This window comes from Pseudomonas oryzihabitans (assembly GCF_007665395.1).
Lineage (GTDB): Bacteria > Pseudomonadota > Gammaproteobacteria > Pseudomonadales > Pseudomonadaceae > Chryseomonas > Chryseomonas psychrotolerans_C.
In genome coordinates, this window is sequence record NZ_VDND01000004.1 from 403,742 (window position 1) to 447,836 (window position 44,095).

Sequence of the window (44,095 nt, forward strand, 5' to 3'; positions counted from 1 at the left end):
GTCGAGCACCACCTGGCCCACGCCTCCAGTGCCTACCACTGCTCGGGTTTCAGCGAGAAGACCGCGATCCTCGGCATCGACGGCAAGGGCGAGTACGCCACCACCTTCTTCGGCTACGGCGAGAACGGCAAGATCCACAAGATCAAGGAGTTCTACGATCCGGACTCCCTGGGCGGCCTCTATGGCGCCCTCACCGAATTCCTCGGCTTCGAGATGCTCGACGGCGAATTCAAGGTCATGGGCATGGCGCCCTATGGCGATGCCAGCAAGTACGATTTCTCGCGCCTGGCGAAATTCGAGAACGGCGAGCTGATCATCAATACCGACTACGCTAACGTCATCGGCTTCCGCCGCTACAAGGAGAAGGGCAAGGGCTACTACTTCTCGCCCAAGCTGATCGAGTGGCTGGGGCCCAAGCGTGAAGGCGACATCGCCGACGATCCCTACATCCACTACGCCGCCAGCATGCAGGCGCTGTTCGAGCGGCTGGCGCTGGAGATGATGGACTACTACCTGGGCGACATCATCAAGCAGACCGGCAAGCTCGCCTTCGCCGGTGGTTGCGCGCTCAACGTCAAGCTCAACCAGAAGATCATCGCCCGCCCCGAGGTCAAGGAGCTGTTCGTCCAGCCCGCCTCGGGTGACGCCGGTACCGCGGTCGGCGCCGCGGCCTACGTCTCCCATGCCCGCGGCGTGCCGGTGGAGAAGATGGAGCACGTCTATCTCGGCCCCGGCTACAGCAACGAAGACGTCATCGCCGCTTGCGCCCGGCATCCCAATGCGCCCAAGTGGCAGAAGATCGAGAACATGCCCCAGCGCATCGCCGAGATCATGGTGGCCGGCAATCCGGTGGCCTGGTTCCAGGGTCGCCTGGAATTCGGCCCGCGCGCCCTCGGCGGTCGCTCCATCATCGGCTGCCCCAGCGTGCCGGGCGTGGCCGACCGCATCAACGCCCAGATCAAGTTCCGCGAGCGCTGGCGGCCGTTCTGCCCGTCGATGCTCGACACCGTGGCACCGCAGATGCTCAAGGTCGACCATCCCTCGCCCTTCATGACCTTCACCTTCGAGGTCAACGACGAGTGGAAGAGCCGGGTGTCCGAGGTGGTCCACGAGGATGGCACCTCCCGCGCCCAGGTGCTGGAGCGCCGCCACAATCCGCGCTGGTACGACCTGATGCTGGAGCTGGAAAAGCTCACCGGCAACGGCGTCTCGCTCAACACCTCGCTCAATCGCCGCGGTGAACCCATGGTCTGCTCGCCCACCGACGCCCTGAACATGTTCTTCGGCTCGGACCTGCAGTACCTGATCATGGAAGACATCCTGGTGGTCAAGGAGGGCGCCGGCCTATGACGCGTTCCGCCGAACCGCGGGTGCTGCAGTTCTGTCACGGCTATGACGGTCCCTTCCTCGACTGCGCCCGCCAGACCGCCAGTCTCTTCGCGGACAGCGGCTATCGCGTCACCACGGTGTTCCTCACCGGTACCGCCGATGCCGAGGTGGCTGCCGGCTGTGGCAGCGACGAGGTACTGTTCCTCGAGTATTCCTCGCGCGACGTGCGCGGCCTCAAGCTCGGCGCCATCCAGGCGCTGCGCGAGATCGTCCGTTCGCGGGGCATCCGCTTCGTCATCGCCCATCGCTTCAAGCCGATCTGGATCGCCTGCCTGGCTACCAACCTGCCGGTGATCGGCGTCCACCACGCCTTTGGCGACTATGATCGACTCGGCCGACGGCTGTTCGCCAAGCTGATGAGCAAGCGCCTGACCCTGCTGGCCGTCTCCGACGCGGTGCGTGACGAACTCCGCCAGCGCCTCAAGGACTGGCCGGCCGAGCGCATCGAGACCCTCTACAATCGCCTGGACGTCGAGGCGGTGGAGCGCGAATTGCTGCCGGCCGACCAGGCCCGCGCCGAGCTCAAGCTGCCCCAGGACGCCTGGATCGTCGGCAACGTCGGCCGCCTGCACCCGGACAAGGACCAGGCCACCCTGCTGCGCGGCTTCGCCGCCGCCCTGCCGACCCTGCCGGCCAACGCCCTGCTGGCTATTCTCGGCAAGGGCCGGCTGGAAGAGGACCTCAAGGACCTCGCCCGCGAGCTGAACATCGCCGACCGGGTGCTGTTCCTCGGCCAGGTGGAAGGCGCCCGGCGCTACTTCAAGGCCTTCGACGTCTTCGCTCTGAGTTCCGACCACGAGCCCTTCGGCATGGTCCTGCTGGAGGCCATGGCTGCCGGCGTCCCCCTGATCGCCACCGCCTGCGGTGGCGCCCGCGAGATCGTTGAAGGCGTCGGCTTCCTGTTCCCCCTGGGCGATGCCGAAGCCCTCGGTCAGGGCCTGCAGCACCTCGGTCGCCTGGCGCCGAGCCAGCGACGCGCCTGCGTGCAGCACATGCGCGAGCGCCTGGCCGAGCGCTTCTCCGACGAGGCCGTACGCCGCGACTTCTGGCGCCTGCCGATGGTCGCCGCCTTCAAGGCCCCGGCGCCGTGAGAGTCCTGTTCCTGGTCCAGAAGGAACAACGCATCCTGCTGGACCACTTCTATGCCAGCATCGCCGCCCAGTGCGACTGCGACCTGCGCTGGCTGAGCGACGCGGAGCAGGCCGATCTGCGCGGCTATTTCCGCCGCGCCGTGCCGCAGCCCGAGCAATACGATCGCATCCTGCTGTTCCTGAGATTCAAGAAGCAGCTCAAGCAGATCGTCTTCATCCGCAGCCTGCCCAATCTGGTCGAGCTGGAACACGACGCCTACCAGAACTTCATCCCCTGCAAGTACACCGGTAAGTTCAGCCGCTACTACCGGGCCATGCCCCACGTCCGGGTGCTGGTCTCGGGCGCGGGCGTGGCGCGGCGGCTGCAGGAGGAGGGGGTGGATGCCGTCTTCGTGCCCAAGGGCTACGACGACAGTCGCCTGCGCGACCTGGGCCTGGAACGCGACATCGAGCTGGGCTTCGTCGGCAGCCTCGGCAGCGTGGCCTACAGCGGACGCCGGCAGTTGCTGGAAGACCTGGCCAAGGTCGAGCCCCTGCTGATCACCAAGACCCGCTCGGGCGATGAATACCTGCAGACGCTCAACCGCATCCGCTTCTTCATCGGCGCCGACGTCGGCATGGGCGAATACATGATCAAGAACTTCGAAGCCATGGCCTGCGGCTGCCTGCTCTTCACCTTTGATCAGGGCGAAGAGGAAAACCGGGCGCTGGGCTTCGTGGATGGCGTCAATGTGGTGCTCTATCGCTCGCTGGCGGAGTTGCGGGAAAAGCTCGCGGGACTAAGGGCGGACCCCGCGCACGCCTCGGCCATCGCCAAGGCGGGAGAGGCCCTGGCGCGTCACTCTTTCGCCTTCGGCCACTTGGGTGAACGCGTGGTTTCGGCTATAACCCCTGCGCTGCGGCCGGCGGTCGCACCGGGGTTCCTGCAACGCCTGCTGGCCAGGCTGGGACGCTGATGCGGCGCCCAAGGCCCAGCTTTCGACTCACCTGGCAGAAAGGGTAGAACGTGCAGTTTTCCGCCGACAGCGACATCTCCCTGGTCGTCACCAGCTGCGGGCGCTTCGACCTGCTCACGCAGACGCTGGCGACCTTCGACGAATTCAACACCGCGCCCATTCGCCGAGTCTTCATCACCGAGGACTCCGGTGACGAGCGGGTGCGCGACTGCATCCCGGCGCACTGGCGCGAGCACACCGAGTTCATCGTCAACAATCCCAAGCTCGGCCAGATGCGCAGTGTCGACGCGGCCTACGCCCGGGTCGAAACGGCCTGGATCTTCCATTGTGAAGACGACTGGGCCTTCTATCGGCCCGGCTTCATCGAGGATTCCCAGGCGCTCTTGGAGGCCGATCCGCAGGCGTTGCAGGTCTGGCTGCGCAGTCACGCCCATGACCTGGCGATCCACAGCCCCTACGTCTATCTCAAGCCGCGACAGGTGCACGCGGGTATCGCCTTCCACGAAGTCGGCTCGCACAAGGCCGAATGGCAGGGTTTTTCCTTCAATCCCGGTCTGCGTCGGCGTGCCGACTACCTCCGGCATGCGCCCTATGGTGAGCTGACCGGCGAGAAGGAGCTGTCCCGGCGCTACGCCGAGGAGCACCGGCACGCGCTGATCCTGGAAAACGATGCGGTCTTGCATACCGGTTTCGGCCAGCACGTGATCAGCGAGAAAGACCGCGAAGACAAGTGCAGGCGCCGTCGCCTGGACCGCATCAAACTGGCGCTGGCCTTCCTGGTCGGTGCACTCCTGGGAGCCCTGCTGTGGTGACACCCGTGCTCGATCGGCTGCAGCACAGCCGCTATTTCACCTTGGCGGTACTGGTGTTCCTGGCCGCCTACCTGTGCATTCCCGTCGCCAAGTGGATCAACAGCTACTACTACGCGGCGATCGCCCTGCCGGCGCTGGTGCTTTTCGTCCTACGGCCGCGGGTGATCGATTGGCGTTCCCCGCTCCTGCTGCTCTGGCTGGTGTTTCTCGCCTGGTTCATCGTGCCCGGCGCACGGGCGGAGGAGGGGCAGTTCTTCAAGCACATCCTCTATGTGCTGCTGTTCGTCTTCACCGTGGCCTGCCTGGTCGATGGCGATTTCTTTCGCCGGCCGGGCTTCGTGCGGCTGGCCTTCTGGATTCTCTGCGCCTACGCCGTGGGCTCCAGCCTGGTCTTCTGGCTGACCGGCCACTACGCCGTCGGCCAGAGAGTCATCCACCTGCCCGGACGGATCGCCAATCCCATCTATGTGAGCATCTGGATGGTGTGCCTGGGAGGACTCGCTGCACCCACCTGGATTCGCGAGCGGCGCTGGGGCGAATTGCTGGCGGCGGTGGTGATCACCATCGTCGGCATCTCCTTCGCGCTGCAGACCCGCACCGGCCTGGTCGGGATCGTCTTCCTGGCTGCATTGGGCGTGCTCTTCGCCTTTCCGCGGTTCCCGCTGCGCACCCTGGCCTTCGTCGTCCTGGTCAGCGCCCTGATCGCCGGGGTGGTCCAGGTGGTACACACCGAGGCCTGGTTCGTCGCCTTCTGGGGACGGGCCGATTCCGGTCGCATCGAGCTGTTCCACTTCATGATGAAGGATTGGCAGGCCTGCGGCTGGTGGCTGGGTTGTGGCCTGGGCTATCAGAGCCATGACCTGCTGCATGGCACCGAGGCCATCCAGCATCCGCACAACATCTTCGTCTCCTTCGGCATCTACACCGGGCTGGTCTCGCTGCTGATCTTCGCCGTGCTGATGCTGGCCACCCTGGGCGCGGCGCTGCGGCAGCGCGATCCCTGGGGCCTCTACCTGGTGGTGGCCCTGCTGATGCTCAACTTCGACGGAGCCAAGCTGATCGGCAATCCGGACGAACTGTGGCCGCTGGTGCTGTTGCCTGCGGCGATGATCGCCGGGGCCGAGGTGCAGCGCCGCCGCAAACTGGCGCTGGGGCAGCCGCTGCCGGTCTAGTTCTGCAGTTGGCAGTCGAGGTCGCGCCAGTCCAGCGGCTGGCGGCAGGCCTCGGCATAGGCTCGCAGGAAGGGCTCGCGGCCCGGCGCGAACAGCCAGTCGCGATCCTCGTCGTAGCGCAGCAGGTGATGGAAGTTACGCACCCGCAACCGTAGCGACAGGCGCCGCGAATGGCAGCGCAGATCGGCGATGTCGATCAGGCCCAGTTCGCCTTCGGGCGTCAGCACCACGTTGCCCAGGTGCAGCGAGCGGAAGTAGACGCCCCCGTCGTGCAGGCCGGCGATGAAGCGGCCCAGGGCCGGACGCAGTGTCTCGGCCTGCGCCGAGCCGCGCAATTGGCGCAGGGTGGCGCCGGGCAGCGGGCTGTAGTGGACCAGATCGCGCTGCAGCGAGGCGGCGCGGTAGACCGCCAGCACCGTCGGGCAGGGAATGCCGCGTTCCGCCAGCTGACGAGCGTTGTCGGCGAATCGTTGGGCGTAGGGGAACAGGGCGGCCGAGGTCAGCAGCCGCTTGCGGCGAAACAGCTTGAGGTAGCTGCCATCGGTGAGGCGCAGGACCTTGTCGCCGTGATGATCGGCTTCCACTACCTGGGCGGCGTCGCGCAGTTCGAGATAGCGCGAATGTTCGAGAGGCTTCATGCAGGACCCGTCAACGTCAGGGCGTGCATGTTACCCGATGGTGGCGGGCTGTGAAGTGACCCTTACTACCTAACCACCCGCTTGTTGCTAGAATCGATTTTTTGCCGGCACCTTTACATGCGTCCAACACGCCAACTCCTGTATTTCGTCTACGGCGGTGCCCAGGCCTATCGGCAGGAGCTGAAATTCAGCCTGCTCAGTGCCTTGCACTGGCGGCAGGGCCAGGACATCGCCATCCGTATCCTCACCGATCGGCCGCAGGACTATCGCGGCTGGCCGGTGGACGTGCTGCCCGTCGAGGGGGCGACGCTCAAGGCCTGGCAGGGGCAACACGGCTATCTGCATCGCAGCAAGGCCTGCGCCATCGCCTGGGCGTTGCCAGCCGCCGACAAGACCCTGTTTCTCGACAGCGATACCGTAGTCCAGGCGCCGCTGGCGTCACTGTTCGACGGTATCGACAGCGGGCGCGGGCTGATGGACATCGAGGAGTGGCCCTGGCGCAAGGCCCGTACCCGTCCGGAATTCGCCCGTTTTGCCGCCGCCCTGGCCGCGCGTGGCCAGGCGCCTGCGGAAGAAACCCGGCTCTATAACAGCGGCGTCTGCGGTCTGGCGCGGAGCCATCTGCCGCGGGTCGAGCGGGCCATCGCCCTGATCGACGACTGGCGTGGCCACGACGAGGAGGTCCATACCCTGGAGCAGATCGCGCTGTCGTTCAGCCTGGCGGATCTGGCCATCGGCGAGGCGCGCGGACCCATTCGCCACTACTACGCGGAAAAGCGCTTCCTGCACTTCATGCTGGCGCATTTCTTCGAGCGCTACGGTGAAGACTATTCGTCCGAACTCCAACGCCACTGGCAGGAGGTGCCCCTGACCAAGCCCCTCCCCGACGTCTGGACCCGCTTGCGGGTGAAGTGGCAACTGGCCGGACTGGACAAGCAGCGGGCGAGCCTGGGCCGCAAGCTGCTCTATGGCTGCCTGGCGCCCCAGGACAGCTACGCCCAGGCCTGTCGCCACGTCTGGTGGGAAAGGGCGTTGAGCGAGCGCCTGGGGGGCGGCGACCGCCAGGCCTTCGCCGAAGGTATCTGGCCGAACGACCTGCCACGCCCGCACCTGGCCGACGAAGCCGGCGCGGCGCTCGACTACCTGCGCACCCGGGTGCGCAGGTAGCACCTCTTCAGGACTCTCTCTGCATGCGAACCCTTTTTCTCGTCGTGCTCTACGGCTTGCGCCCGCGGGATTCGGCCACCTTGCGCAGCGTGCTGGCCCAGCCCGTCGCCAGCCTGCCGGCGGACAGCGGCCTGCTGGTCTGGAACAACGGCCCCGAGGCCCTGGACGAGGCGGAGCGCCAGATCCTGCTGGCTGCGCCAGGCTGGACGCAGGTAATCATAGTGGAGGACCTCGGCAATCCCCCGCTGAGTCGGGTCTACAACCAGGCCTTGCAGCGGGGCGCCGAGCGCCTGGTGATCCTCGACCAGGACACCGTGGTGGACGGTCGCTATCTGCAGGCCCTGTCACGGCAGGCGGAGTTGCTGGTGCCCCTGGTGCTGGGCGCAGGGGCCATCCGCTATCCCCATCAGCACAAGGCGGTGGTGATCGAGGAAGGCCCGCTGGATCCCCAGGCCACCGTGACCATCAGCTCGGGACTCTGCCTGTCACGAGACCTGGCCGAGCGCCTCGCCGCGCGCCATGGCGATGTCTTCGACGAGAGATTCGCCCTCTATGGGGTCGACGTGTCCTTCTTCCTGCGGGTCCAGGCGCTGGCGCGAGAAGAGCCAGTGGAGCTGCTCTGCGCCGGGATGCTGGACCATTCGCTGTCCGAGCTGGAAACCGAAACCCCGGCCCAGCGGCGTTTTCGCGACATCGAGAAGTTCTATGTCGCCCTGCTGCTGCGCCTGCACTACAAGGGCGCCTCCCGCGGCAAGGTGCTGCGCTACCTGGGGCGGCAGCTGCTGGGCAATCGCCTCTATCTGTATGGCGTGCTGCCGCGGATGCTGCGGACCATCTTCAGCGGCCGTCATCCCCGGGCGTAAGGCCCGGTAGCGGGCGGATCACAGGCGCTTGAGGCGCAAGGGCTTGCCCGGCGCATCCAGTACCTCCAGGCGCCAAAGGTCCTTGAGGTCGGCGAAGGTGGCGATGAGCGGTGGCATGACGGCTGTTCCAGGGCGGGGGAGGGGCAGCCTAGCGGAAAATCCCCGCGCTGGGTCAGCGGCGGGTGCGTGTTAACATGGCGCTTTTGCGTCACGACGAGACCATGAGCCAAGACTCCCCTGCGCAGACTTCCAGTCTGAAGATCTATTTCCGCCTGCTCGGCTATGTGCGGCCCTACATTGGCATGTTCGCCCTGAGCATCGTCGGCTTCCTGATCTTCGCCTCCACCCAGCCGATGCTGGCCGGCATCCTCAAGTACTTCGTCGATGGCCTGAACAATCCCAATGCCTCCATGTTCCCGGGCTGGCCGCTCATCGGCGGCCTGCACCTGGTGCAGGCGGTGCCGCTGATGATCATCCTGATCGCCGCCTGGCAGGGCGTCGGCTCCTTCCTCGGCAACTACTTCCTGGCCCGGGTTTCCCTCGGCCTGGTGCACGACCTGCGGGTGGCGCTGTTCAACCACATGTTGCGCCTGCCGAATCGCTACTTCGACGCCAACAATTCCGGCCACCTGATCTCGCGGATCACCTTCAACGTCACCATGGTCACCGGCGCCGCCACCGAGGCGATCAAGGTGGTGATCCGCGAAGGCATGACCGTGGTCTTCCTGTTCGCCTCGCTGTTGTGGATGAACTGGAAGCTGACCCTGGTGATGGTGGCCATCCTGCCGCTGATCGCCCTGATGGTGACCAGCGCCAGCCGCAAGTTCCGCAAGCAGAGCAGCAAGATCCAGTCGGCCATGGGTGACGTCACCCACATCACCTCCGAGGCCATCCAGGGCTATCGGGTGGTGCGCAGCTTCGGTGGCGAGCGTTACGAGCAGCAGCGTTTCCTCGATTCCAGCGTCGCCAACACCGACAAACAGCTGACCATGACCAAGACCGGGGCGGTCTATACGCCCATGTTGCAGCTGGTGATCTATTCGGCCATGGCGGTGCTGATGTTCCTGGTGCTCTGGCTGCGCGGCGAGGCCTCGGCCGGTGACCTGGTGGCCTACATCACCATGGCCGGCCTGCTGCCCAAGCCGATCCGTCAGCTCTCCGAGGTCAGTTCCACCATCCAGCGTGGCGTGGCCGGCGCGGAAAGCATCTTCGAGCAGCTCGACGAACCCGCTGAGCGCGACGAAGGCCGCGAGGAGCGCGAGCGCGTCCAGGGGCGTCTGGAAGTGCGCAACCTGACCTTCCGTTACCCGGGCACCGACAAGGCCGTGCTGGAAGGCATCGACTTCGTCGCCGAGCCCGGCCAGATGGTGGCCCTGGTGGGTCGCTCCGGGAGCGGCAAGTCGACCCTGGCCAATCTCATCCCGCGCTTCTACCAGCACGAAGAGGGCGAGATCCTCCTCGACGGCCTGGAGATCCAGGACTACCGACTGACCAACCTGCGCCGGCACATCGCCCTGGTGACCCAGCACGTCACCCTGTTCAACGACAGCGTCACCAACAACATCGCCTATGGCGACCTCGCCGGGGCGCCCATGGAGGATGTCCAGGCAGCAGCCGAAGCGGCCTATGCCGACGAGTTCATCCAGCGCCTGCCGCAGCAATACGATACCCAGGTCGGCGAGAACGGCGTGCTGCTGTCCGGCGGTCAGCGCCAGCGGCTGGCCATCGCCCGGGCGCTGTTGAAGAATGCGCCGCTGTTGATCCTCGACGAGGCCACCTCGGCGCTGGACACCGAATCCGAGCGGCATATCCAGGCGGCGCTGGACCGCGTCATGCAGGGCCGGACCACCCTGGTGATCGCTCACCGCCTCTCCACCATCGAGAAGGCCGACCTGATCCTGGTGATGGACCATGGCCGCATCGTCGAGCGTGGCAGCCACGGCGAGCTGCTGGCGTTGAACGGCTACTACGCCCGCCTGCATGCCAAGCAATTCGAGGAGGTCGCACCCGCGGCACCGGCGTCCCATGCTGAATAGAGTGCGTTTCTGGCGTGAACGCGGCTGGACCGCGATCTCCGCCGCCGACTATGCCGCCACCTGGCAGCGTCATGGCGGCAGCGTCGCCACCCACCCCGAGGTCATCGCCCGGCTGGCCGAACTGGCCGGTATCCCGGTGCGCTACCTGGGCTGGGCCGGCGCCGATGGCTGGCAGGCCGCGGTGCCCTGCTGGGGCCGCGAACTGGCACTGTCCCGCGCGGTGCTCAAAAAGCGTCGCCAGCGCGCCCTGTTCGACCTGGGCAATGCCGAGATCATCCTGCCCGCCGCACCGGGGGCCGCGGCCCCCCTGCGCCAGCGGGCCCGCTACCTGTCGCCGCTGTGCGACGAGCGCTTCGCCGGGCTGCGCCGACAGAGCGAGGAACTGGCCATGCTGCGCGAGCCGGAGGCCTGGTCGAAGAAATTCCGCTACAACCAGCGACGCGAGCAGCGCCTCTTCGAAGACGCCGGCGGCCGCGCCCTGCCCATGGCCGAGCTGGACAGCGCCGAGCAGGCGCGGATCTATGCCGAGCTGTTCGAGGCGCGCTGGGGCTTCGAGGTGCCGGGCAAGGCGCGGCTGGCCGAGGTGTTCGCCCTGCTGCGCGACTTCATGACCGGTTCGGTGCTCATGCTCGGCGAGCGGCCGGTGGCCATCCAGGTGCTCTACCGGGTGGAGGCGCCGCAGTGGCTCAGCGTCGAGTACGTCAATGGCGGCGTCGATCCCAGCTGCAGCGACCTCAGTCCGGGCAGCGTCCTCACCTATCTGAACACCCAGGCGGCCTGGCAGGATGCCCGCGCCCTGGACAAGGCCCTGCGCTACTCCTTCGGCCGCGCCGATCGCGACTACAAGGACCGGTGGTGCCACCGCGTCACCGTCTTCGAGAGCTGAGATGACCGCCCGCAAACAAGCCCTGCTCAAACGTCATCGCCGGCACAAGCGGCTGGCCCTGCTGGTCATCGCCGTGCTGCTGCTCGGCTGCCTGGCGTTGGGGCCGTGGTGGAGCGCGCCGTTGCTGGCGCTGCTGGTCTGGGTCGGGCATGAAGCCTGGTTTGCCGATCATCTCTTCTACTCGCCGCGCGACAGCTACCAGTACCAGTTTCCTGCCGACACCCTGGTCCTGGGCCTGCATCTGCAGCAGGGCCGGCTGGCCGCGGTGGAGTTGCCGCCGGGCGAGCTGACGCTGTTCCTGGAGTGCCGCCTGCGCGCCAACTGGCTTGGCCGCTTGCTCGACCCCCAGGTGCGGTTGCGCGCGGGCGACGAAGGCGATCGCCAGGACTTCGAGCGCGGCGTGGCCGGGCGGCGCTATGTCAACCTCAGTGGCTATGCCGAAGCCCTGCGGCGTGGCGAGCTGCAACTCTGGACCCGTTTCTGCCGCCTGCAGGGCGAGTTGCGCCTGCATGTGTTCGCCCAGCCGGACTTCACCAGCAAGCGGGTTATGGTCATCGCCCCCCACGCCGACGATGCCGAGCTGGCCGCCTTCGGTCTCTACAGCCAGGCCCGGGAGACCAGCATCGTCACCCTGACCCAGGGCGAGATCGAGGCCGAGTATTACCAGCGCCTCGGCCTCGACCGTCAGGCCGCCGCCCGGCTCAAGGGCCGGCTGCGCACCTGGGACAGCCTGGTCACCCCGCTGTGGGGTGGGGTGCTGCCGGAGCGTTGCTTCCAGCTGGGCTACTACTGCCTGCAACTGCCGGCCATGCGCCAGGCGCCGGATCAAGCCTGCGGCTCCCGCGAGTCCGGCGAGAGTGACATCCGCAGCGCGCGCCGCTACAACGCCTTCGACTTGCCCGGAGATGCCGACGGTGCGCCCACCTGGCACAACCTGGTGGCCGATCTGACCGCACTGCTGGAGCACTTCCGCCCCGAGGTGGTGGTGCTGCCGCATCCGGAGATCGATCCCCATGCCGACCACGTGGCCAGCACCCTGGCTCTGCGCGAGGCCCTGGCCGCGAGCGACTGGCAGCCCGAACTCGAGTTGCTCTACGCCAACCACCTGCACGACAACGATCGCTGGCCCATGGGCCCGGCCGAGGGCGGCATCGCCCTGCCGCCGGCCATCGAGACGCCGGCGCCCCTGGTGCCCTGGAGTCCGCTGCTGACCCCCGAGCGGCGGCTGGACAAGGCCATGGCCCTGGGCCTGCAGCATGACCTGCTGGTGCCGCTGCCGGCCAAGAAGCGCCTGCGCCGGGCGATCCAGTGGCTGCTGGCCGGACGCCGCTGGCCACGTACGGGGGAGGACGAGTTCTTCCGCAAGGCCGTGCGGCGTCACGAGCTGTTCTGGATCAACCGCCGTACACCCTGATGCCGGCTAATGCCGCTGGTAGGCGCTTCCGGGGCGCCCTGGCCCCTATGCTATGATCGCCGCCATTTTCGCGCTTTGGAGCCTGTCCCTATGAAGCTGACCATGCCTCGCTTCGATCTCGCGCCGGTCCTGGTGGTCGGCGACGTGATGCTCGACCGCTACTGGCACGGCACCACCTCGCGGATCTCCCCCGAGGCGCCGGTGCCCGTGGTGCGGGTCGACCAGCACGAGGATCGTCCCGGTGGCGCGGCCAACGTCGCCCTCAACATCGCCGCCCTGGGCGCGCCGGCCTATCTGGTCGGTGTCACCGGCCAGGACGAAGCTGCCGATGCCCTCACCGACAGCCTGAGGGCCGCCCACGTGCAGGTGCGCTTCCAGCGCATCGCCCAGCAGCCGACCATCGTCAAGCTGCGCATCATGAGTCGCCACCAGCAACTGATCCGCGTCGACTTCGAGGAACCCTTCGACACCGATCCCCAGGCGCTGGCCTCGGACACCGCCGCCATGCTGGCCGGGGTCAAGGTGCTGGTGCTGTCCGACTACGGCAAGGGCGCGCTGAAGAACCACCAGGCACTGATCCAGCTGGCCAAGGCGCGCAACATCCCGGTGCTGGCCGATCCCAAGGGCAAGGACTTCTCCATCTACCGGGGCGCCAGCCTGATCACCCCGAATCTGTCCGAGTTCGAAGCCATCGTCGGCGTCTGCGCCGACGATGCCGAGCTGGTCGCCAAGGGCAACGAGCTGATGGCGCGCCTGGACCTGGGGGCTCTGCTGGTGACCCGTGGCGAGCACGGCATGACCCTGCTGCGTCCCGCTCAGCCGGCCCTGCACCTGCCGGCCCGCGCCCGCGAGGTGTTCGATGTCACCGGCGCCGGCGACACCGTGATTTCCACCCTGGCGGCCGCCCTGGCGGCTGGCGAGGAGCTGCCCCAGGCGGTGGCCCTGGCCAACCTGGCCGCCGGCATCGTCGTCGGCAAGCTGGGTACCGCCGCCATCAGCGCGCCCGAGCTGCGCCGCGCGGTGCAGCGTTCGGAAGGCTCCGAGCGCGGCGTCCTCTCCCTCGAACAACTGCAGCTGGCCATCGAGGACGCCCGCGCCCATGGCGAGAAGATCGTCTTCACCAACGGCTGCTTCGACATCCTCCACGCCGGTCATGTGACCTACCTGGAACAGGCGCGCGCCCAGGGCGATCGCCTGATCGTGGCGGTCAACGACGACGCCTCGGTCACCCGCCTCAAGGGCCCGGGTCGCCCCATCAACAGCGTCGACCGGCGCATGGCGGTGCTGGCCGGTCTCGGCGCGGTGGACTGGGTCATTCCCTTCAGCGAGAACACCCCCGAACGGCTGCTGGAGCAGGTGCGCCCGGATGTGCTGGTCAAGGGCGGCGACTACAAGAGCGTCGAAGAGGTGGTCGGCGCCCAGATCGTGCAGGGCTACGGCGGCGAGGTGCGCATCCTCGGCCTGGTGGAGAACAGCTCCACCACCGCCATCGTCGAGCGGATCCGCAACCGCACCTGAGCGCGGACTCTCGGGTTAAGCTGGCGCAGAACCGCTACGGAGCTGCGCCATGACCTCGACGCCCCTGCTGATCCTTGGTACCCGGACCGATGGCCAACCGCTGGGTCATCCCCTCAAGCTGGCCAACCGCCACGGCCTCATCGCCGGCGCAACGGGCACCGGCAAGACCGTGAGCCTGCAACGCCTCGCCGAGGCGTTCAGCGACGCCGGCGTCGCCGTCTTCGCCGCCGACATCAAGGGCGATCTCTGCGGCCTGGGTGCGGCCGGTGCGCCCCAGGGCAAGCTGGCCGGGCGCATCGCCGCCCAGGGCCTGCCGCACCAGCCCCAGGCCTATCCGGTCACCCTCTGGGACGTCGACGGCCAGAGCGGCCATCCGCTGCGCACCACCCTGAGCGAGATGGGCCCGCTGCTGCTGGGCAACCTGCTGGAGCTGACCGACAGCCAGCAGGCCGCCTTGCACGCCGCCTTCAAGGTGGCCGATCGCGAAGGCCTGCTGCTGCTCGACCTCAAGGACCTCAAGGCGGTCCTCAATCACCTGCGCGAGCAGCCCGACGCCCTGGGCGAGGACCGCGCCCTGTTCACCGGTGCCTCGGCCCAGGCCCTGCTGCGCCGCCTGGCCACCCTGGAGCAGCAGGGCGCCGAGGCCTTCTTCGGTGAGCCGGCCCTGCAGCTGGAAGACGTGCTGCGCCCCGAGCCCGATGGCCGCGGTCGCATCCACCTGCTCGATGCCAGCCGCCTCGTGCACGAGGCGCCCAAGGTCTATGCCACCTTCCTGATCTGGCTGCTGGCCGAACTCTTCGAGCAATTGCCCGAGCGCGGCGATGCCGACAAACCCGTGTTGGCGCTGTTCTTCGATGAGGCCCATCTGCTCTTCGGCGATACCCCCAAGGCGCTGCGTGATCGCCTGGAGCAGGTGGTACGGCTGATCCGCTCCAAAGGCGTCGGCGTCTACTTCGTCACCCAGTCGCCGGCCGACCTGCCGGACGCCATCCTGGCCCAGCTGGGCCTGCGCATCCAGCACGGTCTGCGTGCCTTCACCGCCAAGGAACAGAAGGCCCTGCGCGCGGTGGCCGACGGCTTCCGCCCCAATCCGGCCTTCGACAGCCTGGAGGTGTTGACCGAGCTGAGCATCGGCGAAGCCCTGGTGGGTAGCCTGGAAGATAAGGGCACCCCGGCCATGGTCGAGCGGGTGGCCATAGCGCCGCCGCAATCGCGTGTCGGTCCCTTGAGCGAGGCCGAGCGCCAGGCGCTGATCCGCCAGTCACCCCAGGCAGGGCGCTATGACCGGGCGGTGGATCGGGAGTCGGCCTACGAGATCCTGCGTGATCGTCAGGCCGCGCGGGTACCGGCGCAGGCACCGGTGGCCGAGCAGACGAAAACGGGGCAGGGCAGCGCCCTGGGCGATCTGGTGGGCGAACTCGCGGGCAATGCGATCAAGAGCGCGGCGCGGCAGGCGGCCAATCAGCTGGGGCGCCAGCTGGTGCGGGGATTGCTGGGTTCGCTGCTGGGCGGCAAGCGTCGCTAGGCGCTCGCTCAGCTAAAAAAAGACCCCGCCGAGGCGGGGTCTTTGGGGTGCGCGACGCGGTCGTTACATGCGCGGGGCGACCGGGTTGGCGTCGTTGGAAATGGTCACTTCCACCCGACGGTTCAGGGCGCGATCGGAGGCATTGCTGTTGCTGGCCACCGGGAAGGCCTTGCCGTAACCGCGGGTCTGGATGCGGCTAGGCTCCACGCCGGCGCTGATCAGCGCGGTCTGGATGGCCTGGGCGCGACGCTCGGAGAGCTGCTGGTTGTAGGCATCGCCGCCGACGCTGTCGGTGTAGCCTTCGACGATCACCTTGCGCTCGGGATTCTGCTTCAGGTAGTCGGCCAGCTTCTGGGCGTTGGCGTAACCCTGGGGCTTGAGCTCGGCCTTGTTGAAGTCGAACAGCACGTTGCCGAAGGTCACCACGGTGCCACGGTCGGTCTGCTTGGCCTGCAGGGCGTCCTGCAGCTGCTTGAGCTGGGCGGTCCGGGCGTCCAGGCGGGCCTGGGTGCGCTCGGCGTCGACGTTCTGCATCTGGGCTTCGGTCATGCGCAGCTTGATGGTCTGCATGGCCGTCTGGATGCGCTGGTTGGTCAGGTAGGCCAGCTGGTCGACGGTCTTCTCGTTCTCACCGTCCTTGTAGGCCTTCTCGGTCTTCTGCAGCCAGGCACCGGCGTCCTTGGTTTCCAGGGCGGCCAGTTGGGCGGCCTGCGGCTGGGATTCCAGGGCCGAATAGTCGGACTTCGCCTGTTCCAGGTTGGGGTTGGGCGGGGTGGAGCAGGCGGCCAGGGCCAGGCTGAGCAGCGACACGGCAGGGATCAGAATATGTTTACGCATGGTGGTCATCCTTTGAATTCGTGAAGGTAAGAAGGAGCGGGTCTCTTACTGCTGGACCTTCTTCTGCAGATTCTGCTGGAGCTGCAGGTTGATCTGACCTTCCTCACGGATCTGCTGGATGCTGTTCTGGGCATCCTTGAGCGCGGCGTCGGCCTTGGCGGCCTGGGTCTTGCGGGTGGCCAGGCGGGCATCCCACTCGGCCTGTTCGGCCAGTTGCTTGGCTTCAGCGTACTTCTCGTTGGAGAGGGCGGTTTGCGCCTGGGTCCACTTGTCCTGCGCCGACTTGGTCTCGATGGGCGCGTACTGGTTGCCACCGGAGCTGACGGCCTCGTTGACGGCGGACTGGGTCACGGCCATCTGGGCGGTCGGCGGATTGCCGGCGCAACCGGCCAGCAGCAGCGAGCTACCCAGGGCGAGGGCTGCAAGTTTCAGGGTGCAGGCTTTGGAGAAGGACGTTTGGGCAGTGGCACTCTTCATGGATTCAAGCTCCGTTGTTGATCCGAAAAGCGCGCCGCCGGCATGGGCGAGGCGGGCGCCTGGTCATTGAAAGCCGCACGTGGAAGCAAGCCCTGCCCGTTCCTTCGAGGTCCATGGGCGGGTGCTGTCAGACAGCCCTCGTCCAGCGCTGCGGTCTGATCTTGTGACCGCTCATCCGCCAAAAATGTTCACTGGCTATCGAATTTCGCCCTGGCGCCGAGGCCCTTCGCAGAGCGGTAGCTCTGTAGGTAAAGGTGCAGGTCGGGGCCTAGGCGCCCGCTTCCGCCTGCAGCCGGTGCAGGTGCTTGCGCGCCAGTTCGAGGAAGCGCGGGGTCGTTCCGGCGTCCGCATACAGCGGGTCGCCGAGCTCATCGGTGGCCAGCACCTCTTCGCCCCTGACGTAGGGAAAACTGGCTTCCAGTTCCTCGAAGGCGGCCGCCAGCAATTCGCTCAGCAGGGCTTCGGGCGTACGCTGCGGATAGAGCTCGCGCAGGGCCTCGAGCCGGGCCGCGGTCTCCAGCTCCAGGTCGAGGCGATAGCTGCGCGTGGTGCTGGGGGTGGTGGCCTGCTGCTCCCATTGGTGAGCGAGTTCGCGAATCTTCATGGGGATCTCCCGTGGCTTAGGCAAAGGTCGGATATTCAGGTCGAGCAAGCCTGGGCACCCTGCGAAGACCGGGGGCTTGCAACCAGGGCAGTAGGGTGCTGTCCTCTGCGCTAGACCGCAGTGGTGGCCCTGAGGTCCGAACCGGTACTTTCGAGAAGCAGGAAATGGTGGAAATCGACGTTCGTCTGCGCGAGCAGGTGCGGTTGCTGGGCGATCTGCTGGGGCAGACCATCGCCGATCAGCATGGCGCAGCCTTTCTCGACAAGATCGAGCGGATCCGCAAGGGCGCCAAGGCGGCGCGCGGCGGTTCCGCGGAAGGGGCGCGCCAGCTCGGCGACACCCTGGATACCCTGGCCGAGGACGAGCTGCTACCGGTCGCCCGGGCCTTCAGCCATTTCCTCAACCTGGCCAACATCGCCGAGGAATACCACCGTGTCCGGCGCCGTGGCGAAGACGAGCCGCCGCCCTTCGAGCAGCAGGTGCTGCCCGAGTTGCTGGAGCGCCTGGGCGCCGCCGGGCACTCCGGGACCGACTTGGCCGCGCGGGTGGCGGCGCTGGACATCGACCTGGTCCTGACCGCCCACCCGACCGAGGTATCGCGGCGCACCCTGATCCAGAAATACGACGAGATCAGTGCGCAACTGGCGGCCCTCGACCATCGCGACCTGACCTCCGCCGAGGTGGCCGCCATCGAGGCTCGTCTGCGGCGCCTCATCGCCGAGGCCTGGCACACCGAGGAGATCCGGCGCCAGCGGCCGACGCCGGTGGACGAAGCCAAGTGGGGCTTCGCGGTGATCGAGAATTCGCTCTGGCAGGCGATACCCAGCCTGCTGCGCCAGCTGGACGCTTGCCTGCAGGAACGCACCGGCCAGCGGCTGCCGCTGACGGCGGCCCCGGTGCGCTTCTCCTCCTGGATGGGCGGCGACCGCGACGGCAATCCCAACGTCACCGCCGCCATCACCCGCGAGGTGCTCCTGCTGGCGCGCTGGATGGCCGCCGATCTCTACCTGCGCGACGTCGACCGCCTGGCCGCGGAGCTGTCCATGCAGGCGGCGAGTCCGGCCCTGCGCGAACAGGCCGGCGATCACCCCGAACCCTATCGTAAGGTACTCAAGCTGCTACGCGAGCGGCTGCAGATCACCCGCAGCTGGGCGGCCCACGCCATCACCGATCCCCATGCCGGCGCCCGTCATATCCTCAGCGACAACGCCGAGCTGATCGCCCCGCTGCAGCTGTGCTACGACTCCCTGCAGCACTGCGGCCTGGGCGTCATCGCCGACGGTTCCCTGCTCGATACCCTGCGTCGCGCACGCACCTTCGGCCTCTACCTGGTCCGCCTGGACATCCGCCAGGACGCCGCGCGCCATGCCGCGGCCCTGGCCGACATCTGCCGCTACCTGGACCTGGGCGACTATGCCGCCTGGAGCGAGGCGCAGCGCCTGGAATTCCTGCGCGGCGAACTCGGCAGTCGGCGTCCCCTGCTGCCGCTGGACGCCGAACTCGCGGCCGATACCCAGGAGGTGCTCGCCACCTGCCGGGTGATCGCCGCCTCACCGCCCGATGCCCTGGGTTCCTATGTCATCTCCATGGCCGGCGCGGCGTCCGACGTCCTCGCCGTGCAGCTGCTGCTGCGCGAATGCGGCGTCCGCCAGCCGCTGCGCGTGGTGCCGCTGTTCGAGACCCTCGACGACCTGGATCACGCCGGCACCGCCATCGCCAGCCTGCTGGACCTGCCGGACTACCGCGAGCGCCTGGCCGGTCCGCAAGAGGTGATGATCGGCTATTCGGATTCGGCCAAGGACGCCGGTACCCTGGCGGCGGCCTGGGCCCAGTACCGGGCGCAGGAGGCGCTGGTGGAGATCTGTGCCAGCCGCGGCGTGGAGCTGCTGCTGTTCCACGGCCGCGGCGGCACCGTCGGACGCGGCGGCGGCCCGGCCCATGCGGCCATCCTGTCGCAACCGCCGGGCTCGGTGGCGGGGCGTTTCCGCACCACCGAGCAGGGCGAGATGATCCGCTTCAAGTTCGGTCAGCCGGCCATCGCCGAACAGAATCTGGCGCTTTACCTGGGTGCGGTGCTGGAGGCCACCCTGTTGCCGCCGCCGGCGCCCGAACCGGCCTGGCGCGAGCAGATGGATCGCCTGGCCCGCGACAGCCTGCAGTCCTATCGCGGCGTGGTCCGTGAGGATCCGCATTTCGTCACCTATTTCCGCCAGGCCACACCCGAGCTGGAGCTGGGCCGGCTGCCCCTGGGCAGTCGCCCGGCCAAGCGTCGCGAGGGCGGCGTGGAAAGCCTCAGGGCCATTCCCTGGATCTTCGCCTGGACTCAGACCCGCCTGATGCTGCCCGCCTGGCTCGGCTGGGAGGCGGCGCTGGAGCAGGCCGAGCGGCGCGGCGAGTCGCCGCTGCTGCGCGAGATGCGCGAGCGCTGGCCGTTCTTCCAGACCCGTATCGACATGCTGGAGATGGTGCTGGCCAAGGCCGAGGCCGAGCTGGCACGGCTGTACGACGAGCGCCTGGTGGACGCCGAACTGCAGGTGCTCGGCAGCCAGCTGCGCGAGCGACTGCGCCAGGCCGGCACCGCGGTGCTGCGCCTGACCGGCCAGCAGGAGCTGCTCGAACACCACCGGGACACCCTGGTGTTCATCACCGTGCGCAACACCTATCTCGATCCGCTGCACCTGCTGCAGATCGAGCTGCTGGCCCGGGCGCGGGCGGCGGGCGAAAGCCAGCCGGCGGCGCTGGATCTGGCCCTGCTGGTGAGCGTGGCGGGGATCGCCGCCGGCCTGCGCAATACCGGCTGAATAGACTGTGGCGTCTGCCGGGGCCGGCTCGTCTGGATGGCCGGGCACCTGCGACGCTTGGTAACTTGTGCGGCCAGGGGGCGCTGTGTATGGTTGGTCCCTTTGGCCGTCTCGTGTCGTCGACAACAATCATCGCGACAGCGCCCCGCGCGGGCCGCCAGTCCGAGACCATTCTAAGGAGCAACAGATGCGCGTAATCCTGCTGGGAGCGCCCGGTGCCGGCAAAGGTACTCAGGCCCGGTTCATCACTGAAAAATTCGGCATTCCGCAGGTGTCCACCGGCGACATGCTGCGGGCCGCCGTGAAGGCCGGCACGCCCCTGGGCCTGCAGGTCAAGGACATCATGGACAATGGCGGCCTGGTCTCCGACGAGATCATCATCGCCCTCATCAGCGAGCGCATCCTGGACGCCGACTGCGCCCAGGGTTTCCTCTTCGATGGCTTCCCGCGCACCATTCCCCAGGCCGAGGCCCTCGAAGCCGCCGGCGTGAAGATCGACCACGTGCTGGAAATCGCCGTCGATGACGAGGAAATCGTCCAGCGCCTGTCCGGTCGCCGCGTGCACCCGGGTTCGGGACGCGTCTATCACGTCCAGCACAATCCGCCGAAGGTCGCCGACGTCGACGACGTGACCGGCGAGCCGCTGGTGCAGCGCGAAGACGATCGCGAAGCCACCATTCGCAAGCGCCTGGACCTCTATCATTCCCAGACCAAGCCGCTGGTGGACTTCTACCAGAAGCTGGGCGCCGCCCAGGGTACCCCCAAGTGCAGTCGCATCGAGGGCGTGGGTTCGGTGGATGCCATCACCGCCAAGGTGCTGCAGGCCCTGAGCTAGCAGCCGGTCATGGCCGCCTGTGCCTGCAGGCGGTCCGGTCAAGGCGCCGTCCTGGCGTCGTGACCGATGGGCGGGTCCCCTCGCGTCCCGTCTTGCTCTAGAATGCGCGGCCTTCCCAATAGCTGCGGATCCGCCCCATGTCCATCCTGCTCGCCCTCGACACCGCCACCGAAGCCTGCTCGGTCGCCTTGCACCTGGGCGACGAGATCATCCATCGCTACGAGATCGCCCCGCGCCTGCATGCCCAGCGGGTCCTGCCCATGGTGCAGGAAGTGCTCGCCGAGACCGGCCTGAGCCTGGCTCAGGTGGACGCCATCGCCTTCGGCCGGGGTCCTGGCGCCTTTACCGGGGTGCGTATCGCCATCGGCGTGGTGCAGGGCCTGGCCTTCGGATTGGAGCGTCCGGTGCTGCCGGTGTCGAATCTGGCGATCATCGCCCAGCGCGCCTGGCGCGAACGGGGCGTCACCCAGGTGGCCGCCGCCATCGATGCGCGCATGGACGAGGTCTACTGGGGCTGCTACCGCCTGGACGGCGAGGCTATGGTGCTGGCGGGCGCGGAAGCCGTGCTGGCGCCCGAAGCCATCGCCCTGCCCGCGGCGGTCGGCGGCGACTGGTTCGGCGCCGGGACCGGCTGGGGCTACGTCGGCCGTATGGCGCTGCCGCTGGCCGCGGTGGATGCCACCCTGCTGCCCCATGCGCAGGACTTGGCGGTCCTGGCCGCGGTGGCCTGGCAGCGTGGCGAGGCCGTATCGGCCGAATCCGAAGCGGCGCAACCCGTCTATCTGCGTGACCGGGTCGCCACTCCCAAACAGTCGCGCTGAAGGCGCGGAACCCGGGGGTGACGGTCGAGCGTCCAATAACTGAACGCCGCTCGTCCGCCTGTCGTGACGGGCGTCCGGCCCTTGATTGCCATCGCCTTCGACCCTACATAGAGTAGCGTCATCCGTTCGGGACCTGCCCATGCGCATCGACAGCGGCTATTCCTCCTCCGCCTATCCCCTGAATCGTTCTTCGCGCGCGGTCACGCCCGTACGCGAGGTGGCGAAGGACGAGGACGTCCGCCAGAACGTCGTCGCCAAGGAGGCGGCTACCTCTGCCCAGCCCCCGGTGCGCCGGGTCGAAGCGACCACGGCGACCGATACCGGCAACGAGGGCGACAACGGCCTGGTGCTCAGCGAGCGGCAGGGCCGCTTCGCCAGTCAGCTCACCGCTCGTGCCCAACAGGCCCTGGCCAGCTATGGCAGCACCGCCACCTTCGGCGCCGAGCCCGAAGGCTCTTCCAGCGTCGTAGGCCTCGACCTCTACGCCTGATGCTGCCGTACTTCCTCGGCTGCCCCTCGTGGAACGATAACGCCTGGCGCGAGAGCCTCTACCATGGCCTGCGGCCTGCCGACTTCCTGCCGCGCTATGCCCAGGTATTCAATGCCGTGGAAGGCAATACCACCTTCTATGCCTGGCCGTCGGCCGACACCATCCGCCGCTGGGCCGAGCTGATGCCGGCCGGCTTCCGCTTCTGCGCCAAGTTTCCCCGTGATATCAGCCACGCCGACGACCTGCGGGTGCAGCTGGCCAGCGCCCGGACCTTCCTCGAGCTGCTCGCGCCGCTGGGCGAGCGCGCCAGCCCGCTGTGGCTCCAACTGCCCGCCGGTTTCGGTCCGGAACGCCTGGCTGAACTGCGGGTGTTCCTCACGGCCATGGCGCCCCGTTGCGCCCTGGCCGTGGAGGTTCGCCACCTGGCCTTCTTCGACAAGGGTGAGGCCGAGCGGACGCTGAATCGACTGCTGCTGGAGCTGGGCGTGGAGCGCGTCGGCCTGGATTCCGCGGCCTTGTTCAGCGCCGATCCGAGCGAGCCGGCGGTCCGCCTGGCGCAGGCCAAGAAGCCGCGGGTACCGGCCCGTGCCCTGGCCCTCAGCGCCCATCCGCAGGTCCGCTTCATCGGTCGGCTGGAGCTGGCCGCCAACGACTATTACCTGGCCAAGTGGATCACCCGGGTGGCCGACTGGATAGAGGCGGGCAAGGTGCCCTATGTCTTCCTGCACACGCCGGACAATCGCCAGGCGCCCGAACTGGCCCTGAGATTCCACGCTCAGCTGCGCGAGCGCCTGCCGGGTCTGCCGGCGCTGCCCGAGTTGAGTACCGCCGACACCGAGCAACTCGGCCTGCTGTAGCCCGTACCGTCCGGTGCGATACGTTTGGCGACGTTTTCGCCGGCATTCCCGCGGCCCGCTCCGGTCTGAAGAAGAATCCCGCTTCGCGAATCCCCTCCGGCGCGCCGCATGAAAGCCAGACACCTGCTCGGACTCGTCATTCTGCTCTACGGCGGCTTGCATACCGCCTTCGACCAGGGCTGGCTGCGCATCCCGCCCGCCTACGATCCCTGGGCGCCCTTGGACATCCAGGCACCGACCAATGCGGTCACCCGGCTCAAACTCTGGCGGCTGCAGGCCGATGCCGACTATTGCGCGGCCTCGCTGGCCACCTCGGCGCTCAGCTATCGCGAACTCCGGGGCAATCCGGGCTCGGCCGACTGCCCGCTGGAACGCGCGGTCCGTATCCAGCGTGGCGAGGGTGTACGGCTGAGCGGCAGTTTCATCGCCAGTTGCCCGCTGGCGGTGAGCTTCGCCCTGTTCGAGCGGCAGGCGTTGCAGCCGGCTGCCGAGGCGGTCTATGGGCAGCGGGTGGCCGAGGTGGAGCACTACGGCAGCTTCGCCTGTCGCAATGTCTATGGCCGGGCCACCGGCCGCCGCAGCCAGCACGCCAGTGCCAATGCCCTGGATATCGCCGCGCTGCGCCTGGCCGATGGCCGCCGCATCAGCGTGGCGCGAGACTGGAGCGGCGACCCCCAGGCCCAGCGCTTCCTGCGGCAGGTCCGCGACGGAGCCTGTCGGTCCTTCAATACCACCCTGGGACCGGACTACAACGCGGCGCACCGCGATCATTTCCATGTCGACATGGGTGGCTTTCGCGTCTGCCGGTAGAATGGCGGGTCTTTTCGCCTGCGAGTCGCCCATGTCCACCGCCCACCCCGCGCTTATCGTCGAAGCCCTGGAACCCGTCTTCACCGAAGCCGCCGCTGCCTGGGCCACCCGCCTGGGCCTGCCCCTGGGCACCGCCACCAGCGAGGAATTCGCCGTGCAAGTGGGCGCCCAAGGCCTGCAACTGGTCCAGCGCGGCCCGGACGCGCCAGGCCCGGTGCGGGTGGACTTCGTCGAGGGCGCCGCGGCGCACCGGCGCAAGTTCGGCGGTGGCGCCGGCCAGATGATCGCCAAGGCGGTCGGCATCGGCCCGGGCGTGCGCCCGCGCATCCTCGACGCCACCGCCGGCCTCGGTCGTGACGCCTTCGTGCTGGCCACCCTGGGTTGCGCGGTGACGCTGGTCGAGCGCCAGCCACTGATCGCTGCCCTGCTCGAAGACGGCCTGGCGCGGGCCGCGCGGGATCACGAAGCGGCCGGCATCGCCGCCCTGATGACCCTGGTGCAGGCCGACGCCACCGCCTACCTGCAGCACGGGGAGGGCGAGGCCCCCGAGGTGATCTACCTGGATCCCATGTTTCCCCATCGCGACAAGAGCGCCCTGGTGAAGAAGGAAATGCGCCTGTTCCGCCCGCTGGTGGGCGACGACCTGGACGCCCCGGCGCTGCTCGCCGCGGCCCTGGCCCGCGCCAGCCACCGGGTGGTGGTCAAGCGCCCGCGCAAGGCGCCGGCCATCGAAGGGGTGAAGCCGGGCTATGTGCTGGAGGGCAAGTCCAGCCGCTACGACATCTATCCGAAGAAGAGCTTCAAGTCCTCCTAGAGCAGCTAACAAACCTACTGCGCGTCCGCCAGACGGGCGCGTGCAGTGCTCGGAATCCTCATGTACCGCTCGTACACTCGTGCGCGAGCCCGGTGCGGTTCCTGCGCGCCGCGCGCACCCGCCTGACAGCCGCTCGCTACGCTTTGTTAGCCGCTCTGAACGAAAAAGCCCGCGGGCGGAAGGATTCCGCCGGCGGGCTTGATCTGTCGCTACGTCAGACGGTCGCGACCTTGGGCGCGCGACGCTTGCGCCAGGCCCGGTAGAAGGGCAGGGCGACCATCAGGATGCAGACGATCCAGATGGCCTGGCTGATGCCGCTCTGCCAGAGGATGCCCAGCTCGCCGTTGGAGATCGACAGGGCGCGCCTCAGGCTGGTCTCCATCAGCTCGCCGAGGATGAAGCCCAGCAGCAGCGGCGACAGCGGGAAGTCCAGCTTGCGTATGATGTAGCCGAAGATGCCCACGCAGACCATCAGCACCAGGTCGAAGGTGGTGGCATGTACCGCATAGACGCCGATGCCGGTGATGATGGCGATGGCCGGCGCCAGCGACCAGTTCGGCACCTCGAGGATCTTGGTGAACATCTTCACCATGGGCACGTTGAGGATCAGCAGCATCACGTTGGCGATGAACAGCGAGGCGATCAGCCCCCACACCAGGTTCGGCTCGTTCTGGAACAGCAGCGGGCCGGGGGTGATGTTGTAGAGGGTCAGGGCGCCGATCATCACCGCAGTGGTACCCGAGCCGGGGATGCCCAGGGTCAGCATGGGGATCATGTTGCCGCACACCGCCGCGCCGATGGCGGTTTCCGGCGCCGCCAGGCCGCGCAGGTCACCCTTGCCGAACTTGCCATCGGCACCGGCCATGCGTTTCTCGGTGGTGTAGGCCAGGGCACTGGCCAGGGTCGCGCCGGCGCCCGGCAGCACGCCGATGATGAAGCCGCTCACCGAGCTGCGCAGGTTGACCATGAACACGCTGCGCGCTTCGCGCACGTTGAACAGCATGCGCCCCGTGGCCTTGACCGCCACCTGGCCGTGATGGGTCTGCTCCAGCAGCAGGAGCAGTTCGCTCACCGAGAACAGGCCCAGCACCAGGATCACGAAGTCGATGCCGTCGGCCAGGTGCACGTTGTCGAAGGTGAAGCGATAGACGCCGCTGTTGGCGTCGATGCCCACCGAGGCGATGGCCAGGCCGAAGAGGGCGGCGACCAGGGTCTTGACCGGCTTCTCGGCGGCCATGCCGGAGAGGCTGAGAATGGCCAGGGCCATCAGCGCGAAGTATTCCGCCGGGCCGAAGGCGATCGCCCATTTCGCCAGCAGCGGCGAGAACAGCACCATGCCGCAGGTGGCGATGAAGGCGCCGATGAAGGAGCTCCAGGCCGACAGCGACAGGGCGACGCCGGCCAGGCCCTGGCGGGCCAGCGGATAGCCGTCCAGGCAGGTCATCATGGTCGCGGCTTCGCCGGGGATGTTCAGCAGGATCGACGAGATCCGGCCGCCGTATTCGCAGCCGAGGTAGACGGCGGCGAGCAGGATCAGCGAGGTTTCCGGCGGCAGGCCCAGGGCGAAGGCCACCGGGATCAGCAGCGCGATGCCATTGATCGGGCCGAGACCCGGCAGCAGGCCGACCACGGTGCCGATCAGGGTGCCGATCAGCGCCACGATCAGGTTGGTCGGCGTCAGGGCGACGCCGAAGCCCTGCATCAGAAAATTCAGGGTATCCATGTCAGCCCTCCAGGAATTCCAGCACGCCAAGGGGTAGGGGGACTTCCATCACCCGGTCGAACAGCACATAGAGGCCGATGGCGAGCAGCAGGCTGACCAGGGCGCAGGGCATCAGGCGACCACCATAGAGCAGGCCGCAGAGGGTGGCGGTGATGAAGGCGCTCAGCGGAAAGCCCAGTGGCTGGAAGGTCAGGGCGTAGCCCAGCAGGATGGCGCAACAGGCCACCACCTTGCGCAGCGAGGAAGCGTCCAGCGGCTTCTGGTCTTCGCCGTCGCCGATCGGCGTGGGGCGGATGATCAGATAGGCCAGGCCCAGGCTCATCAGCCCGAACATCAGCATCGGATAGGCACGGGGGCCGACCGGCTCGTAGGAGAAGGGCGCCTGGTAATCCCGGGCGATGAACAGCATGACGAGTCCGGCCACCAGCCAGACCGCCATGAAGGCGCGTTGGAAGATCATGTCGACATCCTCGAAGGCGCCCTAGGGGCGCCGGGGCGGGGGCTCAGAGTCTGTTCACGATCTGCTGCGCGGCGGCCACGCGGCGTTGAAAACGCCTCGCCTGGCTCTGGCTCGCGAGATCGTGGACAGCCTCCTACTGGATCAGGCCGAATTCCTTGGCCATGCTGCGGTAGCGCGCGACTTCCTTCTGCACATAGGCGTCCAGTTCGGCGCCGGTCATGGCGAAGGGGAAGAGCTCGCGCTGATCACGCAACTTGGCGAAGTCCTCGGAGGCCAGCAGCTTGTCGAAGCTGGCTTTCCACCAGTTGTACTGCTCGTCGGTGACCTTCGGCCCGACGTAGAAGCCGCGGACCACCGGCCAGACGATGTCGTAGCCCTGCTCGCGGGCGGTGGGAATGTCCTTCATCGCCGGTTCGTCGAAACGCTGCTCGGCGAACACCGCCAGCAGCCGCATGTTGCCGGCCTCGACATGGGGCATGGAGTCGGAAATGTCGGTACTGCCGACCTGGATGTGGCCACCCAGCAGCGCGGTGGCGATCTCGCCGCCGCCTTCCAGGGCCACGTAGCGCAGGTCCTTGGGATTGATCCCGGCGGCCTTGGCGATCAGCGCCGTCTGCATCCAGTCCTGGCTGCCGACGGTACCGCCGGAGCCGATCACCACCTTGCTCGGGTCCTTCTTCAGCGCCTCGACCAGATCACCCAGGGTCTTGTAGGGCGAGTCGGCCTTGACCGCGATGGCCCCATAGCTGGCGCCCACGGCGGCCAGCCAGCGCACCGCCTTCTCGTCGAAGCGACCGAACTTGCCCTGGGCCAGGTTCAGCAGCGAACCGCTGGAGAAGGCGACGATGGTGTCGCCATCGGCCGGCCGCTGCGCCACCACGGTGTTATAGGCCACCGCGCCTACGCCGCCGGGCATGTAGGTCACCCGCATGGGCTTGTCCAGCAGCTTGGCTTCCACCAGGCCGCTCTGGGCCAGCTTGCAGGTGAGGTCGAAGCCACCACCGGGCGAGGCCGGGGCGATGCACTCGGGACGTTTGGGTTCGGCCATGGCCTGGGCGGACAGCAGCACGGAGGCGGCCAGGGTCAGGGTGAGGGTGCGCAAGGTGGTGCTCATCGACGTCTTCCTTTTGTTGTTATTTCAGAAGCTGACAGGCGGACACGGCTCAGGCTCGCCAGGGTGGCGATCGTTCGGAAACCGGAGGGGAGAGCACGGGAGGCTGCACGAGGGCGAGCATGGATATCGTTCCGCTTGTTATTGTTGTCGGCCAACCAGGGGTGGCGCTTGGGCAAGCATCGGGCGGTTTTGCAACCGCTACCTTTCACTCTAGGCCGCCAAGCTTTCAACAGCCTTTCAGCGATGAAAGGCGACGAATGCGAGCTTCCGGCCTGGGGCCAGCCCGTCCGTATCCCGGTAAACTCGCGATTTTTCCGCGGGAGCAAGCAGCGTGCGCATCCTCTTGGTCGAAGACCATCCGCCCCTGGCCGAAAGCGTCGCCCAGGCACTCAAGAGTGCCGGACTCAACGTCGATCTGCTCACCGATGGCGTGGCCGCGGACCTGGCCCTGCAGAGCGAAAGCTATGCGCTCGCCATCCTTGATGTCGGCTTGCCTCGCCTGGACGGTTTCGAGGTGCTGGCGCGCCTGCGCGAGCGCGGCGATCGCCTGCCGGTGCTGATGCTGACCGCCCGCGGCGAGGTCAAGGATCGCGTCCAGGGCCTCAACCTGGGCGCCGACGACTACCTGGCCAAGCCCTTCGAACTCACCGAGCTGGAAGCGCGGGTCAAGGCCCTGCTGCGCCGCAGCGTCCTGGGCGGCGACCGCCAGCAGCGCTGCGGGCCACTGGTCTACGACCTCAATACCTCCCGCTTCGCCCTGGGCGAGGAGGCGCTGTCACTCACCTCCCGCGAGCATGCCGTGCTGGCCGCGCTCATCGCCCGGCCCGGGCGGGTCATGAGCAAGGAGCAACTGGCCGCCCAGGTGTTCGGCCTGGACGAGGAGGCCAGCCCCGAAGCCATCGAGATCTACGTCCACCGCCTGCGCAAGAAGCTCGAAGCCGGAGCCGTGCGCATCGTCACCTTCCGCGGCCTGGGTTACCTGCTGGAAGAGCAGCATGGCTGAGGCGGTGAGTGCGACCGGCAGCCTGCGTGGCCGCCTGCTGCTGCGCCTGGTCGTGCTGCTCGCCGTGGTCCTGGCGATCAGCAGCCTGGCCGCCTACCTCAATGGCCGGCGCCTGGCTGACGTCGCCTACGACCGCACCCTGCTGGCCTCGGCCCGCACCATCGCCGCGGGCCTCTCCGCCAGCAATGGCACCCTGCGCGCCGACGTCCCCTACATCGCCCTGGACAACTTCGCCTACGACAACGTCGGCCGCATCTTCTACCAGGTGCTGGATACCCGCGGGCGGCTGATCTCCGGCTACGAAGAGCTGCCGCCGCCCCCGCCGGATACCGGCCTGACCCGCGAATACCCCGCCCTGGCGCGTTTCTACAACGGCACCTACCGCGGCAAGGACGTCCGCGTGGTCAGCCTGGCGCAACCCGTCAGCCAGCCGGATCTCACCGGCATGGCGGAGATCCGCGTCGCCGAGACCGCCGAGGCGCGCGAGGACGTGGCCCGCAGCCTGCTCACCGACACCCTGATCCGCCTCGGCCTCATGGGCCTGGGCGCCATCCTGCTGGTGTGGATGGCGGTCGGCGCGGCCTTGCGTCCCCTGGAGCGCCTGCGCCAGGCGGTGGAGGAGCGCGGCGTCGACGACCTGCGGCCCCTGCCGGACGTCCGCGCGCCCCAGGAGCTGCTGCCGCTGGTGCACGCACTGGAAGGCTTCACCCTGCGGCTGCGCCGGCTGTTCGAGCGCCAGGCCGATTTCATCGCCAATGCCGCCCATGAGTTGCGTACCCCCCTGGCGGCGATCAAGGCCAGGGTCGAACTGGGCTTGCGCGAGAAGGAGCCCCAGGCCTGGTACGCCACCCTGGAAGAGGTACGTACCAGCACCGACCGGCTGGCGCGGCTGGCCAATCAGCTGCTGTCCCTGGCGCGGATCGAGAGCGGCGCCCAGGCCATCGCCGAAGGCGGCGCCGAGCGCCTGGAGTTGAGCGAGCTGGCGCGGGAACTGGCCCTGGCGCTGGCGCCGCTGGCCCATGCCAAGGGCGTCGCCCTGGCCTTCGAACCCTTCGCCAAGGGCACGGTGATCGGCGAGCCCACGCTGCTCAACGAATTGCTCTGCAATCTGGTGGAAAACGCCCTTACCCACAGTGCGCCGGGGGGCAATATCGTGGTGCGGGTACTGGCACCCGCGGTACTGGAGGTCGAGGATGACGGCCCCGGCATTCCGGCCAACGCCCGGACCCGGGTATTCGAACGCTTCCAGCGCCTGGATCCCCAGTCCGGCGGCGCTGGCCTGGGCCTCGCCATCGTCGGCGAGATCTGCGCCGCCCACCGGGCGCGCATCCAGTTACTGGATGGCGCCCTGGGAGGCTTGCGCGTGCGGGTCGAGTTTCCCGTCGAGGAAGGCTAGGGCGGGCTTAGCCGAGCAGGCTGCGAGACTGTTCCACGGCGTCCCAGAACGCGGGATCCTTGGCCGGATCCGGCTGCTGGTCCAGGCCCAGGCGGATGGCCGCCGGGAGCGTCTGCACCGACGTTTCCTGCTGACCCTGGCGCTGCGCCTGCAGCAGCGTGGCCACCTGGACGATGTCGGCATAGTTGGCGGTCGCCGGCTGGCGATCCAGCGCCAGGTACTCGCGCGGCACGCAGGCGATGTCGGCGGGAAAATCCCAGACCTTGAGAATGCGTTCGCCGATCTGCGGATGGATCCGCGCCGTCACCTGGTCGAGGGTGATGGCATTGGCCAGCAGGTCTTCCTGTTCTTCGGCGTAGGTCAGGATCGGCAGCACGCCGATCTGGTGCACCAAGCCGGCGAGCAGGGCGCGGTCGGCCATCAGGCGCGTGTACTTCTTGCACAGCGCATGGCTGATGGCGGCGATCTCGGTGCCCTGGCTCCAGACCTCGCGCATCTTGCGGTCCACCGCGTCGCTGGTGGCCTGGAACATCTGCTGCATGGCGAGGCCCGTGGCCAGGTTCGCCGTGTAGTTGATGCCCAGCCGGCCGACGGCCATCTGCAGGTCGGTGATCTCCTTGCTGGTCCGCAGCAGCGGGCTGTTGACCACCTTGATCAGCCGCGCCGTCAGGGCCGCGTCCATGGCGATCACCCGGCTCAGCTCGGCGACGCCCACGTTGGGGTCTTCCGCCGCTTCTCGGACCTTCAGCGCCACCTCCGGCAGGGTGGGCAACACCACGCGATCGGTGTCTATCGCGTGGAGCAGATCCTGGACAACTTTTTCGGCAAGAGGAGTCATGACATACCTGTGTGGAGAACGGGAAGGCGATCCCAACCTTCAGCGCTTTATTTCACGATCGCTATCGAGTGAGTAGGGCAAATCGAGTAAACGGCAGTTTGGCCCGTCCGAGCTGCCCAGGCTGATGCGCCCGTCCTCCACCGCATCGGCCTGCAGCACGGCCAGAAATTCGCAGCCGTCCGCGGCCGGGGCGGCGAGTACCACCTCGCCGACACTGCTGCCGTGCACCGGCGCGAACAGCGGCGTGCCCACGGCGGGGGCCGTACCGCTGCTCGCCAGGCGATAGAGACGCCGCTTGAGCTTGCCGAGATACTGCATGCGGGCGACGATTTCCTGGCCGGTGTAGCAGCCCTTTCTGAAGCTCACCCCGTCCAGAGCCTGCAGATTGATCATCTGCGGGACGAACAACTCGCGGGTCGCACCGAACACCTGGCCGACGCCGGCCCGTACCTGGGCCAGCAACCAGGCGTCGAGACCCAGCTCCGGCAACGCCGGGACGGCCGCCTCCGCCGTACGCCAGACTTCCACGCGGCCATCTTCCAGGCGCAGGGCGAAGCCGTCGTCGAGGGGCGCTACCCCATTGGTCTGTTCGCCCAGAACGATGCCGGGATAGGCCGCGGCGAAGCCGGCGGCGCTCAGGCCCAGGCGTTGCCAGTGGGCACTTTCGTCGGCCAATACCGACTTGGAAAAGACCGCATATTTCTTCAGATCGGTCAGCAGCGGCTCGACCAGTTCCTTGGCCATCGCCAGCAGGTAACCATCGGCTAGCTTGACGATACGGAAGCTGGACACCAGCCGCCCCTTGGGCGTGCAGCGGCCACCCAGACCGGCCTGGTCATCGGCGAGATAATTGAGGTTGCAGGTCACCTGCCCCTGCAGGAACTTGGTCGCGTCGACCCCGCGGATGGCCAGGACGCCCTCGTGGGTCAAGCGGCAGAAATACGGCGAGTCGGCCATTGCGGCGGAAGCTCCCTGTCGTGTGAAGCCGCCCATCATAGGCGCGCCCGCAGGGAATGTCAGGCGCACTGCGCGGCGAGGCGCTTCGGGCTTATACTGCGTCGATCGTCGCAGGAGTCCCCATGAGTACCGAAACTACCGAACTCAAGAGATTGTACTGGCACAGCCGTCGCGGCATGCTGGAGCTGGATGTGTTGCTGGTGCCCTTCGTCCAGGAAGTCTATGCCACCCTTGGCGCCGAAGACCAAGCGCGCTATCGCAAGCTGCTCGAATGCGAGGATCAGGACATGTTCCACTGGTTCATGCAGCGTGGCGAACCTGACGACGCCGACCTGCGCATCATCGTGCGCATGATCCTGGACCGTGTCCAGCCGGCTTGAGCCGTTCGAGTGCCGATGGAGCGCCTCGCCGACGCTCCTGCGGCTACATGCCCTGGCGGCATTCGCCGCTGGGGTCTGTCTCTGGCTCGCCGCCATTCCCTGGTCGCTGAAACCGCTGCTGACCCTGCTGGTCCTCTGGTCCTGGCAGCGCGTGCGCCAACGACAGCTCCGGCAGCACTATCCGACGGTACCCCGCCGCCTGCGCCATGGCGCCGAGGGCTGGCAACTCTGGTCGCCGGTCGCTGGCTGGCAGGGCATCCAGCTGCGCCCGGATAGCCTGGCGCTACCGCTGTTGGTGGTCCTGCGTTATCGCCTGCCCGGCGAAAGACGCAGCCGCGGTCTCTGCATCGCGCGGGACAGCCTGTCCCCGGATGCCCACCGCCGCCTGCGCGTCAGGCTTCGCTTCGCGCCGCGCCGTTTCGCGGCGCCAGAATAGTGTCTCGGGCGCAGCTGTCGGTCTGCGGATAGTCCAGGGTGAAATGCAGGCCGCGGCTTTCCTGGCGGGCGAGGGCACTCTCGATGATCAGCTCCGCCACCTGCGCCAGGTTGCGCAGTTCGATCAGGTCACGACTGACTTTATAGTTGCTGTAGAACTCATCGATCTCGTCCATCAGCAGGCGGATGCGATGGCGGGCGCGCACCAGGCGCTTGGTGGTGCGCACAATGCCGACGTAATCCCACATGAACCGCCGCAACTCGTCCCAGTTGTGCGCGATCACCACGTCCTCGTCCGAGTCCGTCACCTGGCTGGCATCCCAGTCGGGCAGGTCGCGCGGCATGGCGACCTGTGCCTGCCGCGCCTGGATGTCGAGCGCCGCCGAGCGGGCATAGACGAAGCATTCCAGCAGCGAGTTGCTGGCCATGCGATTGGCGCCATGCAACCCGGTGCAGCTGGTTTCGCCAATGGCATAGAGTCCGGCGAGGTCCGCGCGCCCGTGTTGGTCGACGCGCACGCCGCCGCAGGTGTAGTGCGCCGCCGGCACCACCGGGATCGGGTCGCGGGTGATGTCGATGCCCAGTTCCAGGCAGCGGCCATGGACGGTCGGGAAGTGTTCCTGGATGAAGTCCGCCGGCTTGTGGCTGATGTCGAGGAACACGCAGTCGATGCCCAGGCGCTTCATCTCATGGTCGATGGCGCGCGCCACCACGTCCCGCGGCGCCAGGTCGGCACGTTCGTCGAAGCGCGGCATGAAGCGCTCGCCGTCCGGCAGGCGCAGCACGGCGCCCTCGCCACGCAGCGCCTCGGTGATGAGGAAGCTGCGCGCATGGGGATGGTAGAGGCAGGTGGGATGGAACTGGTTGAACTCCAGATTGGCCACCGAGCAGCCGGCGCGCCAGGCCATGGCGATGCCATCGCCACTGGCACTGTCCTGGTTGGTGCTATAGAGATAGGCCTTGCTGGCGCCGCCGGTGGCCAGCACGGTGAAGCGCGCGTGCAGGGTGTCCACCTGGCCACTGGACCGGTCCAGTACGTAGGCGCCCAGGCAGCGGGCGCCGGGCCGGCCGAGCTTCTCGGTGGTGATCAGGTCCACCGCCACCCGCTGACTCAGCAGCTGGATGTTGGGGCGACCCTCGGCGGTCCGCAGCAGAGTGTCGAAGATCGCCATGCCGGTGGCATCCGCGGCATGGATGATGCGGCGATGGCTGTGCCCACCCTCGCGGGTCAGGTGGAAGCCCAGGCCGCCACTGCCGGCACCCTGTTCGCGGGTGAAGGGCACGCCCTGGTCGATCAGCCACTGCATGGCTTCGCGGCTGTGTTCCACGGTGAAGCGCACGGCTGCTTCGTCACAGAGCCCGGCGCCGGCAACTAGGGTATCCTGCACGTGCGCCTCGACGGTATCGCCCTCGTCCAGGACGGCGGCGACGCCACCCTGCGCCCAGTAGGTCGAGCCGTGGGCCAGCTCGCCCTTGCTCAAGACCGCGATGGTCAGCGTCGCGGGAAGGTTGAGGGCGAGGGTCAGGCCCGCCGCGCCACTGCCGATTACCAGAACATCGAATTCCAGATGACGCGCCATGTCGTTTCCTTCTCACCGGAGCGGCGAGTATAGGAACAAGGCGGACGACGGCATAGCCATCGATGGTGGTGGCCAGGGAACTCGCAGGCCGCGAGCGGGGTCTATGTACAGATAATTGCCCATCCGTGTGGCCGGAGTGCCTAGCCGAGAGTGGGACGTCTGCCAAAGCCAATCAGTGATACCCAGGAGCGATCAGCAGCCACTCAGTGCTCGCTCATCAACTGCTGTGGAGGGGAGAACTTTCGTGCAACAGCCCAGTCTAGCAGCGCGCGTCGACAGTGAAGGCAAGGACGATACCGAGCTGCAAGCAAAGGACGGCAAGCAGGTCCTGCCCACGCAGGAGCAGGATCAACAACTGGTCGAGCGCGTGCAACGCGGTGACAAGCGTGCCTTCGACCTGCTGGTGCTCAAGTACCAGCACAAGATTCTCGGTCTGATCGTAAGGTTCGTACACGATACCCAGGAAGCCCAGGACGTCGCCCAGGAGGCTTTTATCAAAGCCTATCGCGCCCTCGGGAACTTCCGTGGTGATAGCGCTTTCTACACCTGGCTCTATCGCATCGCCATCAATACGGCGAAGAACCATCTGGTTGCCCGGGGTCGTCGTCCACCGGATAGCGACGTCAGTGCCGAAGATGCGGAATTTTATGAAGGTGACCATGCTCTAAAGGATATCGAGTCCCCGGAGCGGTCCCTTTTGCGGGATGAGATCGAGGCCACCGTGCATCGAACCATCCAGCAACTCCCGGAAGATCTGCGCACCGCGCTGACCCTTCGCGAGTTCGAAGGTCTCAGCTACGAGGACATTGCGAATGTCATGCAATGTCCGGTGGGAACGGTCCGGTCTCGGATTTTCCGAGCGCGGGAAGCGATAGACAAAGCATTGCAGCCCCTGCTGCGTGATGCATAGACAGCGGCGACAGCTTTTAGAGAGGTAATACGTATGAGTCGTGAAGCCCTGCTGGAATCCCTGTCCGCTGTTATGGATAACGAAGCGGACGAATTCGAAACCCGGCGTGTGATCGCCGAGGTCAGCAAGGATCCAGAACTGCGCGCCACGTGGTCGCGTTATGCCATGGTCAGCGCCGTGATTCGCGGTGAACCCATGATGCCACTCCTGGATATCGCCAAGGACGTGACCAGTACCTTGGAGCGTGAAGACGTGGCCGCCGCACCGGCAGCTCCGGTCGCCGCCCAGGTCAGCAAGGGTCGCTGGTCGAGCCTGGGGCGTGTCGCGGTAGCGGCATCCGTCACCTTCGCCGTGCTGGCGGGCGTGCGGATGTATAACCAGTCCGACGTGTCCACCCAGGGTCTGGCCCAGCAGGCGCCCAGCCAGCTGACCGTGCCGCAACCTGCGCGTAGCCCGGCCGTCCTGGCCAGCTTCAGCGAAGAGAGCAGCAAAGCCAAGGCCGATCAACCGGCAGTGGGTGAGAAGCAGGAAGCCCCTGCCCAGCGTTGATTCGCTGGCTTCACCTCGAGAGCGGCGCCCGGACCTCCAATCCGGGCGCCGTTTTTTTTGTCCTGGCGATGGCAGTGGGCCGGGGAAATGCTTCGAAAGCTATCGTTCAGCAAGGGCGTGCTATTTCTGCTGCCAGTCGTCTCTGACTGCGCTTCCCTCGGATGAGGGCCGGTCGCCAACGATGCGTTCTAGTCATTGGATAACGTGGAGCTGCATGCGCATGCGCAATTTCAAGCATTATACGGCTGCCCTCATGGGGCTCTGGCTGATGGGGCTGACGGCCATGGCCCGGGCCGACCTGCCGGATTTCACTGGCCTGGTCGAGGCCGCGTCTCCCGCGGTGGTCAACATCAGCACCCGCCAGAAGATTCCGGAAGGGCGCGGCGCGGGCTCCATGGCCATGCCGGACCTGGACGGCCTGCCACCGGGTATCCGCGAATTCTTCGAGCGCAGCATTCCGCAGATGCCGCGCAGTCCCCGCGGTAAGCAGGAGCAGGCCCAGTCGCTGGGTTCCGGCTTCATCATCTCGCCCGACGGCTACATCCTGACCAACAACCACGTGGTCGCCGACGCCGACGAGATCCTGGTGCGCCTGTCCGACCGCAGCGATCACACCGCCAAGCTGATCGGCGCGGACCCCCGTACCGACGTGGCCCTGCTGAAAATCGATGCCAAGGACCTGCCGACCCTCAAGCTGGGCAATTCCGATCAGCTCAAGGTCGGTGAGTGGGTACTGGCCATCGGCTCGCCCTTCGGCTTCGATCACTCGGTGACCGCCGGTATCGTCAGTGCCAAGGGCCGCAGCCTGCCGAACGAAAGCTACGTGCCCTTCATCCAGACCGACGTGGCCATCAACCCGGGCAACTCCGGCGGCCCGCTGTTCAACCTCAAGGGCGAGGTGGTCGGGATCAACTCGCAGATCTTCACCCGCTCCGGTGGCTTCATGGGGCTGTCCTTCGCCATTCCGATCGACGTCGCCATGAACGTAGCCAATCAGCTGAAGACCGAAGGCAAGGTCAGCCGCGGCTGGTTGGGCGTGGTCATCCAGGAAGTGGACAAGGATCTCGCCGAATCCTTCGGCCTGGATCGTCCGGCCGGTGCCCTGGTGGCCCAGACCCTCGACGACGGTCCCGCCGCCAAGAGTGGCATCAAGGTGGGTGACGTCATCCTCTCGGTCAATGGCCAGAAGATCGAGGAATCCGCCGACCTGCCGCACCTGATCGGCAATCTCAAGCCCGGTGCCAAGGCCGACATGGAGATCATCCGTGAGGGCAAGCGCCAGAACCTCAGCGTCACCGTGGGCGACATGCCCAAGGACGACCAGGCCGCTTCCGGTGGCGAGCGCGGCTCCGACCGTGCCAGCAACCGCCTCGGCATCGCCGTGGCCGACCTGACCACCGAGCAGAAGAAGACCCTGGATCTCCAGGGCGGCGTGGTGATCAACAAGCTCAGTGGCGACGGTCCGGCGGCGGCCATCGGTCTGCGTCCCGGCGACGTGATCACCCACCTGAACAACCAGCCGATCGAATCGGCCACCGCCTTCGAGAAGATCACCTCCGCCCTGCCGGCCGGGCGCTCCATCTCGATGCGCGTGGTGCGCGACGGTCGCGCCAGCTTCATCACCTTCAAGCTGCCGGGCAAGTAAGGGCCGGCTGGCTGGGCGAGGGGCGGGTGACCGCCCCTTCTTTTTGTCCGCTCGAACGGCGCGAGTCCCCTTGTTTGCCGCATTCAGGTAAACTCCCCCGCTATTTTCCCGGCGGATGTTCCGCCGCTGGCTATTCGAGTGCTGATTCGTGAGTGATCTGAGCCATATCCGCAATTTCTCCATCATCGCCCACATCGATCACGGCAAGTCGACCCTTGCTGATCGGTTCATCCAGATGTGTGGTGGTTTGAGCGACCGAGAAATGGAGGCCCAGGTCCTGGATTCCATGGACCTCGAACGCGAACGTGGCATCACCATCAAGGCCCACAGCGTCACGCTGTACTACAACGCCGAAGACGGTAAGACCTACCAGCTCAACTTCATCGATACCCCTGGTCACGTCGACTTCACCTACGAAGTCAGCCGTTCGTTGGCCGCCTGCGAAGGCGCGCTGCTGGTGGTGGATGCGGGGCAGGGCGTGGAAGCCCAGTCGGTGGCCAACTGCTATACCGCCATCGAGCAGGGCCTTGAGGTCATGCCGGTGCTGAACAAGATGGATCTGCCCCAGGCCGATCCGGACAAGGTCAAGGCCGAGATCGAACACATCATCGGCATCGACGCCACCGATGCCGTGGCATGCAGTGCCAAGAGCGGCATGGGCGTGTCCGACGTGCTCGAGCGACTGGTCCAGGTCATCCCGCCGCCCCAGGGCGAGATCGAGGCGCCGCTGCAGGCGCTGATCATCGATTCCTGGTTCGACAACTATCTGGGCGTCGTCTCGCTGGTGCGGGTCAAGCACGGCCGGGTCAAGAAGGGTGACAAGATCCTGGTCAAGTCCACCGGCAAGGTGCACCAGGTCGACAGCGTCGGCGTCTTCTCGCCCAAGCACACCGAAATGCCCGATCTCAAGGCGGGCGAAGTGGGCTTCATCATCGCCGGCATCAAGGAAATCCTCGGCGCCCCGGTCGGTGACACCCTGACCCTCAGCGCCACCCCGGACGTGGCCATGCTGCCGGGCTTCCAGCGGGTCAAGCCGCAGGTCTACGCCGGCCTGTTCCCGGTCAGCTCCGACGACTTCGAGGACTTCCGCGAGGCCCTGCAGAAGCTCACCCTCAACGACGCCGCCCTGCAATACGAGCCGGAAAGCTCCGAGGCCCTCGGCTTCGGCTTCCGCATCGGCTTCCTCGGCATGCTGCACATGGAGATCATCCAAGAGCGCCTGGAGCGCGAATACGATCTCGACCTCATCACCACCGCGCCGACCGTGGTCTTCGAGGTGGTGCTCAAGGACGGCAGCACCATCTACGTCGACAACCCGTCGAAGCTGCCCGACCTGGCCTCCGTCGCCGAGATGCGCGAGCCCATCGTGCGCGCCAACATCCTGGTACCCCAGGAGCACCTGGGCAACGTCATCACCCTGTGCATCGAGAAGCGTGGCGTCCAGCGCGACATGCAGTTCCTCAGCAGCCAGGTGCAGGTCAGCTACGACCTGCCGATGAACGAGGTGGTGCTGGACTTCTTCGACCGCCTGAAGTCGGTGAGCCGTGGCTATGCGTCGCTGGACTACAGCTTCGACCGCTTCGAAGCCGCCAGCCTGGTCAAGCTCGATGTCCTCATCAATGGCGAGAAGGTCGATGCCCTGGCGCTGATCGTCCATCGTGACAAGGCGCACTACAAGGGTCGCGCCCTGACCGAGAAGATGAAGGAGCTGATCCCGCGGCAGATGTTCGACGTGGCGATCCAGGCGGCCATCGGCGGCCAGATCGTCGCCCGTACCACCGTCAAGGCGCTGCGCAAGAACGTCCTGGCCAAGTGCTACGGCGGTGACGTCTCCCGTAAGCGCAAGCTGCTGGAGAAGCAGAAGGCCGGTAAGAAGCGCATGAAACAGGTCGGTAGCGTAGAGATTCCTCAGGAGGCCTTCCTGGCCGTACTCAAGGTGGATAGCTAAAGCCCATGTCGTTTAACTTCCCTTTGCTGTTGGTAATTGCCGTCGCCGTCTGTGGCGCTCTGGCACTCATCGATCTGCTGGTCCTGGCGCCGCGTCGGCGCAAGGCGATCCAGACCTACGGCCAGCAGGTGAACGAGCCGGATCCGGTCGTGCTGGAACAACTGAAAAAGGAACCGGCATTGGTCGAGTACGGGAAGTCCTTCTTCCCCGTCCTGGCCATCGTGCTGATCCTGAGATCCTTTCTGGTCGAGCCCTTCCAGATCCCCTCGGGCTCCATGATCCCGACACTCGAAGTGGGCGATTTCATCCTGGTGAACAAATTCGCCTACGGCATCCGCCTGCCGGTAGCCGACCTCAAGGTCATTCCCGTGGGTGATCCGCAGCGCGGTGACGTCATGGTGTTCCGCTATCCCAGCGACCCCAGCGTCAACTACATCAAGCGCGTCGTGGGGTTGCCGGGTGACACCATCCGCTACACCAGCGACAAGCAGCTGTACATCAATGGCCAGCGCGTCAGCGAGCAGCTGGTGGGCGACGAGCCCGGGTCCCTGGGTAGCGTCAAGCTGTTCAAGGAGCAGTTGGGCAAGGCCGAGCACCTGATTCGCGAGGAAATGACCCGCTACCGTATCGAGCCCGACCACGAGTGGAAGGTGCCGGCGGGTCACTACTTCATGATGGGTGACAACCGCGACAATTCGAACGACAGTCGCTACTGGGACGATCCCAACATCCCCCGCGACCTGCTGGGCATGGTCCCGGACCGCAACATCGTCGGCAAGGCCTTCGCCGTCTGGCTGAGCTGGCCGGAGCCCAAGCTGCAGAGCATGCCCACCCTGTCCCGCGTAGGTATCATTCGATGAGTGAACGCAGAGTGTCTGGTCTTCCGTCGCGTCAGCAGGGGCTGTCGTTCCTGGGCGGACTGCTCGCACTCTGCGTCATCGCCTTCCTGGCCAGCACGGCCATGAAACTCGTTCCCCATTACCTGGACTACAATGCCCTGACCAAGGTCATCGAATCCATCAGCGACAATACCGATAACCAGATTCGCAGCGTGTCCGACGTCTACAGCTACGTGGGGAAGGGTATGCAGGTGAACGACATCCGTGATCTCGATCTGCAGAAGGCCATGCGCGTCGAAGCCGACGGCAATCACCTGCAGATCCACCTCGACTATGAAAAGCGTGAACACCTGATCCGCAACATCGATCTGGTCGTTCGTTTCAACCGTGATTTCCGTATAAATCTCCCGTGACTTTATCTCTAGATCGCCTCGAGCGTCGGCTGGGTTATACCTTCAAGGACCCGGACATGATGCTGCTCGCCCTCACGCACCGCAGTTTCGCGGGTCGTAACAACGAACGCCTGGAATTCCTCGGCGACGCCATTCTCAACTTCATCATCGGCGAAGCCCTCTACGAACACTTTCCCCAGGCTCGCGAAGGCCAGCTGTCCCGGCTGCGGGCCAAGCTGGTCAAGGGCGAGACCCTGGCGCTGCTCGCGCGCAGCTTCGAACTCGGTGATTACCTGCGCCTGGGCTCCGGCGAACTGAAGAGCGGCGGTTTTCGCCGCGAGTCGATTCTCGCCGATGCCATGGAAGCCCTGATCGGCGGCATCTACCTGGATGCCGGCATGGACGCGGCCAGGGATCGGGTGATGGCCTGGCTCGGGCCCCAATTGCGCGAACTGACGCCGGTGGATACCAACAAGGATCCCAAGACCCGTCTGCAGGAATTCCTCCAGGCGCGCGCCTGCGAGTTGCCCCGCTATGACGTGGTCGCCATCGAAGGCGAGCCCCATTGCCGGGTGTTCTTCGTTGAATGTGAAGTTGCGATGCTCAGTGAGAAGACGACGGGGCAGGGCGCCAGTCGCCGTATCGCCGAACAGATAGCCGCCTCGGCGGCCTTGATCGCCCTGGGCGTGGAGAATGGTCATGAATGATGAGCTCAAGGCATCGCGCTGCGGCTATGTAGCCATCGTCGGCCGGCCGAACGTCGGCAAGTCCACCCTGCTCAACCACATCCTCGGGCAGAAGCTCGCCATCACCTCGCGCAAGCCGCAGACGACCCGGCACAACATGCTCGGCATCAAGACCGAGGGTAAGGTGCAGACTATCTATGTGGACACCCCCGGCCTGCACAAGGAAAACCAGAAGGCGCTCAACCGCTTCATGAACAAGACGGCCGTCACCGCGTTGCGCGATGTGGACGTCGTGGTGTTCGTGGTCGACCGCACACGCTGGACCGACGAGGACCAGATGGTGCTGGAGCGGGTGCGTTTCGTGAAATGCCCGGTGCTGCTCGCCGTCAACAAGCTGGATCGCCTGGAAGACAAGGCCGACATGCTGCCGCACCTGCAGTGGTTGCAGGAGCAGCTGCCGGAGGCCACCGTCATTCCGATTTCCGCGCAACACGGCCATAACCTCGAGGCCCTCGAAGAATTGGTCGCCGAGCGCCTGCCGGAAGGCGAGCACTTCTTCCCGGAAGACCAGATCACCGACCGATCCAGTCGCTTCCTGGCAGCCGAGCTGATCCGCGAAAAGATCATGCGCCAGCTGGGGGCCGAGCTGCCCTACCAGGTCGCCGTGGAGATCGAGGAATTCAAATACGAGAACGGCGTGCTGCATATCCACGGCCTGATCCTCGTCGAGCGCGACGGCCAGAAGAAGATCCTCATCGGCCAGGCCGGCGAGCGCATCAAGCGGATCGGCCAGGAAGCCCGTCAGGACATGGAAACCCTGTTCGACGCCAAGGTCATGCTCAACCTCTGGGTCAAGGTCAAGGGCGGCTGGTCCGATGACGAACGCGCCCTGCGCTCCCTGGGTTATTCCGACCTCTGACGATGCAGGCGTCCGAGCCGCTGTTCGTCCTGCATGCGCGCCCCTATCGGGAGAGCAGCGCACTGGTGGACGTGTTCGGCGCCTTCGGCCGGGTTCGCACCGTATTGCGTGCGGCCCGCTCCCGCTCCGGTAGCCTGGCCAGACCCTTCGTTCCCCTGGAAGCCCAGGTCAGCGGAAGAGGGGAGTTGAAGAACCTGCAGAAGGTGGCGGCCCTGGCGCCGCCCTATCTGCTGCAGGGCCAGGCGCTCTTCAGCGGCTTCTATCTCAACGAACTCCTGGTGCGGCTATTGCCCGCCGAAGATCCCTATCCCGCGCTCTTCGAACTCTATGGCCTGACCCTGGCCGCGCTGGCGCAGGGACGACCGGTCGAGCCGCTGCTGCGCACCTTCGAATGGCGCCTGCTCGATCTGCTGGGCTACGGCTTTTCGTTTTCCCAGGCCCTCGACGGTCAGCCCATCGAGGCGCAGCGCCTGTATCGCTTCCTGCCGGACCAGGGCTTCGAGCCGGTCGACGAGGTCCGTCCCGGTTGCCTGGCTGGCGCGGAAATCCTGGCACTCGAACGCGGTGAGTGGGACGATCCCACCGTGGTTCGGGCCGCCAAGCGATTGATGCGCCAGGCCCTGGCGCCCCACCTGGGCAGCAAACCCCTGATGAGTCGCGAATTGTTCGCCAAGCCAAGTGAATAAGCCATGAAAGAGTTCAGTCGTGTTCTGTTGGGCGTCAACATCGATCATGTCGCCACCCTGCGCCAGGCCCGCGGTACCCGCTATCCCGATCCGGTCAAGGCGGCCCTGGATGCCGAGGAGGCTGGCGCGGACGGCATCACCCTGCACCTGCGCGAAGATCGTCGCCATATCCAGGAGCGGGACGTACGCCTGCTGCGCAAACTCCTGCAGACCCGCATGAACCTCGAAGTCGCCCTGACGCCCGAGATGCTGGCCTTCGCTCGGGAGATCCGTCCGGAGCACGTCTGCCTGGTGCCCGAGCGCCGGGAAGAGCTGACCACCGAAGGGGGTTTGGACGTAGTAGGGCAGGTCCAGCGCATCCGTGACGCCATCGTCGCGCTGCCCGCGTCGGAAGTGTCCCTCTTTATAGATCCCGATCTGCAGCAGATCCAGGCGGCCAAGGACAGCGGCGCTCCGGTGATCGAGCTGCACACGGGTCGCTATGCCGAAGCCGCGACCGCGCAAGAGCAGGCCCGCGAGCTGCAACGGCTGGCCAAGGCCGTCGAGTTCGCCACCGGTCTCGGCCTGGTGGTCAATGCCGGCCATGGCCTGCACTACCATAATGTCCAGCCCATCGCGGCGTTGCCGGGTATCAACGAGCTGAACATCGGCCATGCCATCGTCGCCCAGGCGGTCTTCGTCGGCTTCAAGCAGGCGGTCAAGGACATGGCCGAATTGATCCGCTGTAACGCGACCGTAAAATAACTGTTGACCTGTTCCGAAACTCCCCTATAATGCGCCCCACTTCCGGCGCAGACGCTGAAGGGCTTGAAAATCAAGCAC

At 66.6% G+C, this 44,095-nt stretch carries 43 protein-coding genes and 1 other RNA gene (1 of these 44 only partly in view); 34 read left to right on the forward strand and 10 right to left on the reverse strand.

What is annotated here, in order from left to right:
• The 5 genes in view from FSV73_RS11885 to FSV73_RS11905 are tightly spaced (at most 50 nt apart) and all read left to right on the forward strand, a layout consistent with a single transcriptional unit that may run on beyond the window.
• Positions 1-1,350, forward strand: the 3' portion of a protein-coding gene (locus FSV73_RS11885; protein ID WP_145007951.1) for a carbamoyltransferase family protein. The gene continues 393 nt to the left of window position 1, outside the view; only the last 1,350 of its 1,743 coding nucleotides appear in the window; its start codon lies beyond the left edge, outside the window; it ends in the stop codon at positions 1,348-1,350.
• Positions 1,347-2,480, forward strand: coding sequence for a glycosyltransferase (locus FSV73_RS11890; protein WP_145007953.1), 1,134 nt, complete (start codon positions 1,347-1,349; stop codon positions 2,478-2,480). Before FSV73_RS11885 ends, FSV73_RS11890 begins: the two co-directional genes overlap by 4 nt.
• Positions 2,477-3,436, forward strand: coding sequence for a glycosyltransferase (locus FSV73_RS11895; protein ID WP_145007955.1), 960 nt, complete (start codon positions 2,477-2,479; stop codon positions 3,434-3,436). Before FSV73_RS11890 ends, FSV73_RS11895 begins: the two co-directional genes overlap by 4 nt.
• 50 nt (positions 3,437-3,486) lie before the next feature.
• Positions 3,487-4,248 (forward strand): glycosyltransferase family 2 protein, encoded by a 762-nt coding sequence (locus FSV73_RS11900; protein WP_145007957.1) that lies wholly within the window; start codon positions 3,487-3,489, stop codon positions 4,246-4,248.
• Positions 4,249-4,253: 5 nt separating this feature from the next.
• Complete coding sequence (locus FSV73_RS11905) at positions 4,254-5,420, forward strand: O-antigen ligase family protein (RefSeq protein ID WP_145007959.1); 1,167 nt, start codon at positions 4,254-4,256, stop codon at positions 5,418-5,420.
• Here FSV73_RS11905 and FSV73_RS11910 read toward each other — a convergent pair.
• Complete coding sequence (locus tag FSV73_RS11910) at positions 5,417-6,058, reverse strand: lipopolysaccharide kinase InaA family protein (RefSeq protein ID WP_145007961.1); 642 nt, start codon at positions 6,056-6,058, stop codon at positions 5,417-5,419. The genes FSV73_RS11905 and FSV73_RS11910 overlap by 4 nt on opposite strands.
• Positions 6,059-6,175: 117 nt before the next feature.
• Between FSV73_RS11910 and FSV73_RS11915 the strand changes: the two genes are divergently transcribed.
• From FSV73_RS11915 to FSV73_RS11950, 7 genes are all read left to right on the forward strand, one after another.
• Positions 6,176-7,225 (forward strand): hypothetical protein, encoded by a 1,050-nt coding sequence (locus tag FSV73_RS11915; protein WP_145007963.1) that lies wholly within the window; start codon positions 6,176-6,178, stop codon positions 7,223-7,225.
• Positions 7,226-7,248: 23 nt separating this feature from the next.
• A complete protein-coding gene (locus FSV73_RS11920; protein ID WP_145007965.1) occupies positions 7,249-8,088 on the forward strand; it encodes a glycosyltransferase family 2 protein in 840 nt (279 codons plus the stop codon).
• 221 nt (positions 8,089-8,309) lie between these two features.
• Positions 8,310-10,124: a lipid A export permease/ATP-binding protein MsbA gene (msbA, locus tag FSV73_RS11930; protein ID WP_145007967.1), complete on the forward strand. Its 1,815-nt coding sequence runs from the start codon at positions 8,310-8,312 to the stop codon at positions 10,122-10,124.
• Positions 10,114-11,010 (forward strand): GNAT family N-acetyltransferase, encoded by an 897-nt coding sequence (locus FSV73_RS11935; protein ID WP_145007969.1) that lies wholly within the window; start codon positions 10,114-10,116, stop codon positions 11,008-11,010. Before msbA ends, FSV73_RS11935 begins: the two co-directional genes overlap by 11 nt.
• A gap of 1 nt (position 11,011) precedes the next feature.
• A complete protein-coding gene (locus FSV73_RS11940) occupies positions 11,012-12,424 on the forward strand; it encodes a PIG-L deacetylase family protein (RefSeq protein ID WP_145007971.1) in 1,413 nt (470 codons plus the stop codon).
• 90 nt (positions 12,425-12,514) lie between these two features.
• Complete coding sequence (hldE, locus tag FSV73_RS11945) at positions 12,515-13,942, forward strand: bifunctional D-glycero-beta-D-manno-heptose-7-phosphate kinase/D-glycero-beta-D-manno-heptose 1-phosphate adenylyltransferase HldE (protein WP_145007973.1); 1,428 nt, start codon at positions 12,515-12,517, stop codon at positions 13,940-13,942.
• Positions 13,943-13,991: 49 nt separating this feature from the next.
• Complete coding sequence (locus FSV73_RS11950; protein WP_145007975.1) at positions 13,992-15,467, forward strand: helicase HerA-like domain-containing protein; 1,476 nt, start codon at positions 13,992-13,994, stop codon at positions 15,465-15,467.
• Positions 15,468-15,530: 63 nt separating this feature from the next.
• On the opposite strand, the gene FSV73_RS11955 is transcribed toward FSV73_RS11950, so the two are convergent.
• The 3 genes from FSV73_RS11955 to FSV73_RS11965 form a co-directional block, all read right to left on the reverse strand.
• Positions 15,531-16,304 carry an OmpA family protein gene (locus FSV73_RS11955; protein ID WP_145007977.1) on the reverse strand — a complete coding sequence of 258 codons (774 nt, stop codon included), beginning with the start codon at positions 16,302-16,304 and terminating at the stop codon, positions 15,531-15,533.
• A 45-nt stretch (positions 16,305-16,349) separates the two neighbouring features.
• Positions 16,350-16,781: a DUF4398 domain-containing protein gene (locus tag FSV73_RS11960; RefSeq protein WP_145007979.1), complete on the reverse strand. Its 432-nt coding sequence runs from the start codon at positions 16,779-16,781 to the stop codon at positions 16,350-16,352.
• Between the two features lie 268 nt (positions 16,782-17,049).
• A complete protein-coding gene (locus FSV73_RS11965; RefSeq protein WP_145007981.1) occupies positions 17,050-17,385 on the reverse strand; it encodes a pilin assembly protein in 336 nt (111 codons plus the stop codon).
• Positions 17,386-17,549: 164 nt separating this feature from the next.
• Here FSV73_RS11965 and ppc point away from each other — a divergent pair, with 164 nt between their 5' ends.
• From ppc to FSV73_RS12005, 8 genes are all read left to right on the forward strand, one after another.
• Entirely contained in the window at positions 17,550-20,186 is a 2,637-nt protein-coding gene (gene ppc / locus FSV73_RS11970; protein ID WP_145007983.1) for a phosphoenolpyruvate carboxylase, read from the forward strand.
• Positions 20,187-20,373: 187 nt separating this feature from the next.
• A complete protein-coding gene (adk, locus tag FSV73_RS11975; RefSeq protein ID WP_145007985.1) occupies positions 20,374-21,021 on the forward strand; it encodes an adenylate kinase in 648 nt (215 codons plus the stop codon).
• Positions 21,022-21,158: 137 nt separating this feature from the next.
• Positions 21,159-21,842, forward strand: a complete 684-nt coding sequence (gene tsaB, locus FSV73_RS11980) for a tRNA (adenosine(37)-N6)-threonylcarbamoyltransferase complex dimerization subunit type 1 TsaB (protein WP_145007987.1) — start codon at positions 21,159-21,161, stop codon at positions 21,840-21,842.
• Between the two features lie 139 nt (positions 21,843-21,981).
• A complete protein-coding gene (locus FSV73_RS11985; RefSeq protein WP_145007989.1) occupies positions 21,982-22,332 on the forward strand; it encodes a hypothetical protein in 351 nt (116 codons plus the stop codon).
• Positions 22,332-23,189, forward strand: coding sequence for a DUF72 domain-containing protein (locus tag FSV73_RS11990; protein ID WP_145007991.1), 858 nt, complete (start codon positions 22,332-22,334; stop codon positions 23,187-23,189). The genes FSV73_RS11985 and FSV73_RS11990 overlap by 1 nt, the downstream gene beginning before the upstream one ends.
• Before the next feature lie 108 nt (positions 23,190-23,297).
• Entirely contained in the window at positions 23,298-23,999 is a 702-nt protein-coding gene (locus tag FSV73_RS11995; protein ID WP_145007993.1) for an extensin-like domain-containing protein, read from the forward strand.
• A 31-nt stretch (positions 24,000-24,030) separates the two neighbouring features.
• Positions 24,031-24,813 (forward strand): class I SAM-dependent methyltransferase, encoded by a 783-nt coding sequence (locus FSV73_RS12000; RefSeq protein ID WP_145007995.1) that lies wholly within the window; start codon positions 24,031-24,033, stop codon positions 24,811-24,813.
• A 60-nt stretch (positions 24,814-24,873) separates the two neighbouring features.
• Positions 24,874-24,965, forward strand: a non-coding RNA gene (locus FSV73_RS12005) — sX9 sRNA.
• Between the two features lie 62 nt (positions 24,966-25,027).
• On the opposite strand, the gene FSV73_RS12010 is transcribed toward FSV73_RS12005, so the two are convergent.
• From FSV73_RS12010 to FSV73_RS12020, 3 genes are all read right to left on the reverse strand, one after another.
• Complete coding sequence (locus FSV73_RS12010) at positions 25,028-26,536, reverse strand: tripartite tricarboxylate transporter permease (protein WP_145007997.1); 1,509 nt, start codon at positions 26,534-26,536, stop codon at positions 25,028-25,030.
• A gap of 1 nt (position 26,537) precedes the next feature.
• Positions 26,538-26,996: a tripartite tricarboxylate transporter TctB family protein gene (locus FSV73_RS12015; protein WP_007161982.1), complete on the reverse strand. Its 459-nt coding sequence runs from the start codon at positions 26,994-26,996 to the stop codon at positions 26,538-26,540.
• A 133-nt stretch (positions 26,997-27,129) separates the two neighbouring features.
• On the reverse strand, positions 27,130-28,110 hold the full coding sequence (locus tag FSV73_RS12020; RefSeq protein WP_145007999.1) for a Bug family tripartite tricarboxylate transporter substrate binding protein: 981 nt from the start codon (positions 28,108-28,110) through the stop codon (positions 27,130-27,132).
• A gap of 331 nt (positions 28,111-28,441) precedes the next feature.
• Here FSV73_RS12020 and FSV73_RS12025 point away from each other — a divergent pair, with 331 nt between their 5' ends.
• Together FSV73_RS12025 and FSV73_RS12030 are read left to right on the forward strand one after the other, a co-directional pair.
• Positions 28,442-29,113 (forward strand): response regulator, encoded by a 672-nt coding sequence (locus tag FSV73_RS12025; RefSeq protein WP_145008001.1) that lies wholly within the window; start codon positions 28,442-28,444, stop codon positions 29,111-29,113.
• A gap of 4 nt (positions 29,114-29,117) precedes the next feature.
• Entirely contained in the window at positions 29,118-30,509 is a 1,392-nt protein-coding gene (locus tag FSV73_RS12030) for a sensor histidine kinase (protein WP_260856066.1), read from the forward strand.
• Positions 30,510-30,516: 7 nt separating this feature from the next.
• Here the strand turns inward: FSV73_RS12030 and FSV73_RS12035 are convergent, their stop codons facing one another.
• Together FSV73_RS12035 and ygfZ are read right to left on the reverse strand one after the other, a co-directional pair.
• Complete coding sequence (locus FSV73_RS12035; RefSeq protein ID WP_186309215.1) at positions 30,517-31,347, reverse strand: HDOD domain-containing protein; 831 nt, start codon at positions 31,345-31,347, stop codon at positions 30,517-30,519.
• 39 nt (positions 31,348-31,386) lie between these two features.
• The gene (ygfZ, locus tag FSV73_RS12040) at positions 31,387-32,304 is read right to left on the reverse strand and encodes a CAF17-like 4Fe-4S cluster assembly/insertion protein YgfZ (protein WP_145008005.1); all 918 of its coding nucleotides are present in this window, start codon (positions 32,302-32,304) and stop codon (positions 31,387-31,389) included.
• Positions 32,305-32,426: 122 nt separating this feature from the next.
• On the opposite strand from ygfZ, the gene FSV73_RS12045 reads away from it, so the two are divergent.
• Entirely contained in the window at positions 32,427-32,684 is a 258-nt protein-coding gene (locus FSV73_RS12045; protein ID WP_145008007.1) for a succinate dehydrogenase assembly factor 2, read from the forward strand.
• A complete protein-coding gene (locus tag FSV73_RS12050; protein WP_145008009.1) occupies positions 32,668-33,120 on the forward strand; it encodes a protein YgfX in 453 nt (150 codons plus the stop codon). The genes FSV73_RS12045 and FSV73_RS12050 overlap by 17 nt, the downstream gene beginning before the upstream one ends.
• On the opposite strand, the gene nadB is transcribed toward FSV73_RS12050, so the two are convergent.
• The gene (gene nadB / locus FSV73_RS12055) at positions 33,077-34,699 is read right to left on the reverse strand and encodes an L-aspartate oxidase (protein WP_145008011.1); all 1,623 of its coding nucleotides are present in this window, start codon (positions 34,697-34,699) and stop codon (positions 33,077-33,079) included. The two genes, FSV73_RS12050 and nadB, sit on opposite strands and share 44 nt — an antisense overlap.
• 328 nt (positions 34,700-35,027) lie before the next feature.
• On the opposite strand from nadB, the gene rpoE reads away from it, so the two are divergent.
• The 10 genes from rpoE (at position 35,028) to pdxJ (ending at position 44,017) form a co-directional block, all read left to right on the forward strand.
• The gene (rpoE, locus tag FSV73_RS12060) at positions 35,028-35,609 is read left to right on the forward strand and encodes an RNA polymerase sigma factor RpoE (RefSeq protein WP_026083736.1); all 582 of its coding nucleotides are present in this window, start codon (positions 35,028-35,030) and stop codon (positions 35,607-35,609) included.
• 33 nt (positions 35,610-35,642) lie between these two features.
• Positions 35,643-36,158, forward strand: a complete 516-nt coding sequence (locus FSV73_RS12065) for a sigma-E factor negative regulatory protein (protein ID WP_145008013.1) — start codon at positions 35,643-35,645, stop codon at positions 36,156-36,158.
• A 220-nt stretch (positions 36,159-36,378) separates the two neighbouring features.
• Positions 36,379-37,803 (forward strand): DegQ family serine endoprotease, encoded by a 1,425-nt coding sequence (locus FSV73_RS12070; protein ID WP_145008015.1) that lies wholly within the window; start codon positions 36,379-36,381, stop codon positions 37,801-37,803.
• 148 nt (positions 37,804-37,951) lie between these two features.
• Positions 37,952-39,751 carry a translation elongation factor 4 gene (gene lepA / locus FSV73_RS12075; RefSeq protein WP_145008017.1) on the forward strand — a complete coding sequence of 600 codons (1,800 nt, stop codon included), beginning with the start codon at positions 37,952-37,954 and terminating at the stop codon, positions 39,749-39,751.
• Positions 39,752-39,756: 5 nt separating this feature from the next.
• Complete coding sequence (gene lepB / locus FSV73_RS12080; protein ID WP_145008019.1) at positions 39,757-40,611, forward strand: signal peptidase I; 855 nt, start codon at positions 39,757-39,759, stop codon at positions 40,609-40,611.
• On the forward strand, positions 40,608-41,003 hold the full coding sequence (locus FSV73_RS12085) for a DUF4845 domain-containing protein (RefSeq protein ID WP_145008021.1): 396 nt from the start codon (positions 40,608-40,610) through the stop codon (positions 41,001-41,003). The genes lepB and FSV73_RS12085 overlap by 4 nt, the downstream gene beginning before the upstream one ends.
• A complete protein-coding gene (gene rnc / locus FSV73_RS12090; protein WP_145008023.1) occupies positions 41,000-41,689 on the forward strand; it encodes a ribonuclease III in 690 nt (229 codons plus the stop codon). The genes FSV73_RS12085 and rnc overlap by 4 nt, the downstream gene beginning before the upstream one ends.
• Positions 41,682-42,587: a GTPase Era gene (gene era, locus FSV73_RS12095; RefSeq protein ID WP_145008025.1), complete on the forward strand. Its 906-nt coding sequence runs from the start codon at positions 41,682-41,684 to the stop codon at positions 42,585-42,587. The genes rnc and era overlap by 8 nt, the downstream gene beginning before the upstream one ends.
• A gap of 2 nt (positions 42,588-42,589) precedes the next feature.
• Positions 42,590-43,273 (forward strand): DNA repair protein RecO, encoded by a 684-nt coding sequence (gene recO / locus FSV73_RS12100; protein ID WP_145008026.1) that lies wholly within the window; start codon positions 42,590-42,592, stop codon positions 43,271-43,273.
• Between the two features lie 3 nt (positions 43,274-43,276).
• Positions 43,277-44,017: a pyridoxine 5'-phosphate synthase gene (gene pdxJ, locus FSV73_RS12105; RefSeq protein WP_145008028.1), complete on the forward strand. Its 741-nt coding sequence runs from the start codon at positions 43,277-43,279 to the stop codon at positions 44,015-44,017.
• Positions 44,018-44,095 lie beyond the last annotated feature (78 nt).

Coding starts and splice junctions, on each gene's coding strand:
- FSV73_RS11950 (WP_145007975.1), top strand. CDS start 13,992: ATGACCTCGACGCCCCTGCTGATCCTTGGTACCCGGACCGATGGCCAA.
- tsaB (WP_145007987.1), top strand. CDS start 21,159: ATGTCCATCCTGCTCGCCCTCGACACCGCCACCGAAGCCTGCTCGGTC.
- ppc (WP_145007983.1), top strand. CDS start 17,550: ATGGTGGAAATCGACGTTCGTCTGCGCGAGCAGGTGCGGTTGCTGGGC.
- FSV73_RS12010 (WP_145007997.1), bottom strand. CDS start 26,536: ATGGATACCCTGAATTTTCTGATGCAGGGCTTCGGCGTCGCCCTGACG.
- FSV73_RS12070 (WP_145008015.1), top strand. CDS start 36,379: ATGCGCAATTTCAAGCATTATACGGCTGCCCTCATGGGGCTCTGGCTG.
- nadB (WP_145008011.1), bottom strand. CDS start 34,699: ATGGCGCGTCATCTGGAATTCGATGTTCTGGTAATCGGCAGTGGCGCG.
- FSV73_RS12065 (WP_145008013.1), top strand. CDS start 35,643: ATGAGTCGTGAAGCCCTGCTGGAATCCCTGTCCGCTGTTATGGATAAC.
- FSV73_RS11890 (WP_145007953.1), top strand. CDS start 1,347: ATGACGCGTTCCGCCGAACCGCGGGTGCTGCAGTTCTGTCACGGCTAT.
- FSV73_RS11920 (WP_145007965.1), top strand. CDS start 7,249: ATGCGAACCCTTTTTCTCGTCGTGCTCTACGGCTTGCGCCCGCGGGAT.
- FSV73_RS11955 (WP_145007977.1), bottom strand. CDS start 16,304: ATGCGTAAACATATTCTGATCCCTGCCGTGTCGCTGCTCAGCCTGGCC.
- FSV73_RS11935 (WP_145007969.1), top strand. CDS start 10,114: ATGCTGAATAGAGTGCGTTTCTGGCGTGAACGCGGCTGGACCGCGATC.
- FSV73_RS11965 (WP_145007981.1), bottom strand. CDS start 17,385: ATGAAGATTCGCGAACTCGCTCACCAATGGGAGCAGCAGGCCACCACC.
- lepB (WP_145008019.1), top strand. CDS start 39,757: ATGTCGTTTAACTTCCCTTTGCTGTTGGTAATTGCCGTCGCCGTCTGT.
- FSV73_RS11990 (WP_145007991.1), top strand. CDS start 22,332: ATGCTGCCGTACTTCCTCGGCTGCCCCTCGTGGAACGATAACGCCTGG.
- FSV73_RS12035 (WP_186309215.1), bottom strand. CDS start 31,347: ATGACTCCTCTTGCCGAAAAAGTTGTCCAGGATCTGCTCCACGCGATA.
- FSV73_RS12015 (WP_007161982.1), bottom strand. CDS start 26,996: ATGATCTTCCAACGCGCCTTCATGGCGGTCTGGCTGGTGGCCGGACTC.
- adk (WP_145007985.1), top strand. CDS start 20,374: ATGCGCGTAATCCTGCTGGGAGCGCCCGGTGCCGGCAAAGGTACTCAG.
- FSV73_RS12020 (WP_145007999.1), bottom strand. CDS start 28,110: ATGAGCACCACCTTGCGCACCCTCACCCTGACCCTGGCCGCCTCCGTG.
- hldE (WP_145007973.1), top strand. CDS start 12,515: ATGAAGCTGACCATGCCTCGCTTCGATCTCGCGCCGGTCCTGGTGGTC.
- FSV73_RS12085 (WP_145008021.1), top strand. CDS start 40,608: ATGAGTGAACGCAGAGTGTCTGGTCTTCCGTCGCGTCAGCAGGGGCTG.
- msbA (WP_145007967.1), top strand. CDS start 8,310: ATGAGCCAAGACTCCCCTGCGCAGACTTCCAGTCTGAAGATCTATTTC.
- FSV73_RS12000 (WP_145007995.1), top strand. CDS start 24,031: ATGTCCACCGCCCACCCCGCGCTTATCGTCGAAGCCCTGGAACCCGTC.
- pdxJ (WP_145008028.1), top strand. CDS start 43,277: ATGAAAGAGTTCAGTCGTGTTCTGTTGGGCGTCAACATCGATCATGTC.
- era (WP_145008025.1), top strand. CDS start 41,682: ATGAATGATGAGCTCAAGGCATCGCGCTGCGGCTATGTAGCCATCGTC.
- FSV73_RS11915 (WP_145007963.1), top strand. CDS start 6,176: ATGCGTCCAACACGCCAACTCCTGTATTTCGTCTACGGCGGTGCCCAG.
- FSV73_RS12045 (WP_145008007.1), top strand. CDS start 32,427: ATGAGTACCGAAACTACCGAACTCAAGAGATTGTACTGGCACAGCCGT.
- ygfZ (WP_145008005.1), bottom strand. CDS start 32,304: ATGGCCGACTCGCCGTATTTCTGCCGCTTGACCCACGAGGGCGTCCTG.
- recO (WP_145008026.1), top strand. CDS start 42,590: ATGCAGGCGTCCGAGCCGCTGTTCGTCCTGCATGCGCGCCCCTATCGG.
- FSV73_RS11985 (WP_145007989.1), top strand. CDS start 21,982: ATGCGCATCGACAGCGGCTATTCCTCCTCCGCCTATCCCCTGAATCGT.
- FSV73_RS11960 (WP_145007979.1), bottom strand. CDS start 16,781: ATGAAGAGTGCCACTGCCCAAACGTCCTTCTCCAAAGCCTGCACCCTG.
- FSV73_RS11995 (WP_145007993.1), top strand. CDS start 23,298: ATGAAAGCCAGACACCTGCTCGGACTCGTCATTCTGCTCTACGGCGGC.
- FSV73_RS11940 (WP_145007971.1), top strand. CDS start 11,012: ATGACCGCCCGCAAACAAGCCCTGCTCAAACGTCATCGCCGGCACAAG.
- FSV73_RS11910 (WP_145007961.1), bottom strand. CDS start 6,058: ATGAAGCCTCTCGAACATTCGCGCTATCTCGAACTGCGCGACGCCGCC.